Below are 55,276 nucleotides of genomic sequence, written 5' to 3'. Positions count from 1 at the left end.
GAATGACCTTGCCGCCGCACAGGGGGAAATCCGTGCAGGCCAGGGTGGCGTAGTTGGTGCTCACCCAGCCGCCCAGCGCGATCTGCAGCGTCAGCAGCGCGAGCGAAAAAATCGCCAGCGCGCGCACGGGACGCAGCACGGACTCTTCCGCATCGGCACGCAGCAAGGGTTGTACGGCATGGTCCTGGCGCCCGCCCAGCCACGTCAGCATGGCCAGCAGCCCCATGCCCAACAGCAAGTGGATGGTGACGATCACCGGTTGCAGCTTCAAGGTGACGGTCCAGGCACCGAACGCGCCCTGCAGGCAGACGAACAGGAACAGCGCCGTCGGCAGCGCGGGCGCGAATTCCGCGCGCTTGCTCTTTCTCCACTGGCGCCACGCCTGCACCATCATCGCCACAATCAGCACGCCGATGGCCATGGCCAGGTAGCGGTGCGTCATCTCGATCCACGCCTTGACCACCGTGACGGGACCCGTCGGCATCAGGGTTTCCGCCGCCACGATATGCTCGTGCGCCAGGAAAGGATTGGCCGAGCCATAGCAGCCGGGCCAGTCAGGGCAGCCCAGGCCGGAATCGGACAGGCGTGTAAAACCGCCGAACATGATCAGGTCGACCGTCAGGAAGACGGCGATCCACACGAGCTTGCGGTATTTATTGGCGTCCGCGGACACCCAGACCATGGTCAGCGGCAGCAGCGCCACCAGCAGACCCGTCAAGCCCAGCTGGGCCAGCGCGGAGAGATGCATCGTCGGCATGCGTTCCCCTTAACCGATCGCCGAAGCTTTAAGCAGCTTGGCGATGTCTTTCTTGATCTTGTTCGGGTCCGCGTCTTTCGGGAAGCGCATCATCAGATTGCCCAGCGGGTCGATCAAATATAAATGGTCGCTGGTCTTGCCGCCCGGCTCCACCGGCAGCCACGCCTTCAGGGCGTCGTTATTGACGCGCAGCATGCTGGTGCCGTCGAATTCGCGCATCACGAGCGTGTCGAGCGGCTGGCCATCCGTCACCAGCCAGACCCGCTCCAGGCGTTCGCGCTCCTTGCCTTGCATCAAACGCAGTTGTTGCATGTCAAACAATTGCTTCTTGCATGCTTCCTGACAATCGGACGGCCCTGTCTGCAACAGCACCCACTTGCCCTTGAACTGGGCCAGCGGTGCGGCCTTGCCGTCCAGTTCCGTCACCTGCAACTGGGCTTCCGGTATCGGGTACAAACGCGGGTCGATCAGGGCGCCATAGTTGTTGCGGCCCGTGGGCTTGATGATGTAATACGTGAAATACGAGGCGATGATGGGAAACGCGCACACGGCCACGACGGCCAATAGTTTCCACCGTCCCGTATTCTGTGCCTGCTTGTTGCTGTTGTCTTGCGTTGTGTCAGGGCTGTTTGTTTGCACGTCGAAATCCTGTAAAGACAAAAAATAGAAAGGCCATCAGTGCCAGTGCATACCACTGGAATGCATAGCCGCGGTGCTTCTCGGCCCCCAGATCGGGCGCCGGCCAGTCGCGCACGGGAAGCTGGCTGGACGCTGGCGGATCAACTGCATCGACTGTTTGTTCGAGGATAAAAGGCTGCAGGGACAGGCCGCTGGCCTGCGCCAGTTGGCCGATATCGGCATTTTGCACGATGGCGTGCGGCGCCAGGGCCGGCGCCGTGCCCAGCTCCATCACATGGCCCGCGTTCAGGCGCGCGATGCCGGAGATCGTCACCGTACCGGGCGGCGTGGCGTAATCGGGGATGCGCGTGCGCTCGGCATTGTTACGCGGCAACCAGCCCTGCGCCACCAGCACGTGCATGGGGGAACCGTCGATTTGAAATGGCGTGAGCACGTGGAAACCGGCCTGTCCCTTGTACGGGCGGTTGTCCAGGTAGACCGTCCAGGCGGGCACGAAACGGCCCGTCACGGTGACGCGGCGGTATTCGATCGCTTGCGCATCGGCCGGCAGCAGCGGTGCGGCCGTCAAGGCCAGCGGCGCAGCCCGGTTGCCAGCTTCCAGCCGGGCGGCGCGCGCGAGTTTTTCATCGCCACGGCGCTGCTGCCATTGCGCCAGCGACACGCCCAGCGCCACCAGTAGCAGCATTACAACAAATGGAATCCATCTAAAATGGAAGCGGATACGCATTACAATGAAACCTCCTCAAGCCTGGCGCTACCATCCATGAAAATCCTCGTTGCCATCGCCTTCATCCTGATCCTGGGCAGCCTGGGCTCGGCCCTGTTCTTCCTCATGCGCGACAAGGGCAAGAGCAACCGCACCGTGCAGGCGCTGGCCCTGCGCGTGGGCTTGTCGATCACCCTGTTTTTGCTGATCCTGCTGGCGCATCATCTGGGCTACATCCAGCCGACGGGAATTCATTAAGGCCCGGCATTGCCTGATTGGCAAATTCTTCACGCTAAGAAAAAAGCCGTACCCAGGATGTCCCGGTACGGCTTTTTTTTATGCTGCAGGCCGCCTAACAACCACGCGCGCCCTGCCCCGCCATTATAACCAATACACGACCACGTACAGGCCCAGCCAGACGACGTCGACGAAGTGCCAGTACCAGGCGGCGCCTTCGAAGCCGAAGTGGTGCTCGGGCGTAAAGTGGCCTTTCAGCACGCGGTACAGGATGACGGACAGCATGATGGCGCCCAGGGTCACGTGGAAGCCATGGAAGCCCGTCAGCATGAAGAAGGTGGCGCCGTAGATGCCCGACGTCAATTTCAAGTTCAGCTCGCTGTAGGCGTGCACGTACTCATACACCTGGAAGCCCATGAAGATGGCGCCCAGCAAGATCGTGGCGAACAGGAACAGGGCCGTCATGCCGCGGTGGCCGGCGCGCAGCGCGTGGTGGGAAATCGTCAACGTGACACCCGACAGCAGCAGCAGGGCCGTATTGATGGTCGGAATCCAGAACGGCGTCATCGTGGTGAATTCCTGCACCGTGCCGGCCGGGCCCGTATTGCCCCAGTGGGCGGCGAAATCGGGCCAGATCACCTTGTGGTCGAGGTCGGCCAGCCAAGGCATGGAGATGCTGCGCGCATAGAACAGGGCGCCGAAGAAGGCGGCGAAGAACATGACTTCCGAAAAGATGAACCAGCTCATGCTCCAGCGGAAGGAGTGGTCGATGCGCTCGCTGTACAGGCCCTGCTCCGATTCGCTGATGGCGTCGCCGAACCAGAAATACAGCACCAGCAGGATGCCGGCCAGGCCCAGATAGTTGACGTAGGGCCCCCAGGAGACGTCGTTGACCCAGGCCGAGGCGCCAATCATGGTCAGCAGCAGGCTGGCGCCGCCCAGCATCGGCCAGCGCGACGGGCCGGGCACGAAATAATAGGGTACGGCGGCGTGGTTGGAACTCATCATCATCTCCTCAAAAACTTGTAGGGTGGTTTTTTTGTAATTTATAAAACGACGAATTTAACAATTGAAATCAGGATGCCGATCAGGCAAGCCACCACCAGGAAGCCGGCGATGACGATGTGCACGGGATTGAGCTTGGCCGAATCCGTGTCGAAATCGCTCTTGCGGCGCAGACCCGTGAATGACCACACGACGGCCCGCAGCGAATACAGGAACGACGCTTTTTCCGGTTTGGCGGATTCGCCCATGGCACTCTCCTATTGGACGGCCGGCGTCTGAGCCTGGCTCAGACCGGCAATCTCGAAAAACGTGTACGACAGGGTGATGGTCTTCACCTCTTTCGGCAGGGCCGGATCGAGGAAGAACACCACCGGCATCTGTCGCGCTTCCTTCGGTTTCAAGGTCTGCTGCTTGAAGCAGAAGCACTCGACCTTCTTGAAGTGCGGCGTGGCGCTCTGCGGCGCGTAGCTGGGGATGGCTTGCGCGTTGACGACGCGGTTTTGCGTATTGACCACTTCATACATGACGGTCACCAATTCGCCCGGATGCACCTGCATGCTCGACACGGTGGGGCGGAAACGCCAAGGCCCTTGCGCATTGCCGTCGAACTCGACGGTGATGCTGCGCGTCGTGTCGACCTGCGTATTGTTGTCGTAGGCCACCGTGCCATCCTTCTGCGTCAGCACGTTAATGCCCATCACTTCGCAAATCTGCTTGTAGACGGGAATCAGGGCATAGCCAAAGCCGAACATCAGCACGGCAATGACCAGCAGCTTGCCCAGCATCTTGCGGTTCAGGCCGCGTGTTTCCTGTTGGTGGGGCGTCGTCACGTCAGCCACAGCCGCTTGGCGAATACGGACAGGAAGAAGAAGGCCGCCAGGGCGGCCAAGATCAGCCCGGTACGCAGGTTGTTCGGTTTTTTACGTTCGGTCATGACAGGCACTTTATTCAAGACGGGCCGCGCAACACGCCGGCCCGGGATACCTTATTTCACGGTCGGCGGCGTTTCAAACGTGTGGAACGGCGCCGGGCTCGGCACGGTCCATTCCAGGCCTTCCGCGCCTTCCCATGGTTTCGCCGGCGCAGCCTTGCCGCCGCGAATGGTCGGCAAGACCACGAAGAACAGGAAGTACACCTGCATCAGGCCGAAACCGAAGCCGCCGATCGAGGCGATCATATTGAAGTCCGTGAACTGCGCCGGATAGTCGGCGTAGCGGCGCGGCATGCCGGCCAGGCCCAGGAAGTGCATCGGGAAGAAGGTCACGTTGAACGTGATCAGGGACAGCCAGAAGTGGATCTTGCCGCGCGTCTCGTTGTACATATGGCCCGTCCATTTCGGCGACCAGTAGTAGAAACCGGCGAACAGGGCGAACAGCGAACCGGCCACCAGCACGTAGTGGAAGTGCGCCACCACATAATAGGTATCCTGCAGCTGGATGTCGATCGGCGTGACGGCCAGGATCAGGCCCGTGAAGCCGCCCATGGTAAACACGAAGATGAAGCCCACCGAGAACAACATCGGCGTTTCGAACGTCATCGAGCCCTTCCACATCGTGGCGATCCAGTTGAACACTTTCACGCCCGTCGGCACGGCGATCAGCATGGTCGCGTACATGAAGAACAGCTGGCTGGTCACCGGCATGCCGGTAGTAAACATGTGGTGCGCCCAGACGATGAAGGACAGAATCGCGATCGACGCCGTGGCGTAGACCATCGAAGCGTAGCCGAACAAAGGTTTACGGGCAAACGCGGGCAGGATCTGCGAGACGATGCCGAAAGCCGGCAAGATCATGATGTAGACCTCGGGATGGCCGAAGAACCAGAAGATGTGCTGGTACATGACGGGATCGCCGCCGCCTGCCGCGTTAAAGAAGGACGTGCCGAAATGGCGGTCCGTCAGGGTCATGGTAATCGCGCCAGCCAGCACCGGCATGACGGCGATCAAGAGATACGCGGTAATCAGCCAGGTCCAGCAGAACATCGGCATTTTCATCAGGGTCATGCCAGGGGCGCGCATGTTCAGGATGGTGACGATGATGTTGATCGAACCCATGATGGAGGAGGCGCCCATCAGGTGCATGGCGAAAATCGCCATGTCCATGCCGGGGCCCATTTGCGTCGACAGCGGCGCGTACAGGGTCCAGCCGGCAGCCGTGGCGCCACCGGGCACGAGGAAGGACGTGGCCAGCAGCAGCGCGGCCGGCGGCAGCAGCCAGAACGAGAAGTTGTTCATGCGGGCAAACGCCATGTCGGACGCGCCCACTTGCAGCGGGATCATCCAGTTGGCATAGCCGACGAAGGCCGGCATGATGGCGCCAAATACCATCACCAGGCCGTGCATGGTGGTCAGTTGATTAAAAAATTCAGGGTGGAAAAATTGCAAGCCTGGATGAAACAGTTCCGTACGGATCATCAGGGCCAGCACGCCGCCCGACAGCAGCATGATGAACGAGAACCACAGGTACAAGGTACCGATATCCTTGTGGTTGGTGGCAAACAGCCAGCGGCGGTAGCCGGTCGGGTGGTCGTGGGCATGGTCGTGATCGTGACCGGCGTGGTCCAAGGTGCTCGTGCTAGTACTCATATGCGGCTCCTAATTACTTGCGTGCAGCCACGACTTCGGCTGGTTGAACGATGTTCTCTGCGGCCTTGTTCGACCAGGAATTGCGCGTGTAAGTGATCACTGCGGCAATTTCCGTGTCGGACAGCTGTTTCCATGCCGGCATTTCAGCGGGATACTTGCCGCTCTTTTGCCCGTTCAGCAAGACGTGGATCTGATCGGCTTTCGGGCCGTTCACCACGGCCGAGCCGTCCAGCGGCGCAAACGCCCCCGGTACGCCCTTGCCCGTCGCCTGGTGGCAGACCACGCAGTTGGCCGCATACACTTTCTCGCCCTTGACCTTCAATTCGTCGATGGTCCACACCTTGCTTGGATCATCAGCCAATGCCGCCATTTCCTTTTGTTTTACATCAACCCAGGCCTTGTAGTCGTCGGCGGAGACGACCTTGACGACGATGGGCATGAACGCGTGTTCCTTGCCGCACAGCTCGGCGCAATTGCCGCGGAAGGTGCCGATATGGTCGGCCTTGAACCAGGTGTCGCGCACGAAGCCGGGAATCGCATCTTGCTTGACGCCAAAGGCGGGCACGGACCAGGCGTGGATGACGTCGTTGGCCGTCAGCACCACGCGGATCTTCTTGTTGACCGGCACGACGACTTCATTGTCGACTTCGATCAGGTAGTTTTCGCCCCGTTTTTCCGTCGGCGGCGCGCCCGGCGCACCCACTTGCGAGCGCGGCGTGGCCAGGTTGGAGAGGAAGGAAATGCCTTCGCCCTCGCCTTTCAGGTAGTCATAGCCCCATTTCCACTGCATGCCGGTGGCCTTGATGGTGATGTCGGCGTTCGAGGTGTCCTTCATGCCGACCACGGTGCGCGTGGCAGGCAGGGCCATGCCGATGACGATCAGGAAAGGCACGACGGTCCAGGCGATCTCGACGGTGGTGCTTTCGTGGAAGGTGGCCGGCTTGTGGCCCAGGGACTTGCGGTGCTTGAAGATGGAATAGAACATGACGCCGAACACGGCCACGAAGATCACCAGGCAGATGATCATCATCAGGGTGTGCAAATCGTAGATTTCATGGGCGATCTGTGTCGCCGGCGGTTGCAGATTCATTTCGAACGGCACGGGACCGCCGGTGCCGGGATAGGTGCCGGCAGCCGGTGCCGCCGTGGCCCATCGCCCGATGCCAAACGCTGTCAAAGACAGCCCGAGCAGCAACGATTGAAGTCGCTTTGCATGTGTCATGTTTTCCCCAACCACCCAAAAATAATGATATTTTAAACGGCTGCGGATTTCTCCGTACTGGACCGCTGCCGCTCCTCCATGAAAGCAACACGGCCAAAACATGGCCATGTGCGTCAAGCACCAGCGAATTCCATGCTGGCTGCCGCAGCAAAAACGGCGGCGCGCAACCATGCTGGAACCCTGTTTTTCTTCCCCACCTGGAAATGGCCTCGTGTGGAAGATGGTTACTATACTAATGCAGTAACTTCGAATAAGTCTCGCTTTGTTTTTTTTATTTTGTATGCAGCCCTTGTTTTTTGTACTTAACAAGCTGACAAACAATCAACGATTATAATCAAGTAAACTTGAATCCATCAAGCAATAATCGGCTTTGTGCACGCCCTTCTCCCGGCCGCCGCGCGCTTTGCAACGCCAAGCTGCCACATCGCGCGCGAATGCGACCAAGTGTCGGTTTCTTTGCCCTTTTATTGAGGCTTGCGCGGCAGATCGAAGCGGATGATCGCTTCGCCATTGCGCGTCACGCGCGGCGCAGGACGGAAGGCGTGGCCATAGATGACCTCGAAACTCAGGCCCAGCTTGCCGTCGGGGCGGCGCATCTTTTCCAGCGCGGCCAGCATGCGCTGCCAGGCCGCCTTGCCCATCAGGCCGCGCCGGCGCGTGGTCAGCGGGTTGCCGCCGAAGGCGCGCACGTCCGCCAGCAGTTTTTCCGCCGTATCGTAGGTGACGGTGATGATTTCCATGTCCAGCACGGGCGTGGAAAAGCCCGTCTCGACCAGCATGTCGCCAAAGTCGTGCATGTCGACAAAAGGCAAGGCGTGCGGGTATAAATCCGCCTCGGCAAACGCGTCGCGCACTTCGCGGAAGGTGTCGGGGCCGAAGCAGGAAAACATCAGCAAGCCATCGAGGCGCAGCGCGCGCCGCCATTCGGCGAATACGCGGTCAGGCTGGGCATGCCAGTGCAGCGCCAGATTCGACCACACGAGGTCGATGCTGCCCTGCGCCAGCGGCAGGTCGCCCAGGTCGCCGCACAACAAATCCACGCCCGCCTTGGCCGGCAACAACTTGCTGAGGAACTGGTTCAGGCTGGCCAGTTTCGACGCGGGCGCGCGCGCCGCCTGCATCATCGCTTGCGCTGCATCGAGACCGATAATCTGCGCGGCGGGATAATCCTTTTGCAACTGCGCCAGGTCCGCGCCCGGACCGCAGCCGGCGTCAAGCACGCGATGCGGCGTGATTTTCACCAGCTCCAGGCGCTCGTGCATGCGTGCCGACACTTCGCGGCGCAGGAAATCCGACGGCGCGACGCGCGCGGGACGGGAAAAGAAATCGCGTACTTGCACCGCATCGATGGGCGCACTCATTTTGGGTGGATTGGCGGGAACTGGCATGTTGAAACCGGTGAGGTGAGATAATGTCGGCAGTGTACATGGAACGACGCCATCGCGATGCGGACCGGCACCCCGCCCCGCCTTGAGGCCGCCTGGCTGGCGCTGCGACTGTGGCTGGGCGCCACGCTGCTGCCGGCCCAGTGCGCGCTGTGCGGCATCGGCGGCCCGCAAGTGCTGTGTTCGCCCTGCCGCGCGCAATATCTGGGGCAAGGACGCGGGCAACTGCGCCACCGCTGCCGCCAGTGCGCCAATCCGCTCGCGGACATCGACGTGGCCACGCTGTGCGGGCGCTGTTTGCGCCAGCGGCCCGCGTATGACGCCACCGTCACGGCGTTCGACTATGCGGCGCCCGTCGACCAGTTGCTGCTGCAGCTGAAATTCGGCGCGCGCCTGGCGCTGGCGCCCCCGTTGGCCGAACTGCTGCATGTTGCCATTCAGCAACAATCAGCATGGGAGGCGCCGCAACTGCTGTGCCCGATACCCTTGGGCCCGGTCCGGCTGGCCGAGCGGGGTTTTAATCAGGCGCTGGAAATCGCGCGCCCGCTGGCGCGCCTGCTGGACGTGCCTTTGCAGCCCCGGCTGGCGCTGCGGGTGCGCGAAACGCGGGCGCAAAGCGGCGTGGCGCCGCAGGAACGGCAAGCCAACCTGGCGCACGCGTTCGCCATCGCGCCGGACCATGCGCCGTTATTGCCAGGATGCCATGTGGGCATCGTCGACGACGTAATGAGCAGCGGCCATACCGTCAACGCCCTGGCCGCCGCCTGCAAGCGCGCGGGGGCGGCCAGGGTCAGCATCCTGGTGGTGGCGCGCACGCCGCCGCATTAAATTCGCTGCATATATTAGAGATAGACCAAGGAGAGCATTTTGTTTCACGTTGTTTTGGTAGAACCTGAAATCCCGCCCAATACGGGCAACGTCATCCGCCTGTGCGCGAACACGGGCGCGCAGCTGCACCTGGTCGAACCGCTGGGCTTTCCCCTCGACGATGCCAAGATGAAGCGCGCCGGCCTCGATTACCACGATTACGCCAAGATGAAGGTGCACAAGAATTGGGCGGCGTTCCTGGCCGATACCCAGCCCGATCCGACCCGCATGTTCGCCATGACCACGCGCGGCTCGCGCCCGTTCGGCGACGTGGCCTTCCTGCCGGGCGACGTGTTCGTGTTCGGCTCGGAAACGAAAGGCCTCGATCCGGCCCTGCGCGACGGCTTTCCTGCCGAACAACGCATCCGTCTGCCGATGCGCCCCGACAACCGCAGTTTGAATTTATCGAATACGGTGGCCGTCGTCGTCTACGAGGCGTGGCGCCAGCATGGATACCAGGGCGGCGCGTAGGTCGGATTAGGCCCAAGAGGCCGTAATCCGACAACATTGTTGGCGTTAGTGGTGTTGTCGGCTTACGCGGGGCCTTACCCCGCTAATCCGACCTACGCGTTTGCATACGGCAATCAGCGCAGCGCCAGCTGCGCGTCAACGCCCGTATCCGCATCCAGCATCACCAACTGCGTGCGCAGGTCGCGCGTGGCGGCCAGCTTGCCGTTCACGTACAGATTCGTCTTGACGCCGTACACGCCTTGCGACACGCCGGCCGGCAAAGTCAGCTCGAACGAGTTCTCGAAGCGCCCGCCCGATTTGTTGTTGCTGGCCAAGGCTTTCGAGCCGGACTTGAAGGGCTGGCCTTGCGGGTCGAGCACTACCAGCTCTTCGCGCACGTCGTTGACGCTTTGCGCGCTGCCATTGACCAGCTCCACCACGGAGTTGACCTTGAACGGCTGGCCGCGCTTGACGGTCGACGCGCTCAGCTGCGGCGTGTACGACACCACTTGCGGCTCGCGCGGCAAGGCGCCGCGCGTGCGGATGTAGTCGCGGTCCGCCTGCGCCGCCGTCTTGGTCTGGCGCGAATTGACATTGATGGCCAGGCAACCGGCCGCCGCCAGGCCGCCGCCGATGGCCGCGCCCTTCAGCGCGCCATTCTTGCCGCCCGCCAGCGCTCCCAGCAGTGCGCCCACGGCCGCGCCGGCAGCGGCCGACGTGCCCACGCTGCACGGGTCCTCATCCGTGGCCGCCTGGGCGCCGCCTTGCGGATAGGAACTGTCCTGGCGCACGCCGTTCGGGTTCATAGTCGCCGTGGTGCAGCCGGCCAGCATGGCCGCGACGGTCAGCGCGGCGGCCGCGCGCAAGGTGGTGTGATTCAGCATGGTGACTCCCCAGATGGCTAATTGATCGTTGTTTCCGTCTGCAGCACTTGCCGTTCGCGCTCGCGGATGCGGCGCGACAGGTTGTCGATGCGCGCATTGCCCGGATCGACGCGGCGCGCGCTTTCCAGATAGGTCTTGGCCGCATCGAACTTGCCTTCCAGCAAAGAACGCTCGGCATCGCGCAGGAACGATTGCGCCATCTCGTTGCGCATGGCCGCGCCGCTATCGACGGGCGACGTTTCCAGAGGACGGCGTTCGGCCGCCGCTGGACGTTCGACCACGCGCGCGGGCGCCGGTTCCTGCTGTGCCGGCATTGCTGCCGGCGCCGGGGCCGGTGACGGGGCAGAAACGGGCGCCGGCATCGACAGCGCCTGCACGTCGGACTTCAGCTGCGGCAATTCCACCGCTTCGCGGTCGATCGCTTCCAGCCTGGCGATGCCATTGCGCGCTGCCGTCGCATCCTTGCCATCGAGCGCCTGGCGCACGCCGACCAGCACGGACGCGGCTGCCGCCTGCTGGCGCGCCAGCTGCTTGCGCAAGGAATCCACGCTGGCAGCGCCCGCGCAATCGATGTCGAGCCCGGCAATGCCCCTGGCGGCGCTTTGCAATTGATGGCCGTCAATATTGCGCTCGATGGCGCGCACGCCGCGCTGGCAACTGCCCGATGCGGCGCCGGCCTTGCCGATCGCCGCCTGCAGATCATCGGCCTTGGCGCTGGACTTGCCCGTGCACACATTTTTCGCCGTCGCCAGCTTCTGGCGGGCGCCGTCCAGGCTGCCATTCGCCACCAGTTTCAAGCCGCTGTCGATGGCGTCGTTGCACGCCGATTCGCTCTTGCCGCCCGGCTTGCCATTCATGTAGACGATGACGGCCGCCAGCGCGACGGCGCCGCCCAGCCAGCGCAGCCACTTGCGCGGCGGCGGCGGGACTGTCGGTGCAGGCGCCGGTGGAGGCACAGGCACGGGCTTCGGCGCAGCTGGCGGCGGCACCGGGACCGGAGCCGGTGCCGGCTTGGGCGGCGCTTTCGGCGCAGGCGCGGGTGTCACCGGCTGGGGCGGCGGCTTGGGCGCCACAGGCGGCGATACTGGCACAGGCGGCGGCACAGGCGCTGGTACAGGCGCTGGCACGGGCAGCGGCGGCGGCACGGCTGCGGCTGCGGCTGGCTTGGCTGCGCCAGCCTGCGCCTGACCGCAGTACGGGCAATGGCTGACAACGGTCCACAGGCCCGTCTTGCATTTGTTACAGATATCCAAAACTAATCCTTCATTCCAACGTCATTCCAGCACTCCAGCACTCAACCCAAGGGCGGCGGCATCAACGGTGGCGGCGCGCTGAGGAACAAGGGTGCCAGCTCGGGGAACTGGGCCAGTTCGGCCCAGGCCGGCAAGCCGGCGCGCCACACCTTGGTGGTGCCGGGTACGACCTGCCCTGCCTGCACGTACTGCACGATCTGCTGGGCCGTGAACGGTCCCTGCTGCTGGCCGTTTATGCCCAGGAAATACTGGTATTCCACCAGGGGCGGCGGCATGCCGCCCAGCGGTGGCGGCGCCATGCCGAAGGCCGGCGCCACGCCAGCGGCCGGCGCGCTGGCCGGGCGCAGCAATTGCTCGAGCCGCCCCGCTTCCAGCATTTCGCCCTTGATCGCGTATTTCAGGCGCGGCTGGCCGTCCGCTTCCGGCTCGCGCACTTCCCAGTCGTAGGCGTCGCCGTCGGAGTCGCCGATGACGTTCGCCCACTCCTTCAGGCGTCCCAGCAGGGCTTGCACCGTGCGGTCGAGCTCATCGCTGGCCATGCCCTTGCGGCGCGCCGACTCGCGCAGGCGCGCGCCCACTTCGGCGGAAATGGCGCTGCCAAAGCCGACGTACGGCAGTTGCGAGCCATCGGCCTGCGCCACCAGCTTGGGCGCATACACGGTGCGTTCATAGTATTTTGCCAGCGCCGCCAGGGCCGCCGTCTGCACGGCGTCAAGCGCCGTCAATTTTTCCTCGATGCGCAGCGCGATATTTTTCTCGTACGAGGCAGGCATGCCGTTCTGGCGGATGGCCCGTTCGTTGCCGATGCGGCGCAGGTCGCCCGGTTCCACGGCGAACTGGTACTGGCCCGGCGGCACGACGCGGCCCGTGTGGCGCGTCAGCACGCCCAGCATGATGGCTTGCAGGAACTCGCCGAAATCCTCGGCCAGGCGTTTCATTTCATCCGTGTTCGGCGCGATCGGGTGCGTGAATTGCGTCGGATCGATATGCGTGTGGGTCGGCGCCTTGTCGTTGTCGCCTTCCTTGCGGTAGCTGGTGCGCCAGCCTTCCAGGCCCCGCAGCACCGTCATCGGCACGCCGGCCAGCTCGCAATAGCAGACGGCGCGCCCGCGGATGCCCGTCTCGACGATTTCCAGCTGGCTCACCGTGATGCCCACCTGGGTCGGCACGCACGATTCGAGCTCGGCCCCGAACTTCGCCTTGAAGGCGGCCGCGTTGGCCACGCCGATCACGCACTTGAACTGGTCCGACACGACCGTGAAATCGCCCGCCATATTGGCGTCGATCCACGGCATGGAGCAGGCCAGCAGCTTGCGGAAGCGGTCCAGGCGTTCGGACACGTCCATCTGTTCCAATGCTTCGAACAGGGGGTCGGGCGTGCTCGTCGCCCCTTCCGCCAGGCCCGCCGTGGCGATCATGTTCTCCGCCATGCGCGTGACCTTGGCCAGGATCAAACCGCGTTGCGCCGGTTCGCCCAGCATGGGGAACAGGGCTTTCGAGCCGCCCATGTCCTTGAACGCTTCATCGGCCCACTGGCGCAAGGTGGCCGCCGTGGGCAGCGCAATGTCTTTTTCCGTGACGGGAATGACGATCAGGGTCGCGTGTTCCTTGTCCAGGTCCTTTTGCAGGATGGTATTGGCCGTTTTGAGTTCCGCCAGCATGGCCAGCACGCCTTCGCGGCCCGTTTGCAACTCGCCCACCAGGCCATTCCACTGCGCGCGGCCCTGCGCATCGACGCCGATCCGGTTGCCCAGCCAGCGCGACAGTTCGCCCAGCAGGATGACGGACTCGTCCGCCGCCTTGGCCCGCAGATGGAATTTCAGCGCGTTCGCCATTTCCGTGCGCAGATGGTCCATCACCACGCCCGCCTGCTTTTCACCATTGCTGAGGAAGCCGAAGGTGCTGCGCGTCTGCTCCAGGTTGTTCAGCAGGCGCTCATATTCACGCGAGCGCACGGCTTCCTTGATTTCGCGGTAGCGCTCGGCATTCGCGCCGATCTGCGCCGTCAGGCCGCTGCCCGGCGCCTCGATGCGGTCCTTGATCTGTTCCACCAGCGACAACACGTATTCCAGGCCGCCGAATTCCTTATTATCCAGATAGCCGTACAGCTGGTCGCGCACGACTTTCTTGACGTCGTCGAGCACTTCGCGGCGGCGCTTGCTGATGCGGTCTTCCGTCGTGTCGGCCGTGGAATCCTGGTCGCGCACGGCATCGCGTTCCAGGTGTTTCATGGCGTCGCGCACCTGCGCCGGCCATTCGCTGCGGTCAAAGCCCGTGCGGATATCGTTGATGCGCGTGTTGACCCGGTTTTCCACGCCGGCCAGCAAGTGGCCGTGGCGGTCTTCCAGCAATTCGTCGACGACGCGGAAATCGATGAAGTCGCCACTGGAGCGCTTCAGTTCGATGCTCTTGTCGGAAAACTCGGGGAAATCGCTGAACGGCGTTCCCTTCAGGAACATATTTGCAGCCAGGAAATTATCACGCTGCGTATCCGTGGCGCGGTTGGCGCCCGCATCCGTGCCGCCCACGCCGAAGAACGCTTGCAGCATGGCGCCGGCCCAGCGGTGGGCCCGCTCGTCGCGCGCCGCTTCCTGGCGTGTATCGAGCACGGCCATGCCGAACGAGGAAAAGCGCTTCGAGAAATACAAACGCATGTCGCCGAAACGGTCTTGCGGCACGGGCGCGTTGTACAGCGAATTCTTGTGCTGCGCCTGGTTGACGGCGATCGAGCGCTTGGCGCGGGCGAAGTCGGCCGAGGCGAAATCCTCGAACAGCGAATCGGCCACCATGTGGTAGACGTCGCTGACATCCTTGGTGTGCTGCTGGGCAAGGTTGCCCGAATCGATCAGGTACACCTCGCTGTACGGCTCGCGCGTCAGTTCCGGACGGTCGTAGGCATCCCAGCGGCCCACATAGCCCTTGTTGCCCATCATGGCCGATTCCAGCTCCATCAGCGCCGCATAGCCGTTGGCCTCGACCCGGTCCTTGTTGGCCTTGGTGTAGCCGGTCGGCAAGAACAGCATCAGTTCCACGTCGGCCGCGCCCACCTCGCTGCGCGCCAGCCAGCGCGCCAGCAAGCCCATGTCGAGGAAGGAACCGGACCCCGTGCCGCCGGCCACGGAACCGACGATGACGATGCGGAAACGGTTCGTTTCCATGCGCAAACCCAGTTCGGCCAGCTGGCGCTCGTGCGACAGGCCCGCCTTCAAGGCTTTCAGTTTCAAGCGGATCTTGTCGCGGATCTTCGCGTATTTGTCGAAGAAATACAGGCGCGACACGGCGCGGATCTGCCCGGCGCCGCTGCTCATGTCGAAACGCAATTCGCGGATGCGCTGCGGCGTCAGCGGCAGCCACTCCTTGATGTGCGGATATTTTTCCAGGGAATCTTCATCGCGGCTGTACTTGTCCATGTCGAACGATTCGACCACCTTGTCATCGTCCGTGAACTTCACCTGGTCGAACTGCAAGTCCTTCGCCTGCGACTCGCCGCTCTCGATCACGGCGCCATTGTCGAGGTCGAAATGGATGAATTGCGCGATGGGAAAGTCGGCCAAGCCCTCGATGCGCGTGCGGTTGCCAGCGCCGCCCCACAGGGTGTTGAGGATGCGCCGGCGCACGCGCATCAGCACCTGCATGCCGGTGCCGCCGATGCCGATGAACAGGGTCGGGCGCAGTTCGATGATCTTATCCTGCTTGCGCTCGCTGGCGCCGCCGGTGATGGTTTGGTTCAGGTTCTCTGCCATGGTGATTCCTTGGACGAAACGTGTTGCCGCTTAGCGGCGGCTGGAGGTGAACGTCAACAGCAACGCTACCAGGCCCACCAGCACCAGCGGTCCCATGAACAGTGGCGCGAGGAATTTATGCGCGTTCACGGCCGCCAGCACGACGCCCGTCGCCAGGCTGGCCAGGAAGATGAACAGCCACCAGCCCGAGGCATTGGCCTTGTTCGGCGGCACGCGCTTGGCCACCAGGCCATTCGCATAGGCATTCTTGGCAAAGAAAAAGGCGACGAACAGCAGCAACAGCACGACGCCGCCGATCAGGGTGTCGCGCGACGAGGTGTCGGTGGTGGCGGCGGCGTCAAACGCGGGCGCAGCTTCGGTCGTTGCGGTGGTGGACGCTGGTGCGCCCGGCGCATCGGCGGCCGGCGGCGCGGAGGCCGGGGCCGGCAAAGTGAAACCTGTGTTGTCTTTGGGAGTGTCTTGCGCCATGGTATGCCTCTGATGGGTTTGAATAGTTTAAAAAGAAATACTTGTCAGGCCAGGCTCAGGGTATGGCCTTCGGCCACGCGCACGACGGCCGGCTTGCCCAGGCCACGCTTGAGTTCGCCAATGTCGCGGCCCTCATCGTCGCGGATCTGCACGCTTTTGAATGGTTTTAACAACACTTGCCGCTGCACGCCGTCGGCCATCACCTTGTAGCGCGTGGCGCGCGTGCCAAGCAAACCCAGCGCCAGCAAGCCCAGCACGAACGCCAGCACGCCGCCGAGGATCACCAGCACGGGCAGCAGCGGATACTGGATGCGCACCAGCAGCGGGATCGTCGCCTGCGACGCGCGCACGCTGTCGGGCGGCGTGAACATGCCAGAGATCGGATCGCCGGGAAACAGTTCCTGCAAATCCTTGCCGAAACTGGACGCCAGCGCCAGCCGCTGTTCCGACAGGCCCACCTGCGCCTGCATCGGCAGCATCACCTGCTTGCCCATGGCGGCGATCGCCTGCGCCGACCACGGCGACGGGATCTGCGCCATCGGCAACGCGAACTGTACCTGCACGGACTGGCTGGCGCCCGGCTGCAGCTGGCGGATTTGATCTGGCGCAACGTGCAGCGGCGCGTTCTGGCCCGCCAGGCTGGCGTGCACCTTGGCGCTGTCGATCACGTACGGGAAAAACATGTTTTGCAGGGACGCCTGCAGCACCACTTGCGGCACCAGGTTCGCCGCATCGACGTCGAGCACGATGGTGCGCCCGTCGCGGCCCAGGCTGGCGTGCACGTTGGCGCTGTTCTTGACGGATTGGGGCACGATGCGCACGGCATCCTGGTCCACCGGTTTCAATCGCGCGGGCGGACGCGTCAGCACTTGCGACAGCCGCCCTTCGGCCAGGATACGGTTCAAGGCCTCGGATGCGGGCTGGCCATACGCGAGCGCATACACCATCAAGCCCTTGGCGCTGTACAGCTTGCCCTGTACGGGCATGCGCAGCGGAAACACCACCGTCTTGGTGATCGACGGTTCCAGGTGCAGCAGGCGGTAAAAGTCGCGGTTGCGCTCGGCCGTCTGGCTGTCGTTGTTCGGGCTGTTCTTGTTATTCGTAAAAATCCACACGATGCCGGACGCGGACTGGAACGGGCCCGTGATGGTTTTTGTCACGGCTTCCTGGAAATCCGTGTCGGCCAGCGCACCGCCGGCGCCCTTGCGCGCCAGGCCGAGACTGGCCAGCTGGCCCGCCACGCCGGCGCCGCCCTGCCCTTGCCCCAGCAGCGACGGCGACACGTGCGCGCCGCTGCTCTGGCTGAAGGCCAGGGTGTACACTTTATCGGACGGGTTTGTAGCGGCCTGCGCCACCGCGCCCACCAGGGCTTTCAGCTGGGAATGCTCATCCGTGTAAAACGGCTCCATCCAGCCCGAATTTTGCACGAGGAACGCTTGCTGGATGCCGGCCGCGTGCGCAGCGGCAGCGCTGAAAAACGCGGCGCAAGCCACGGTCAGTAAGCGCGCCTTCATGCCTGCAAGGCCCAGCCATCGATACGCGACAGCCGCGGGTGGTAAGCCCACAGCGTACCTTCATGCACAAACAGGCGCACGCGCCACGGTTCGCTGACGGCAAAGGTATGAAACACGTTTTCGCGCAATTCGTCGTCCTGCACCAGCTGTGCCGCCAGGCGATCGCTCGAGCGCAGCACGCTCGACAGGCCGGCGCTGGTGGCAAACTTCACGCCGAAGACGCTGTTGCCGGCATTCGATTCCAGCAGCGGCATGACGGCCTGGTTCTTGCCGCCATCGTCGCCGTGTTCCGGCTCCTCCCACGGCGCCGTTTTCAACTTGGCGGCGAAGCGGTAATTGAAGCTGCCCGAGCACAGGCGCGGCGCCAGCGCGTCGGCCCGTTCGGACTGCGCGCCCAGTTTCACGTAGACATAGGTGCCGCGGCTGCGCTCGAAGCACAACTGCCACAGGCCGCCGTCGCGCGACACGTACGGGCTGCCGAACTCGAAATGCGGCACCAGCCCTTCTGGCCAGGGGGTGAACGAAGCGGCCACGTTGCCGTCCGGCTGCAATTGCAGCCGGAGCTGGCCGTTGGCGCAGGGCCACACGGCCATGCGGTTGTAGGCGACGGGCGCGCTGACGGCGCCCAGGTCAAACAGGCCGTCGAGCAGCACGTCGCTGCCCGGCTTTTGTTGCGCATCAAGGTTGACGAAGCGGATGCGGCCATCGTCGTCGCGCAGCGGCGCCCACAAACGGCTCTGGAACCAGACGGGCGCGGCCGCGCACGGCGCGCCGCCCACGTGCTCGACCACATAGGTCAGCGACGGCACGTCGGGACGGATGCAGGCCAGGCCATGGCTGGTCGGCAATACCAGCACGCTATTGAACTCCGGCACCAGCTCGGCGCGCCAGGCGCCGTGGGCCAGGTCCGATTCGGCCAGCAAGCTGCCATAGTCGGGGTCCAGCGCCAGCCAGCGCTTCGAGGCGGGCAGCCAGGCGTGCAAGACGGCCTTGCGCGGGTCGAGCGCCAGCAGCGCGGGCGCGCTGGTGCCGAACTGGGCGGAAAAGAATTCGTATTCGCCAGGCGGCGGCATGGGCAGCGAGACGTCGGCCTGCGCATGCTCTTCGCGCGCGCGCTGGTCCGCCAGTTTCAGGGGCGCGCTGGCCTGGCGCAAGCCGGCCGGGCCGGTTGGCGGCACGTCGCTGACGGGAGATGCGCCGTAGGGCGGCACCCAGGGCGGCGTGGCGGACGTAGCGGGCGGCACTTGCAAGGCCGCGCCCGAGGCGGGGTCGAACGCAAATTCGGGCGGAAACTGCCGCACGGGCGCACCGGCCGCTGCGGGCAGGCGCCGCGCATGCATCAGCTTGCCGATATCGGCCTGGCTCACCAAGGGCGAGACATTCTGGCCGTCCGCGCTGCGCTGCATGCTCCACGCGCCCTCGTCATCCACGTGCCAGACGCCGGAGGGCAGTGGCCAATCCCCAGAAGTTTTATGATCCATTTATTTTCTATGACTAGCAATGCATATCAGACTGTGTAACGTGCTGGGGCTGACGCAACGAGGTCGCAACCCTGGCAGTTCTCATAGTAACGTCTTTTTATCTGTATGGAAACATTGACGGCGCTCTTCAGCCCTGCTGCGTGCGCACTTTCGTCAACAGCTTGGTGGTCGAGCGGTCGTGCGCGAAATCGATGGCCACGGCCTGGCCGCCATACGCCAGCACGGCGCGCCCTTCGGGGATGGCCGCCATGTCGTAGTCGCCGCCCTTGGCATAGATGTCCGGTTCGACCTCCTGCACCACTTCCAGGGCGCTGTCTTCCGAGAACGGCACGACCAGGCTCACCGCCTCCAGCGCGGCCAGCACGGCCATGCGGTCTTCGCAGCTGTTCAGGGGACGGTCGTCGCCCTTGCCCAGACGTTTCACTGATGCATCAGTATTCACGGCAACGATCAGCGAGGCGCCCAGCGCGCGCGCCTGCGCCAAATACGTCACGTGGCCGCGGTGCAAAATGTCGAACACGCCGTTCGTCACCACCACCGGTTTCGGCAGGGCCGCGGCGCGGGCGCGCAATTCGTCACGGCCGCACAGTTTGTTTTCAAATTCAGGCATGGATATCTCTTGTTGGGTTAAATACGGTCACGCTCAGGCGTGGCTATCGCCTTGGATGCCGCCGGCATCGCGGCGCCAGGCATCGATCAAGGCCACAATAGCCGGTTCCAGGCCCTCTTCGGCGATGCGATCTTGCCGGTAATAAATCATCAGCGCATACACGCCGGCCAGGCGGCTGACGGGTGGCGACAGCGCATATTCATTGCCGCGCGCCGGTTGCCTGGCACGCCAATAATTGATCGCCGCTTCCAGCGACTGTATGTGCACATCCATCGCCCTCTCCCTCCGCCGCCCGCTCCCGCATTATAGGGGGCGATCCGCTACAATACGCCATCGGCGCCACAGTTTCACGTTTGCGCCACCTTTCATTCATTGCAAGTAAGTACTTCCTGTGTTTCAATCAACCTATGACACTGACTGAACTGAAATATATCGTCGCAGTCGCGCGAGCGAAGCACTTCGGCCACGCCGCCGAAGCCTGTTTCGTTGCCCAGCCCACCCTGTCAGTGGCCATCAAGAAACTCGAAGACGAATTGGGCGTGGTCCTGTTCGAACGGGGCGGCGCGGAAATCTCCGTCACGCCCCTGGGCGCGCAGATCATCGCGCAAGCCGAGCGCGTGCTGGAACAGACGGCCGCCATCAAGGAACTCGCCAAGCAGAACAAGGACCCGCTGGCCGGCCCCCTGCGTCTGGGCGTGATCTATACGATCGGCCCCTACCTGCTGCCGCCGCTGGTCAAGGCCATGATAGACCAGGTACCGCAGATGCCCTTGATTTTGCAGGAAAACTTCACGGTTCGCCTGCTCGAATTGCTGCGCCAGGGCGAACTGGACGTGGCCATCATGGCGCTGCCCCTGCCCGATCACGGCATGGCCATGCAGGAGCTGTATGACGAACCGTTCGTCGTGGCCATGCCGCGCCAGCATCCGTGGACGGCGCGTGAAAAAATCGCCGCGCAGGATTTGAAATCGGAAACCATGCTGCTGCTGGGCAATGGCCACTGCTTCCGCGACCAGGTGCTGGAAGTATGCCCCGAAATGGCGCGCTTTTCCTCGCCCGGCAACGGCATGCAGCGCACGTTTGAAGGTTCCTCACTGGAAACCATCCGCCACATGGTGGCCAGCGGCATCGGCCTGACGGTCTTGCCGCGCGCCTCCGTCGCGAATATGCACGCCACCGACGGCATGCTCGAATACCGGCCCTTCGCCGCCCCCGTGCCGTCGCGCCGGGTGGTGATGCTGTGGCGCAAGAGTTTTACGCGCAAGGCGGCCATCGACGCCCTGTGCGCGGCCATCGCCAGCTGCAACTTGCCTGGCATCACCCCCTTGTGCGAAGACGACGAATAGTACATTTACATACTATTTGCGATAATCGACCTTTCTCTTCAACAAGATCGAGTCTTCCATGAACAAGCTGGCGCTGTATTTCCGCCTGATACGGCTGGACAAGCCTATCGGTACCGTATTGCTGCTGTGGCCTACCCTGTGCGCGCTGTGGCTGGCGCAGCAAGGGGTGCCGGACTGGCGGCTGCTGCTCATCTTCACTCTCGGCACCTTCCTGATGCGCTCGGCGGGCTGCGCCATCAACGACTACGCCGACCAGGATATCGACAAATTCGTCAAACGCACGGCGGACCGTCCCATCACCAGCGGACGCATCAGCGGCAAGGAAGCGCTGGCCGTGGCCGGCGTACTGACCGTGCTGGCCTTTTGCCTGATCCTGCCCCTGAATGCGCTGACCAAACAACTGTCCGTGGCCGCCGTCATCATCGCCGGCACCTATCCCTACTTCAAGCGCTTCTTTGCGATTCCGCAAGCGTATCTGGGCATCGCCTTCGGCTTCGGCATTCCCATGGGCTTTGCCGCCATCACGGATTCCGTGCCCGTCGTCGCCTGGCTGCTGCTGCTGGGGAATGTCTTCTGGGCCGTGGCCTACGATACGGAATACGCGATGGTCGACCGCGACGACGATCTGAAGATCGGCATCAAGACCTCGGCCATCACCTTTGGCCGCTACGACGTGGCCATCGTCATGTTCTGCTATGCCGTCTTCCTGCTGCTGTGGCTGGCATGCGGCTGGTACCTGGGCTTGCGTTACTGGTTCGTCGCGGGCTTGCTGGCGGCGGCCGGCTGCGCCGCTTATCACTACACCCTGATCCGCGCACGCGAGCGTATGCCGTGTTTTGCGGCATTCCGGCATAATAACTGGCTAGGAGCAGCGGTGTTTGCGGGCGTGGTGCTGGACTTTGCTTTCCGTTAAGCAATGATCCTTGCGCTGCGGCAGCCCTTGAGGCGGCGCAAGACAGGCCTGGCCGCAGCTGCCTACACTGGTATTTCACTGTGCAGTTTCACTTCCATGAGGTAATACATGAGCTCGATACATACCGGAAAATCCAGCAGCGACAACATCCTCGCCGACGCCGACAAGGCCCGCGACAAACTGGTCGGCGACCTGAAAACCGTCATCAATGAAGCGGAAGGCTGGCTCGATGGCGCCAAGGATCAGACGGGCGAGAATGTCAAAGCCGTCAAGGACAAGTTCATCGCCACCCTGGAAACGGCCAAGAAAGACTTGATCAAGCTGGAAGAAGACTTGCTCGAACGTACCAAGAAGGCAGCCAAGGCCACCGACGAATACGTGCAGGACAATCCATGGAAAGCCGTGGGCGCGGGCGCCGTCGTCGGCGTGCTGTTCGGCCTGCTTCTCTCCTCGTCACGCCGCTAAGTAATCCTCGGGAAATTAGTGTGAATTTATGACAAACAGAACCGGATGCTATGCAAGGCGCTCGCTGCGACGCAGTGCGAGCACTGCTAGCAGTGAGCAACGCCGCAGAGCGCCGGTTATGGAAGTCAGAAATCACAATAATTTATTGGGGGTTACTTAGTAGTAGCAGTACCGGCGGCGCTGGCCGCCTCCCCTGACGCGAAAGGCAGCATATGGCTATCATGCAGCATGTCGCCCAAGTCGCAGCGACCCTCGCCGCCATCGTCCAGACCCGTCTGGCCCTGGCGGCCGTGGAAATGGAAGAAGAGTCGCTGCGCTTCCTGTCCTATCTGGCGCTGGCCATGCTGGCGCTGCTGTGCCTGTTCGTTGGCCTGGTCTTGATCGTGTTCCTCGTCATCGTGCTGTTCTGGGATACGCACCGCATCGCCGCCATCGCCATCACGGCCGCCGTCTTCATCGTCGCCGCCGTCGCCACCCTGCTGGGCGTGCGCGCCAGTTTCCGCAGCAAGCCGAAACTGCTGTCCTTCACGCTTACCGAACTGAACAAAGACCTGGACGAGCTGCAACTGCTGGCCCGCCGGGGATCGGAGCGGCCATGACCACGCATCCCACCAAACTGTCGCATGTGCACAATGCCGCCAGCCTGGCGCAGCGGCGCGACGCGCTGCTGGCCGAATGCGCGCTGCAGCGCCTGGCCCTGGGCGTGCAGACGCGCCAGCTGCTGGAGCCTTTGACGGGCGGCAATCTGCGCCACACCCTGGCCACGCGTTTTAAAATTCCCCTGATGGTGGGCGGCGCCGTGCTGGGCTTGGTGCTGGTGCGCCCGCGCCGCTTCCTGCCGCTGCTGCGGGCCGGTGGCGCCCTGCTCAAGCACGCCACCACCGCCATGCCCGTCGTGCTGGCGCTGGCGCAGCGTTTCAGCAAGAAAACACCACCGCCGTAAAATATTTTTGCATAGCTGCATCCAAATGGCAGGCCCGGGCGTAGTAATGGTATCAACCAGCCGGTTGAGCCAACTACCAGGAGTTCGCCATGCATGCCACCATCGCCCCACGCCATACCGCCCCCTCGCTCACCGTCCTGTGCGCCGCCCTGCTCGTGGCTGCCTGCGCACCGATGAGCGCACGCTACTCGCAGGAACAATTGCCGAGCGCCGTCAAGGTGCCCGATGGCCATCAGGTGGCCATGCAGACGGTGGGCGTGGGCAAGATCGCCTACGAATGCAAGGCGAAGAAAGACATGACGGGGCATGAATGGGTCTTCGTGGGACCGGATGCGGCGCTGAACGACCGCGGCGGCATGCAAGTGGGCACGTATGTGGGCCCGCCTGCCACCTGGGCCAGCCTGGACGGCTCGAAAGTGACGGCGACGCAAGTGGCCGTGGCGCCGGCCGGCGCGGGCAATATCCCGTACCAGCTGGTGAAAGCCAATCCCGCCACGGGCAGCGGCGCCATGCAGGGCGTCAGCTACATCCAGCGCGTGGCCACCAGCGGCGGCGTGGCGCCAAGCAGCCCCTGCGGCATGGAGTCCGTCGGCGCCAAACAATGGGTGCCCTACCAGGCCGACTACATTTTTTGGAAATCGGCATAAATCCTTTCAAGCGACGGTTGGCAAGCGGGTTTCTGACCTATACTCGGCCTTGAAAACTTGCTAACCGTTCACTCAACGATTGCGCCGACCTTGCCAGCCCAAGCCGCCCCTTACGATTACGATGCCGCCCTGCGCGCCTGCGCCAGGGGCGAGCAGCAGGCATTGCACGGCCTGTACCAGCAGGAAGCACGCTACCTGCTGGGCGTGGCCCTGCGCATCGTGCGCCAGCGGGCGCTGGCCGAAGACGTGCTGCACGACGCCTTCCTGAACATCTGGCGCCGCGCCGGCAGCTTCGACGCCACGCGCGGCAGCGGCAAGGGCTGGATCTATGTGGTGGTGCGGCACCAGGCGCTGAACGTGGCGCGCGCCCGCGCCCATGAAGTATCGGCCGACGAGGATACCGTGGAAACCCTGCTGCATGAACGCGAAGGCAACGATGCCGACGCCACCTCGGACGCCTACGCCCTGCAGGCGAACATGGGCAAGCTGCACGATTGCCTGGGACACCTGGACGAACCCAAGCGCAACAGCATCCTGTACGCCTACGTCGATGGCTGTTCCCATGGCGAGATCGCGCAGCGCCTGCAAGCGCCGCTGGGAACCGTCAAGGCCTGGGTCAAGCGGGGCCTGGCTGCCTTGCGGGAGTGCATGGGATGATCACCAGCGACGAGGAATTGCAAAGGCTGGCCGGCGAATACGTGCTGGGTACTTTGGCGCTGGCCGAGCGCGTCGAGGTGGAACAGCGTTTGCCGCTTGACGCCGCCTTGCGCGACGCCGTGGCTGCCTGGGAACGGCGTCTGCTGCCCTTGACGACTTTGGCGCCGTCCGAAACGCCCTCGGCGCAACTGTGGCCGCGCATCAGCGCCAGCCTGTTCACGCCGAAAACCGTGCGGCAGGCGGGCGGCTGGCAAGCGTGGTGGAACAGCCTGGCCTTCTGGAGAATACTGGCCGGCGGCGGCTTGGCGGCCACCGCCGTGCTGGCCGTGCTGGTGACCGTGCAGCTGCAGGCGCCAGCCGGGCCCGGCTACCTGGTGGTGCTGGTGGCGCCGCAGGATAAATCGCCGGGCTGGATCGTGCAGGCTGGCGGACGCGGCGGCAAGAACCGCGACCTGAGCCTGATCCCGCTGGGTCCAACTAGCGTGCCGCAGCAGAAAGCCCTGCAATTCTGGACCAAGGGCAAGGACTGGGGCGCGCCCGTCTCGCTGGGCCTGGTCAAGCCGGGGCAAAGCGTCAAATTGACCCTGGACAAGCTGCCGCCGCTGCAGCCGGAGCAATTGTTTGAAATCACCTTGGAGCCGGAAACGGGCTCGCCCACGGGCCGGCCGACGGGGCCGGTGCTCTACATCGGCCGCGCCGTCAAGGTCATGTAATTACCTGCCCACTTATTTACCCAGCTCGTCACCCATCTCGCGCCCCCGCTGCGCGGCCGCCTTGATGCCCTTGACGATGGCCGCCTTCACGCCGCTCTCTTCCATGCTGGTCAAGGCCGCGTAGGTCGTGCCGCCCTTCGACGTGACGCGCTCGCGCAACAGCGACACGGGCTCGCTGGAATTCGCCGCCAGCTGCGCCGCGCCCGTAAACGTGGCAATGGCCAGCTGCGTGCCCTGCTCCGGGGTCAAGCCCAGCTCGGCGGCCGCCTGCTGCATCGCCTCGATAAAGTAAAACACATAGGCGGGGCCGCTGCCGGAGACGGCCGTGACGGGGTCGATCTTCGCTTCGTCATCGAGCCAGACTGTCTGGCCGACGGCGCGCAGGATGGCGTCCGCCGTTTTCTTTTGCTCCGCGCTGACGCCGCTGCTGGCCACCATGCCCGTGATGCCCATGCCGATCAGGGCCGGCGTGTTCGGCATGCAGCGCACGATGGCGGAATAACCGCCGAGCCAGCGCGACAGGTCGGCCGCGCGGATGCCGGCCGCGATCGACAGGATCAATGGCGCCCGCTCGCCGTCGAGGAAAGGCAGCAGCTGCGCCGCCACTTCGCGCATGCTTTGCGGCTTGACGGCCAGCACGATCACGTCCACGCCGCGCAGCGCGTCACTGGCGGACGCCGCCGTCGTGACGCCGAATTGCGCCTGCAGTTTTTCCAGCGCGGGCGCGTGCGGGTCGATCACGTGGATGTTGCCGCCCAGGGTCAGCTTGCCCGCCAGGCCGGCGATCAGGGCCGCGGCCATGTTGCCGCCGCCTACAAAGGCGATATTCAATTCTGTCGTCATGGCTATGCTTTCTATCAATCAGTTAAGAGTAATTGCGGGAACCGAAGATGGCGCTGCCCACGCGCACGATGGTGGCGCCCTCGAGCACGGCGGCGCGCAAGTCGGCCGACATGCCCATCGACAGGGTGTCGAGCGCCAGCCCGTCCGCCTGCAATTGTTGGTACAGCGTACGCAATTGCGCGAACGCACGACGCTGGAGGGTGACATCCGTTTCCGGCTCGGGAATCGCCATCAAGCCGCGCAAGCGCAGGCGCGGCAGCTGCGCCACGGCATGCGCCAGCGCCGGCAAGTCAGCCGGCGTCACGCCGCTCTTGCTCGCCTCGCCGCTGATATTGACTTGCAGACAGATATTCAGGTCCGGCAAGCCGGCCGGGCGCTGCTCGGACAGGCGGGCGGCGATCTTTTCCCGCTCCACCGTATGCACCCAGTCGAAATGTTCGGCGATGGGGCGCGTCTTGTTGCTCTGGATGGGGCCGATGAAATGCCAGGCGGGTGCGCCTTGCGGCAGCGCAAGCCCGACGGCAGCGATCTTGTCGAGCGCTTCCTGCAGATAGTTTTCGCCAAACGCCGCCTGGCCCGCGCGCATGGCTGCCAGCACGGCGTCCGCGCCGAAGGTTTTTGACACGGCCAGCAAGGTCACGTCGGCGGGCGCACGCTGCGCCTCCACGGCGGCCTGCGCAATACTGTCGCGCACGGCTTGCAAGTTCTGTTCGATTGTGGACATAATCATTTTCTAGTGTATAGGGGCGGCGGCACGGTGCGCCAGCCCATCAATGCAGGCACAGGGATTATAAATGGACATCTCCGAACTTCTCGCTTTCTCCGTCAGCAACAAGGCTTCCGACCTGCACCTGTCTTCCGGCCTGCCGCCGATGATACGGGTCAATGGCGACGTGCGCCGCCTCAACGTGGCCCCGCTCGAGCACAAGGAAGTGCACAGCATGATCTACGACATCATGAACGACAGCCAGCGCAAGGCGTATGAAGAGGCGCTCGAGTGCGATTTCTCGTTCGAGATTCCCGGCCTGGCCCGCTTCCGCGTCAACGCCTACAACCAGGAACGCGGCGCCTCGGCCGTGCTGCGCACGATTCCGTCGAAAGTGCTGACCCTGGAAGACCTGAACGCGCCGCGCATCTTCGGCGAACTGGCCATGCGCCCGCGGGGCCTCGTGCTGGTGACGGGCCCGACGGGTTCGGGCAAGTCGACCACCCTGGCAGCGATGGTGAACCACGTCAATGAACGGCTGAATCACCATATTCTGACCATCGAAGACCCGATCGAATTCGTGCATGAGCCGAAGAAATGCCTGATCAACCAGCGCGAGGTGGGCTCGCACACGCATTCGTTCAGCAATGCGCTGCGCTCGGCCCTGCGCGAAGACCCGGACGTCATTCTGGTGGGCGAATTGCGCGACCTGGAAACCATCCGCCTGGCGCTGACGGCGGCCGAAACGGGCCACCTGGTGTTCGGCACCCTGCACACCTCGTCGGCGGCGAAATCGATCGACCGCATCATCGACGTCTTCCCCGCCGAGGAAAAGGAAATGGTGCGCGCCATGCTGTCCGAGTCCTTGCAAGCCGTCATTTCGCAGAACTTGCTCAAAACCAAGGACGGCGCTGGGCGCGTGGCCGCGCATGAAATCATGCTGGCCACGCCCGCCGTGCGCAACCTGATCCGCGAAGCGAAAGTGGCGCAAATGTATTCGGCCATCCAGACGGGCAGCAACGTGGGCATGCAAACGCTGGACCAGTGCCTGTCCGACCTCGTACGGCGCGGCACGATCTCGGCGGAAACGGCCCGCTCGGCCGCCAAGTCGCCCGAAAACTTCCCCGGATAAGCCATGCAGACGACGCACGAACACTATGGCGCCATGCACGCGCTGCTGGCGCAGATGCGCGCACGGGGCGGCTCCGACCTGTTCATCACGGCCGGCTTTCCGCCCGCCATCAAGCTCGACGGCAAGCTGACGCCGCTGGCGGGCGGCCCGCTCGATGCGCTGCAGGCGGCCGGCTACGTGCGCGCCGTCATGAACGAACGCCAGGCGGCCGAGTTCGCATCGAGCCGCGAAGCCAATTTCGCCATCAGCCCGGAGGGACTCGGGCGTTTCCGCGTGTCCGCCTTCGTGCAGATGGGCCAGGCAGGCATGGTCTTGCGCTTGATCAATACCGCCATCCCCACGCTCGATGGGCTCGGTTTGCCCGCCATCCTGCAAGACATCGTGATGAGCAAGCGGGGCCTCGTCATCATGGTGGGCGCCACGGGCTGCGGCAAGTCGACCACCCTGGCGGCGATGGTGGGCCACCGCAACGCGCACAGCCATGGCCACATCATCACCATCGAAGACCCCGTGGAATTCATCCATCCGCACGGCAACTGCATCGTCACCCAGCGCGAAGTGGGCGTCGACACGGACGACTGGGCCACGGCCCTGAAGAACACCCTGCGCCAGGCGCCCGACGTGATCCAGATCGGAGAGATACGCGACCGCGACACCATGGACCACGCCATCGCGTTTGCCGAGACGGGCCATCTGTGCCTGGCGACCTTGCACGCGAACAACGCCAACCAGGCGCTGGACCGCATCATCAATTTCTTCCCCGAAGAGCGGCGCCAGCAGCTGCTGATGGATTTATCGCTGAATTTGAAGGGCATGATTTCGCAGCGCCTGATCCCCAACAAGGAGGGCGGCGGGCGCAAGGCGGCGCTGGAAATCCTGCTCAATTCGCCGCTGATGAGCGACCTGATCTTCAAGGGTCAGGTGCACGAGATCAAGGACCTGATGAAGAAATCGCGCGAACATGGCATGCAGACGTTCGACCAGGCCCTGTTCGACCTGCACCAAGCGGGCGCCATCAGCCATGAAGACGCGCTGCGCAATGCGGACTCCGTCAACGACCTGCGCCTGGCGATCAAGCTCAAGGGCGCAACGGCGCCGGAAACGGCGCCGCCCTCAACCGCCACCAAACTGGGACTCCTCTGACATGACCAGCATCCACGATTTCCAGGCCGAGGCACTGGACGGCACGCCGATCGACCTGGCCCGCTACAAGGGCAAGGTACTACTGATCGTCAACACGGCCAGCGCCTGCGGTTTCACGCCCCAATACGAGGGGCTTGAAGCGCTGTACCGCGCATTCCACGAGCAGGGCCTGGTCGTGCTGGGCTTTCCCTGCAATCAATTCCGCCAGCAGGAACCGGGCTCGAATGCGGAAATCAAAGCCTTTTGCGAAAAGAACTTCGGCGTCACCTTTCCCCTGTTTGCCAAGGTCGACGTGAATGGCCCGCATACGCACCCTGTCTTTGCGCAATTAAAACAGGCGGCGCCCGGCATATTGGGCACGCAGTCGATCAAATGGAATTTCACCAAATTTTTGGTGCGCAAGGATGGCAGCGTATTTCGCCGCTACGCGACTGCCAGCAAACCGGCCAGCCTGGCGGCCGACATTCGGCAATTACTACAGGAATAGCCATTCGACGATTTGATTAAAAACAATAACTACTGAAATCAATCAATCCACATTTATTTCATGCTTGATATCAATATTGTGTTTCCAATAGCAAATTTCGGTGATAATGTTTGCATAATTATTCGCAGATATCGATCAAAAAACGATGCCAGTCTTTGGGAAAATAATATCTTCATGGATGCGGATGGGCATTTATTCCCGCCTCTTCATTCCTATTTTCTTCCTGATACTCGCCGTTTCCGCCGTCCGCTATCACGCCCTGCTCGGTACGGAAACGGCGCTGGCCAATGCGCGCTACCAGAGCGATGCCCGGCAACTCGACCTGTTCCTCGCCAATAGCGTGCTGCCGCTGGCCGTGCACGCGGACGGCCACGCGATGCACGACAGCGTGCGGCAAGTGCTGCGCAGCGCCCTGCCGCTGAACCGCAGCCTCGTTTCCGCCCGCTGGGACACGGCTGGCGAGCATGTCGAGGTGCTGGCCGACAGCAAGCTGGCCGATACGCTGGCCACGGTGCCGGCGTGGTTCGCGCGCCTGGCCGGCATCACGGCCATCCGCAGCCGCCTGACGGTGGCGCTGCCGGACGGCGGCGACGGCACCCTCGACCTGCACTACACCCCCGGCCTGCCCCTGGCGCAGGTGTGGCAGCGGGTGCGCGAGCAGGCCGTCCTCAGCACCATCAATATCGTCCTCGTCTTCCTGCTGCTGGGCTTGATCCTGGCCGCGCACCGCAAGCTGCTGGCGCGCTTCGTGCAGGCGACCGACCGCTTCCGCGATGGCAACTTCGGCGTGCGCCTGGCGGCCGGCGCCACGCCCGAGGCGCAAGCCGTGTCGCAGTCGTTCAACGGCATGGCCGGCGATATCGAAGAACTGTTGACCTCGCTCAAGACCAGCCAGCGCCAGCTGGGCGAACAGCTGAACGAAACCGTGCACATGCAGCAGGCGCTGCAAAAGCTGTCGTGGCAAAACTACAATGATGTGCTGACGGGCCTGCCCAACCGTGCCGCGCTGGCCGCCCGCTTCGAACAGGAACTGTTCCTCGCGCGCGAACGCCAGCGCCTGCTGGCCGTCTGCCTGTTCGACCTCGACCACTTCCAGGCCATCAACGACCGCTACGGCGCCGAGGCGGGCGATGAAATCCTCAAGCAGGTAGCGGGCCGCCTGCACGGCTTTACGGGCCAGGTCCATTACGTGGCGCGCCTGGGCGGCGACGAATTCGTCCTGCTGCTGTGCGGCCAGGCCAGCATCGCCAGCATCGAACAGAACGTCACGCAGCTGATGGCCGAGCTGGGCCGCCCCTACCAGTGCGACCAGCAGGCGCTGCACATGACGGCCAGCGCCGGCATCGCCGTCTACGCGGGCAAGGACCTGAATACGGAAAGCCTGCTGCGCCACGCCGACCACGCCGTCTACCAGGCGAAGCTGACGGGGCGCAACCAGTACCATTTCTTCGACACCAACCTCGACGAGGAAGTGCGCACCCACCACAACCAGCGCACGGAAGTGCGCCAGGCCCTGATCAACGGCGAACTGCGGCTGTACTACCAGCCCAAGGTGAATATGCGCGCCGGCACGGTGGTGGGCATGGAAGCGCTGCTGCGCTGGCAGCATCCGCGCCGCGGCGTGCTGGCGCCCGCGCAATTCCTGCCGCTGGTGGAGCAGACGGATTTGATCATCGATATCGGCGAATGGGTGCTGCGCCAGGCCCTGTGGCAGATGCAGCGCTGGGTGGCCTGCGGCAAGCACTGGGTGGTCAGCGTGAACATCGCCGCGCGCCACTTCCAGCAACCGGACTTCGTCTCGCGCCTGGAAACCATCCTCGGCGAATTTCCCGGCGTGCGCGCCAGCATGCTGGAACTGGAAATCCTCGAATCGTCGGCCCTGCACGACATCGAGGACGTGCGCCGCATCATCCGCGCCTGCCAGGTGCTGGGCATCACCTTTGCGCTCGACGATTTCGGCACCGGCTACTCGTCGATGTCCTACCTGAAACGCCTGCCGGCGAATATCGTCAAGATCGACCAGAGCTTCGTGCGCAATATGCTCAACGACCGCGACGACCTGCACCTGGTGCGCGCCGTCATCGGCCTGGCCCGTTCCTTCAGCCTGACGGTGATCGCCGAAGGCGTGGAAAGCGTCGAGCATGGCGCGCGCCTGATCCAGCTGGGCTGCGACTTGGCGCAAGGCTACGGCATCGCCCGCCCCATGCCGGCCGACGCCGTGCTGGAGTGGGCGAACAATTTCATCCCGGCCCCGCAGTGGCGTATCGCGCAATACAGCGAAAGCTCCGTGTAAACACCTGACCAAACCTACTGCGCGTCGGTATAGGCGGCCTGCGATGCTCACCGTACTCCAGTACGGTTGCGCTTCTCGACCACCTCTCCCTTCCGCTCGCTACGGTTTGGTCAGGTGTTGATTCGTCCCAGAACGAATCAAAGCTGAATCGATCAGCTCGATCCAGTGCCGCACGGGCGTCTCGGTGCCCGACTGCAGATGGCTCAGGCAGCCGATATTCGCCGACACGATCATCTCCGGCTCGCACGCTTCCAGGTGCGCCAGCTTGTTGTCGCGCAGCTGCTGCGACAGGGCCGGCTGCAGGATCGAATACGTGCCGGCCGAACCGCAGCACAGATGGCTGTCCGCGCACAGGCGCACGTCGACGCCGACGGCGCGCAGCACCTGCTCCACCTTGCCGCGCACCTGCTGGCCGTGCTGCAAGGTGCAGGGCGGGTGATACGCCACTCGCTTGCCGATGCGCCCTTGCAGCAGCGCCGCCAGCTGCGCCTCAAACGCCGGCATGATCTCGGACAGATCGCGCGTCAGTTCCGCGATGCGCCGCGCCTTGTCCGCATACCGCGCATCGTGCGCCAGCAGATGGCCGTATTCCTTCACCGTGGCGCCGCAGCCGGACGCCGTCATGACGATGGCTTCCGCGCTGTCGACGTACGGCCACCAGGCGTCGATATTGCGGCGCATGTCGTCCAGCGCCGCTTCCTGGTCGTTCAGGTGATGGCGCAGCGCGCCGCAGCAGCCCGCCTTCGGCGCGACGATCAACTGCACGCCGAGCGCATCGAGCACGCGCGCCGTGGCCGCGTTGATGTTGGGCGACATGGCCGGCTGCACGCAGCCGTCGAGCAGCAGCATGCTGCGCGCATGCCGGCGCGCCGGCCATGCACCGGCTGCGGCGCCCGGGCGCAATTTATCCTGCAAGCTTTTCGACAGCAGCGGGCGCAGCGCCTGCCCCGCCTTGTACACGGGCGTAAACAGCCAGCGGCGCGGCAAGGCTTCCTTCAGGGCGAAGCGCAGCGCGCGTTCGCGCAAGGGGCGCTGCACGCGCTGCTCGACGACGTTGCGGCCGATGTCGACCAGGCGCCCGTACTGCACGCCCGAGGGACAGGTCGATTCGCAGTTGCGGCAGGTCAGGCAGCGGTCCAGGTGCGTCTGCGTCCTGGCCGTGACGGGCGCGCCCTCCAAGACCTGCTTGATCAGGTAGATGCGTCCGCGCGGGCCGTCGAGTTCATCGCCCAGCAGCTGGTAGGTGGGACAGGTGGCCGTGCAAAAACCGCAATGCACGCAGGCGCGCAGGATGGCTTCGGCTTCGTCGCCTGCCGGCGTATTCTTGATGAAATCGGCGAGATTGGTTTGCATGCGCTCAAGTCATTCTGTGCGGGTTGAAGATGCCGGCCGGGTCGAACGCCTGCCGCAGGCGCTGGTGGATTTTTTCAACGGCCGGCGCCAGCGGATGGAATACGCCCACGGTCTTGTCGCCGCCGCGGAACAGGGTGGCGTGGCCGCCAAGCGCGGCCACGGCCTGGCGGATGTCCTGCGCCCCGGCCGCATCGGCGTCGCCATCGAGCTTGAGCCAGCGCTGCGCGCCGCCCCATTCGATCAGCTGGCGCCCCTTGACGATCACGGCGCTGGCGTGCGGTGGCAGCGACAAGCGCCACAGGCTGCCCGCGCCCGCAAAGAAGGCGTGCGTCTGCTCGCGCAAGGACAGCCAGAAGGCGGCCGCGTCATCGGGCGCCAGCACCTCGCCGCCCAGCGACTGCAGGGCCGCCGACACGGCCGCGTCGGCGCCGGACAGGCGCACCGTCAGGACGCCGTCGTGCCAGCAGCTGGCCGATATCGGCAGCGGTTGACCGGCCCATTCATTGAGCATGCGCAAGGCGGCGATTTCCGCGCACGCCAGGCGCAAGGTCGCTTCGCGCAGCGGCAGGGGCAGCACCTTCAGCGACACTTCCAGGATCAGGCCCAGGGTGCCCAGCGAGCCGGCCAGCAGGCGCGAGACATCGTAGCCGGCCACGTTCTTCATCACCTGCCCACCAAAGGCCAGGCGTTCGCCGTGGCCATCCATCAGCACGGCGCCCAGCACGAAGTCACGCAAGGCGCCCGCGCTGGCCCGGCGCGGGCCGGACAGGGCGCTGGCGACGACGCCGCCCAGCGTGGCGCCGGGGCCGAAATGCGGCGGCTCAAAGGCCAGCATCTGGTTGCGCGCGGCCAGCGCCGCCTCGATCTCCGCCAGCTGCGTGCCGCAGCGGGCCGTGATCACCAGCTCCGTCGGTTCATAGTCGATGATGCCGGCATACGCGCGCGTATCGAGTACCTCGCCATCGAACTGCTGGCCATACCAGTCCTTGCTGCCGCCGCCGCGCAGGCGCAAGGGCTTGCCCGCCGCGCTGGCCGCCAGGATCTGCTGCCTGAATTGTTCCACGATTGCTTGCAAAGGAGTCTCCGGCGGTTAAAAACGGGGCAGGTTGGCGAACGGCAGCCGTCCCGCCGTCACATGCATCTTGCCGAATTCGGCGCAGCGGTTCAAGGTGGGAATCGCCTTGTCCGGGTTCAGCAGGGCATGGGGATCGAAGGCGCGCTTGACGGCAAAGAAGGCATCGAGTTCGGCGCGCGTAAACTGCACGCACATGGAATTGATCTTTTCCATGCCCACGCCATGTTCGCCCGTAATCGTGCCGCCCACGGCCACGCACAGGGCCAGGATATCGGCGCCAAACGCTTCGGCGCGTTCGAATTCGCCGGGCTGGTTGGCGTCGAACAGGATCAGCGGGTGCAGATTGCCGTCGCCCGCGTGGAACACGTTGGCGCAGCGCAAGCCATGCGTCGTTTCCATGCCTGCGATGCCCGTCAGGACTTCGGCAAGGCGCTTGCGCGGAATGGTGCCGTCCATGCAGTAGTAGTCGGGCGAGATGCGCCCGGCGGCGGGAAAGGCGTTCTTGCGGCCGGACCAGAACTTCATGCGCTCCGCTTCCGACTGCGAGACGGCAATCGCGCTGGCGCCCGCCCCTTCCAGCACGGCCGTCATGCGGGCGATTTCCTCTTCCACTTCCTCGTGCGTGCCGTCCGCCTCGCACAGCAGGATGGCCGCCGCGTCCGTGTCGTAGCCGGCCTTGACGAACGGTTCGACCATGCGCGAGGACGTCTGGTCCATCATTTCCAGCCCTGCCGGGATGATGCCGGCGGCAATCACGTTGGCCACCGCATTGCCGCCTGTGACGACGTCGTCAAAAGACGCCATGATGACACGCGCCGTGGCCGGTTTCGGCACCAGTTTGACCGTCACTTCCGTGACGATGCCCAGCATGCCTTCGGAGCCGATGAAGACGGCCAGCAGATCGAGGCCGGGCGAGTCCAGGCATTCGCCGCCCAGTTCCAGCACGTCGCCATCGATGGTCACGACGCGCACGCGCAGCACATTGTGCACGGTCAAGCCGTATTTGAGGCAATGCACGCCGCCCGAGTTTTCCGCCACGTTGCCGCCGATGCTGCAGGCGATCTGCGACGACGGGTCGGGCGCGTAATACAGCGCGTGGGGCGCGGCCGCTTCGGAAATGGCCAGGTTGCGCACGCCCGGCTGCACCACGGCCGTGCGCGCATACGCATCGAGGCGCACGATGCGGTTCAGGCGCGCCGTCGACAGCACCACGCCGTCGGCGATGGGCAAGGCGCCGCCCGACAGGCCCGTGCCGGCGCCGCGCGGCACGATCGGCACCTTCAACTCGCGGCAGACGCCGAGGATGGCGATCACCTGTTCTTCCGTGTCCGGCAAGGTCACCACCATCGGCAGCTGGCGGTAGGCGGCCAGGCCGTCGCATTCATACGGGCGCGTGTCTTCCGCGTCGGACAGCACGCAGCGGGCCGGCAGCACGGCCAGCAGGGCCGCGACGACGGCTTGCTGGCGCGCGGCGGTCAATCCGGGTTCAGGGGCGGCATTGTGCATAAGATGGGAGGCAAATGGGCATGGGCGTGCAACGATTGTAAGCACAAAAGTGGCGCGCACCGCATTTTTTGTCCATTTCGAAGCCAAATCCGCGGCCAGTCGGCGCACAGTGTCGTATGCTGCCCCCATTCTTCTTTGACAGGATCAGCATCATGGGCAACCGACTTTCGAAAATCGCCACGCGCACGGGCGACAATGGCAGCACCGGCCTGGGCGACGGCAGCCGCACCAGCAAGGACAGCGCCCGCATCCACGCCATGGGCGACGTGGACGAACTCAATTCCAACATCGGCCTGCTGCTGTGCGAAGCCATGCCCGACGCCTTGCGCGAGGAGCTGGTGGCCATCCAGCACGACCTGTTCGACCTGGGCGGAGAAATCTGCATCCCCGGCTACCAGCTGATCAAGGAAGAGCACGTGCTGCGCCTCGACGCGCTATTGGCGAAATACAATGCGGACTTGCCCGCCCTCTCCGAATTCATCCTGCCGGCCGGCTCGCGCGCCGCCTCGCTGGCGCACGTGTGCCGCACCGTGTGCCGGCGCGCCGAGCGCAGCATCGTCGCGCTGGCGAATGCGGAACCCCTGCACGAACATCCGCGCCAGTACGTGAACCGATTGTCGGACCTGCTGTTCGTGCTGTCGCGCGTGCTGAACCGCTTTGCCGGCGGCAGCGACGTGCTGTGGCGGCACGACCGCACGCGCGGGTAAGTAAGAACGGCGATGCTGATTGACAGGCATCGCCGTGTTGTATCCAGCTGACAGGCGCTTGCTAGCCGCAGGCCTGCAGACAGGCCTTATTGACACGCACGCAGTCAGGCACCTTGAACTCCATGACGCAGGCATCGAGCGCCATATAGCACTCGGACTGGCATTCCGAAATGTCGGCGGTACTGCTGGCCATGGCATACGAGGCGCTGACACCCATGGCAAACAAAAAGAAACCCAGCTTTTTAAACATAAGCACTCCTGTTGAATTGACAGACGATGACGGACATCCATGGCGCGCCGTCTCTTACACGCCATCCTGCAATCAGATTTTCTTCAGCGCCGCTTCCAGCGCGCCCGCATTGAAACCCTGGATCTTGCGGTTGCCGATCAACACCACGGGCACGCCGCCGCCGCCGAGTTCCGCATGGGCTTTTTTCGCCTCCGGTGATTTCTCGATATCGAGATCGACGAATTCGATCTTGTTCTCCTTGAAATATGCGCGCGTCTTGGCGCAATAACCGCACCAGTCCGTGCCGTACAGCACCACTTTTGCCTGGGCATTCGGGAAATACGCGGCGTAATTACCCTCCGTGTAATTCGACTTGAGCAAGCCGGGCAACAAGGACAGGCCATAACCGCTGCCCAGGCCGGCGGCCAGGATCAAGCCATACATGGCGATGGTTTTAATTTTCTTTTGCATCATGAAGCCACCTCGACGTCGTTACTTCCAAACCGGGGCGTTTGTCTCCCCCGGTCCACCCGGTTTTCTTCATTCACGCTGCATTCGGCCTTGCATGTATTGCTGGAATGGCCAGAAGATTGACGTAAAAAAGGAAATGCCACCTGCAGTACGATGCTTATTACTTTATCGAATTTACATCCTGCAAAATCGAATATAGACCGCACTTATTTTAGAGTCAACGTTTCCTTTCGATAAATTTCCAGTTTGAAAAATATATCGGCAAAGCCCATGCAATGTGGAATTTGGAGAGATTGGCAGGCGCGAAACGTCTATACAATAACAGCGCCGCAAGCAGGAGAGGCCGGTTGCGGGCGCAGCCGGCCGAGCGGCTACAGTCAGGCCGGTACAGGCAAGCTCGCGGGCCGCGCCTGCACATGTTCGCGCAATAATCCCCGCAATAGCTGCACCTGCGCCACCGCGTCGGCTTGCAGGGCAGTCAAGCCCTCTGCAGCGCAAGGGCCAGGCGCGCCGGCATCGGCTTCGCCGCGCAGCAGCGCATCGATTTCCCTGCTGACTTCAGCGATCCAGCGTTGCAATTCGGGCGCCGCCGGCTCGGCCTGCGGACTCAGACTGATGCGCGCCGTGCTGCCCGCCACGCGGCGCAGCAGCGGCAAGGTGCGCAGCGCCGCCAGGCCCACGCCGCTGCTGCGGTCCAGGCGGCGCTCGATGCGCAGGCGCTGCAGCACCTGTTCCGCGTTATTGCTGGCCAGCCCCGCCTCGCGGCGCAGGCGCGCGATGGCGCTATCCCATTTACCGCCCGCCGCCAGCACGGCCAGCAGGTATTTCAGGTTGGCCGACACGGCTTTCGCCAGGCGCTGGTCCAGGTCGTCCGCCTCGCGGTCCGGCCACAGGAAGAACGTGGCCAGCAGGGCCAGCAGGCAGCCGAGCACATTGTTGCCCAGGCGGCTAGCCGCATACACCATCTCGCTGGCCGGCGCCGCATAGTCGGCCACCAGCACGAAGGCGGGCGTCATGAACAGCACATGCAGGCTGTAGCTGACGCGGCGCAAGGCCATCGTGGCGACGATCAGGGGAAACACCACCAGCGAGATCGCCAGCGGGGTATGCACGGCCAGGCCGATCAGCACGGCCAGCAAGGCGCCCAGCACGCTGCCCGCCACGCGCTCGATGCCGCGCGGCCAGGTGGTCGACACGGACGGCTGCAATATCAACAAGGTGGCCATGGTGGCCCAGTAGCCGAACGGAATGTGCAAGGCTTCGACCAGCAAAAAGCCGGCCGTCGTCGCCAGCGACACGCGCGCCGCATGGCGCCAGCTCAGCGACTGCGGCGTGGCGTTGACTTTCGCCGTCTGCCACGCCTGCCCCAGCGCCAGGAAAGCCGCCTCGCGCCACGGCAGCTGCGCCGCGCGCGGCAAGCCCAGCTCCATGAAGTCGACATTCAGGCGCAGCGGCAGCAAGGCGCCCAGCGCCGCTTCCAGGCGCCGTCCGCAGCCCGCCAGGCGGCGCTGCAATTCCAGGGGCGGCGTTTCCGGCTGGCGCTGTACGGCTTGCCCCAGGCGGCGCAGCAGCACGGCCATCACTTCCAGGCTGCGCCGCGCGCGCGGGTCCTGGCGCAGCCGCTGCTGCTCGCGCTCGCACGTATGCGTGACGGCGATCAGGTAGGCGAAGATGCGCTCGGCGTCGCTGAGCGCCAGCAGCAAGTTATCGTACAGGGCGCTGCGGCCCGCGCGCGCGGGCGGCACGGCGGCCAGCGCCACGCGCGCCGCTTCCAGCGCGGCGCGCGCCTGCGAACGGTAGCTGGCGCCATGCGCGGCCGCGTCCGGCAACGCCGGGCCCTGTTCCAGGAAGCGCGCATTGTCGCGCGCGATGCCGGCCAGGCGCGAATACGCGGCGCGGATGGCGCGCCTGCTTGGACCGAACGGGTGGATGCGCCAGACCGTAAAACTGAGCACGGTGGCAAACAGGCAGCCGAACATGTACAGCCCCAGGAAAGGCGCCGTCTGCGTCATCGATGCCAATGGGTGCGTGACCATCACCACGCAGGCCGTGGCCGCCAGGATGGCCACTTGCGCCGTGGCCGCGCCCCAGATGCGCGCCAGCGCGCCGGCCCAGGAAAACAGCAGCACGGCGACGGCCGCCGTCGCCATGCCATGGCCGGCCGCCAGCGCCGTCAGGCCGCCGGCCACGGTCGACAGCAAGCCGAAGCCCACCATCGAGACAAAACGCATGCGCCGCGTGCCGGCCGCGTCGGCCAGGCACGTCCAGAAGGCGCCGATGGCGGCCCAGGAAAAATCGGGGTGGTCGAACAGCAAGCCCAGCAGCAGCATGGCGCTCGAGGCGCAGGCGGCCCGCAAGCCCTCAGACAGGTTCGTTTCGTCGATGGCCAGGCTGACCATCCACAGGGGACGGCGCTGCGCCAGCTTGTCGGTGTAGGCATGCATGCCCGTCAGCCAGCGGCTTGCCAGCATGCGGGAACGGCGGTGGAGTTTCCTGAAATGCAAGATCGGCTTTGAAAGGGTATCAAAGCGTCATCGTAGCATTCCCGGACGAAAAATGTTGCAGTGCAGCGTAAAAACCCCGCAGGCGCAAAAAAAGCGGCACCGCAGTGCCGCTTTTCAGTCTGCAAGCCAACTTAGCTGACGACAGCCAGGCGCGGCTGGGAGCCGCCAAAACGCTGCTCGATCGACGCGGCGATGCCGCTGGCGTCCAGGCCCACGCTTTTCAGCAGCTGCACGGGGTCGCCATGGTCGATGAAGGTGTCGGGCAAGCCCAGCATCAAAATCGGCTTGACGATCCCTTCCGCCGCCAGCGCTTCGGCCACGGCCGAACCGGCGCCGCCCATGATGCAGCCCTCTTCCACCGTCACCAGGTAGTCGTGGTCGAGAGCAAGCTGTTTCACCAGTGCCACGTCGAGCGGCTTGACGAAACGCATGTTGGCCACCGTCGCGTCGAGCTTCTCGCCCGCCGCCACGCTCGGCGCCACCATGGAACCGAAGGCCAGGATGGCGATGCGCTTGCCGTGGCGCTTGACCTCGCCCTTGCCGATCTCGATGCTGGTCAGTTCCGGCACGATGGCCGCGCCCGCACCGGCGCCGCGCGGATAGCGGATGGCGGCCGGGCCCGGATAATGGTAACCCGTCGTCAGCATTTGACGGCATTCGTTTTCGTCCGACGCGGCCATGACGACCATGTTCGGGATGCAGCGCAGGAACGCCATGTCGTAGTTGCCCGCGTGCGTGGCGCCGTCGGCGCCCACCAGTCCGGCGCGGTCCAGTGCGAACGTCACGTCCAGGTTTTGCAGCGCCACGTCGTGGATCAGCTGGTCGTAGGCGCGCTGCAGGAACGTGGAATAGATGGCCACGACGGGTTTCAAGCCTTCGCAGGCCAGGCCCGCGCCGAAGGTCACGGAATGCTGCTCGGCGATGCCGACGTCAAAGTAGCGGGTCGGGAATTGCTGTTCGAACTTGACCATGCCCGAGCCTTCGCGCATGGCCGGCGTGATGCCCACCAGGCGCTTGTCGTGCGCCGCCATGTCGCACAGCCAGTTGCCGAACACTTCCGTGTACGTCATCTTGGCCGGCGCCGTGGCCGGCTTGATGCCTTCCGCCGGATTGAACTTGCCCGTGCCGTGGTACAAAATCGGCTCCGCCTCGGCCAGCTTGTAGCCCTGCCCCTTCTTGGTCACCACATGCAGGAATTGCGGACCCTTCAATTGCTTGATATTTTGCAAGGTCGGGATCAGCGAATCGAGGTCGTGGCCGTCGATGGGGCCGATATAATTGAAACCGAATTCCTCGAACATGGTGGCAGGCACGACCATGCCCTTGGCGTGCTCTTCGAAGCGCTTCGCCAATTCCAGCACGGGGCCGGGCAAGACGGATTTGCCAACATTCTTGGCTGCCGCATAGAACTGGCCCGACATCAGGCGCGCCAGGTGGCGGTTCAGCGCGCCCACGGGCGGCGAGATCGACATGTCGTTGTCGTTCAGGATCACCAGCAGGTTGACGTCTTCCTGCACGCCCGCATTGTTCATCGCCTCGAAAGCCATGCCGGCCGTCATCGAGCCGTCGCCGATCACGGCGATCGCGTGCAGCGGGTCGCCCTTGATCTTGGCGGCCTGCGCCATGCCCAGCGCGGCCGAAATGGACGTCGACGAATGGGCCGTGCCAAACGTGTCGTATTCGCTCTCGTCGCGCTTGGGGAAGCCGGAAATGCCGTCCTTCTGGCGCAAGGTGTGCATGCGCTCGCGGCGGCCCGTCAGAATCTTGTGCGAATAGGTCTGGTGGCCCACGTCCCAGACGATGCGGTCGTGCGGCGTGTTGAACACGTAGTGCAGCGCGACGGTCAGCTCGACCGTGCCCAGGTTGGACGACAGATGGCCGCCCGTCTTGGAAACGGAGTCGAGCAGGAAGCTGCGCAATTCCTGCGCCAGCGGCACCAGTTGCGAGCGGGCCAGCTTGCGCACTTGCGCTGGTTCATTGATGGTTTCTAACAGTTTCATTTATGCCCTCCGCTGCACGACCAGGTCCGCCAGCTCGCGCAGACGGCGTGCCTTGTCCCCGAATGGCGCCAGCGCCGCATGGGCGTCGCACCGCAATTGTTCTGCCAGGGCCCGCGATGGTTCCAGCCCCAGTATCGATACGTAAGTGGGCTTGTTGGCGGCCGCATCCTTGCCCGCCGTCTTGCCCAGGGTGGCCGAATCGGCCGTCGCGTCGAGCACGTCGTCGACCACCTGGAACGCCAGGCCGACGGCGCGCGCATAGGCGTTCAGCGCCGTCATGTCGTCGGCCGTCAAGTCCTTGCCCGCCAGCGCGCCCAGGATCACGGCCGCGCGCAGCAAGGCGCCCGTTTTGAGTTGATGCATCTGTTCCAGCTGCGGCAAGGTCAAGGCCAGACCGACGCTGTCGAGGTCGATCGCCTGGCCGCCGCACATGCCGCTTGACCCGGAAGCGTGCGCCAGCAGCTTGATCATCGCCATCTGCCGCGCCGGCGGAATGGCCGCGCCATCGGCCAGCAGCATGAACGCCTGCGATTGCAGCGCGTCGCCGACCAGCAGGGCCGTCGCCTCATCGTAGGCGATGTGCACGGTTGGCTTGCCACGGCGCAAGGCATCGTCATCCATGCACGGCATGTCGTCATGCACGAGCGAATACACGTGAATCATTTCCAGCGCGCAAGCGGCGCGCGCGAGCGTGTCTTGATCGGCGTCAAACAATTCGCCGGCCGCCATCACCAGCAGCGGGCGCACGCGCTTGCCGCCGCCCAGCAGCGCGTAGCGCATGGCCGCGTGCAGCTTGTGCGGCACGACGTCCGCCGCCGGCAGGAACTGGTCGAGCCGGCCTTCCACGCCGGACTGGGTACTTTGCATCCAGTCGCCGAAGGTGACGCCGTCTTGTTGCACATTGGCCATCATTGAGCGGCCTCACCGGCATCCACGAACGGTTTCAACATGTCGCCTTCCAATACTTTCACCTGCGCTTCGACACTGTCGAGCTGGGTAGCGCAATACTTGACCAGTTCCGAGCCGCGCTGGTAGGCCGCGACCGATGCTTCCAGCGGCAACTGGCCCGCTTCCATTTGCGTTACCAGCTGCGCCAGTTCCGCCATCGCCTCTTCAAACGAGGCCGGCGCTGCGGCAGCGGCAGTTAATTTCTTCGACATAGACTCAGATCTCTTCGTGGCACGAGGGGCTTGTAGGGAGACGCCGGGGACTCCCGGCCAGCATAGAAGCGTTATTTTAGAACAAACCACACTATTAAGTGAAAACTAAAGCGCAATCGGCGCGCTCAAAGTCAATAGCGTTGCCAGCTTGGCAGCGGATTTTAGCCGAATCGCCCCTCGCTACCGGAAATTGCGCGCCAAATGACAATGTTTCTCATTAATAGCGTATTTACCGGGCAGGTTTGATAATGCCGAGGCCGATACGCGCTATAATCGCCGGTTCTGTCCGAAATACCGTTTCAACAAATTTGAATTCAGGTCTTTGCGGATTCTTTCTCTCTGTAGCGGTTGCCCAGGGAATGGCCTGGGGCACTGCTGACCGTTGTACATTTATGGGGGGTTGGGATGTCCGATCTGGCTACTCACGCCAAGCTGGCGCGCTCAAACGCGCAACTTCCGGTCCACGTCTATTTTGACGAAACGCTGTTGCAGCGTGAAATGCAGCAATTGTTCCAAGCCGGCCCGCGCTATGTCGGGCATGCGCTGATGGTGCCGGAAACCGGCGATTTTGCGACCCTGGCGTCTGAGAACGAAGGGCGCATGCTCGTGCGCAACGCCAATGGCATCGAAGTGCTGTCCAACGTGTGCCGCCACCGGCAGGCGCTGATGTTCAATGGCCGCGGCAACGCGAACCACATCGTCTGCCCGCTGCACCGCTGGACCTATGACCTCAAGGGTGAATTGATCGGCGCGCCGCACTTCCCCGAGACGCCGTGCCTGAACCTGTCGAAAACGCCGCTGCAAAGCTGGAATGGCTTGCTGTTCGAGCAAAACGGCTACAACGTGATGGAAAAATTGAAAGATTTGTCCGTCTCGAAAGACCTCGATTTTTCCGGCTATATGTTCGACCACGTGGAAATCCACGAGTGCGACTACAACTGGAAGACCTTCATCGAAGTCTACCTCGAGGATTATCACGTGGAACCGTTCCACCCGGGACTGGGCAGCTTCGTCAGCTGCGACGACCTGCGCTGGGAATTCGGCAAGGATTACAGCGTGCAGACAGTGGGCGTGCACCGCGGCCTGCAGCAGGCCGGCTCGCCTGCCTACAAGAAATGGCAGGAGCAGGTGCTGCAATTCCGCGGCGGCGAAGCGCCGCCGTATGGCGCCATCTGGCTGACCCTGTATCCGAACATCATGGTCGAATGGTATCCGCACGTGCTGGTCGTCTCGACCCTGTGGCCCGACGGCCCGCAAAAGACGCGCAACGTGGTAGAGTTCTATTACCCGGAAGAAATCGTGCTGTTCGAGCGCGACTTCGTCGAAGCGGAACGGGCTGCCTACATGGAAACCTGTGTCGAGGACGATGAAATCGCCCAGCGCATGGATGCGGGCCGCAAGGTCCTGATGCAGCGCGGCGTGAACGAAGTGGGCCCTTACCAATCGCCCATGGAAGACGGCATGCAGCACTTCCACGAGTGGTACCGCAGCAATATCGAACTGTAATTTCCTCAAGGGGCCGCATTGCGCGGCCCTTTTCATTTTCATCGTCAGGATTACTCATGCAGTCACTTTGGATGCTGTTTGCCAGCTTTATGTTCGCCATCATGGGCGTGTGCGTGAAACTGGCGTCGGATCTGTATTCGACGTCCGAAATCGTCATGTACCGCGGCATCATCGGCATGATCGTCATGAGCTGCACGATTCTGTACCAGGGCGGCAGCTTTAAAACCACGATGCCGGGCCAGCATCTGTGGCGCGGCGTGGTGGGCGTGATCGCCCTGTGGCTGTGGTTTTATGCCATCGCCATCCTGCCGCTGGCCACGGCCATGACCCTCAATTACATGGCGCCCATCTGGATCGCCGTGATTTTACTCGCCAGCGGCTGGTGGAAAGGCATGCAACAGGTCGAGTGGCCGCTGGTGGCGGCCATTGCCATGAGCTTTGTCGGCGTGACCCTGCTGCTGCAACCCGTGTTCGAGACGGATCAGCTGGCCGGCGCCATCACGGCCTTGATTTCCGGCATGCTGTCGGCCCTCGCCTACTTGCAGGTGCGCAAGCTGGGCTTGCTGGGCGAACCCGAATACCGGGTCGTGTTTTATTTCTCGGTCGTCAATTTCCTGGCCGGCGTGATCGGCCACGTGGCCAGCGCCGGCGGCGGCCCCGTCGTCTGGCACATGCACACGAGCGCCTACGGCATCGGCTTGCTGGCCGCCATCGGCTTGTGCGCCACGATGGCGCAGATGGCCATGACGCGCTCCTATCGCCTGGGCAAGACCCTCGTGGTTGCCAATTTGCAATACACAGGCATCGTCTTTTCCAGCTTCTGGGGCGTGGTGATCTTTGGCGACCTGTTCGACTGGCACGGCTGGACCGGCATCGCCATCATTCTCGCTTCCGGCATCGCGGCAACCTATTACAATACCCGCAACACGGCCCGTGGCGCGGCCATCGCGCGCACGGATCCCATCGCCAGCGAAGTGTAAAGGAGCATTCCTGATGTACACCACCTTGTTACAGGCCAGCGAACTGGCCAGCCACCTGAATGACAGCGACTGGGTCATCCTCGATTGCCGCCACGACTTGCTCAACCCGACGGCCGGCAGCGACGCGTTTGCCGCCGGCCACATCCAGAACGCGCAATTCGCCGATATCGACACGGCCCTGTCCGGCCCCAAGACGGCGCGCGGCCCGGACTTTACGGGACGGCATCCCTTGCCGGATCGCAATGCCCTGCTGGCCACCCTGCGCGGCTGGGGCATCGATGACGACACGCAAGTGGTGGCCTACGATGGCCAGGGCGGCATGTTCGCCGCCCGTTTGTGGTGGCTGCTGCGCTGGCTCGGCCATCCGAATGTGGCCGTGCTCGACGGCGGCCTGGCCGCCTGGCAGGCACAGGGCTTGCCGCTGGTCACGCCCGTGGCGCCACGCCCTGTCGGCCAGCTGACGGAAAAAGCCAGCCTGACGCGCACGGTCAGCGTGCAGGACGTCGTCGCCAACCTGGAAACCCAGGCCTTGACCGTCATCGACGCGCGCGCGCCCGACCGCTACCGGGGCGAAAACGAAACCATCGACCCCGTGGGCGGCCATATCCCGGGCGCAAAAAACCGTTTCTTCAAGGATAACCTGCAGGCGGACGGCCGCTTCAAATCCGCTAAAGAACTGGAGCAGGAATTCGCGGGCCTAATCAGCACGGCTGAATCTACTATCCTGCAATGCGGCTCCGGCGTGACGGCGTGCCACAACCTGCTGGCCCTGGAAGTGGCGGGCTTACCTGGCGCGGCCCTGTATCCGGGTTCGTGGAGCGAATGGTGCGCGGATCCGGCGCGGCCGGTGGCGACGGGTAACTAAAAAAAAGCGGACCTCGGTCCGCTTTTTCATGCCCGGTGGATAACTACGACGTTATCCCCAGCGATTGATTCAGCTGCGCCAATTCCGCCTGCCACGCCTGCTGGCTGGCCGGTTTCTGGTGGCGCGGTTTTCTCGCCATGTCTTCCGCCAGCAATTGCTCCAGTTCGCACAAGCGTTCCAGCTGCAGGTCGATGTCCGTCAGTACCGCAGACGCATTCTCCACGCGTACCACTGGCGCCGACGCCTGTCCATCCTCGGCACTCAACCGTGCATACGCGCTGGCAGCATCCGGCCACTCTTCCAGCCGGCCATCGGCCACTACCCAAAAACGGTTGCACGCCGTTTCGATCAGGTCGCGGTCGTGCGACACCAGCAGACAGCCGCCTGCAAAGCCGCGCAGGGCTTGCCCCAGTTCCGCCTTGCCCTGCATGTCCAGGTGGTTGCTGGGTTCATCGAGCAACAATAAATGGTAGCTGGCCAAGGACAGCCCCAGGAACAGCAGCCGCGCCCGCTCGCCGCCGCTCAGGGTCGCCACCGTCTGGCCATGGCGCGCATACGGGAAACCGGCCGCAATCAAGGCTTGCCTGCGCGCCACCTGGCTGCGCGCAGCCTCGTTCTGCACGGCAAACGGGTACAGGGCGTCGGACAAATCGGCCGTATCGGCCAGTTGCCTGAGCGACTGGTCGTAATAGCCGATGTTGGCCGCGTGGTGGTAGCGCAAGTCGCTGCGTTCCTGCTGCGCCTGGATCGCCTGCCAGCACAGGCGCAGCAAGGACGACTTGCCGCTGCCGTTGGCGCCCAGCAAGGCGACCCTGTCGCCCGGTTTCAGCCACAGCTGGCCGACCTGGAACAGCACGGGAGAAGCGGGCACGGCGCGCACGTCCAGTCCGTCGAGCGTCAGCAGCTGGTCGGCCGCCAGCGCCTTGCCGCGCAAACTCAAACGCCACGGTGCGCCATCGCTGACGAACGATTGCGCATCCTTCAATTTATCGATGCGCCGCTGCATGGTCTTGGCCTTGCGCGCCAGGTCTTCATTGTCATAGGTGCGCCCCCACAACGCCAGGCGGGCGCTGCTAGCGGACAGGCGGTCGATTTCCTTCTGTTCGGCCGCATGCCGGGCGGCGGCGGCCACGTCCGCCTCGGCCAGCGCCGCCAGCGCGGGGCCGCACGGCAAGTCGAAGTCGTACAGGCGGCTATCGCGCAAGATCCAGCTGCGCGTGGCCACGTTGTCCAGCAGGCGCTGGTCGTGCGAGACGAGGATGAAGGCGCCGCGCCAGCGCAGCAGGAATTGCTCCAGCCACAGCAAGGATGGCAAATCCAGGTGATTGCTCGGTTCATCGAGCAGCAGCACGTTCGGCTCCTGCAGCAGGGCGCGCCCCAGCAGCAGCCGCGTGTGCTGGCCGCCGGACAAGGAATGCACGGGCACTTGCGCCGTATCAAGGTCGAAACCCAGTTCGGCAAGCAGGCTGTCGATCCTCCAATGCAGCTCGGGCTGCTCCAGCACGGGCGCCAGCAAGGCGTCGTACAGACTCAGGCTGGCAAGTTCCGGCGGCAAGTGCTGCTCCACGTGCTGCAAGCGGCAGGCACGGGCATAGTGGATGGTGCCGGCAGTGGCTTCCCGCGTGCCGCTGAGCAAGCCCAGCAAGGTGGATTTGCCGCAGCCATTGTGGCCGATCAGGCCGATGCGGTCGCCCTGGCGCAAGGTAAAGGCGAGTTCGTTGAAGAGGAAACCGTCGTGGGTATCCAGTTGTAAAGCTTGTGTCGAGATCAGGGTAGTCATGGCTCTTGTCTTTGTTCGGGATGCAAGCATCCGCGTTAACAGGAGCGCTAACGACAACGGAGTACCAGGAAAGGACTCGTGTAGGAGGGTGACTTTGCTCTGGCCAGGTTATCGCAGCGCGATAGAACGTGGGCAAGAGCTGGCAAATGCGCTTAAAGAGCGTGCGCGCCACAAGGCGAGCAACAAGTTTTCTTCCATTATATTTTCCTCCTTTCTGTGCAAGTTAGTCAAAAAGGCAATATAACATAGCTGGCACTGCGCCGACAGTGCCGGGCATCAACCGCCGTGTTTGTGCCGCGTCAAAAACAGCACGATGCACACGCCCAGCGCGATCAGGAGCACTTGCGGGATGGTTTCGCGCAGGGTGGCGCGGCGCTGCATCTGCGGCATCAGGTCCGACAGGGCAATATAAATGAAGCCGGACGAGGCGAACACGAGCACGTACGGGATCAGATTGCTGGCGCGGTCCAGGGTGAAATAGCCGAGCAAGCCGCCGGCCACCGCCATCAGGCTGCACAGCAGATTGAAGATGTAGGCGCGCAGGCGCGAGAAGCCGGCGTTGAGCAGCACGATGAAATCGCCGATTTCCTGCGGGATTTCATGCGCGATGATGGCCAGGCCCGTGACCAGGCCCAGCTTCGGGTCGGCCAGGAAGGCGGCGGCGATCAAAATGCCGTCCGTAAAGTTGTGCATGCCGTCGCCGACCAGGATCATCCAGCCGGCCTTGCCCGCCTCGTGCTTGTCGTGGCCGTGCGCGTGATGGTGGCCATCGCCTTCGTGGTGGTGCGAATGGCGCAGGATGGCAAATTTTTCCAGCATGAAAAAGGCCAGCAAGCCCGCCAGCAGGGTGGCGAACAGGCTGCGCGGGTCCGCCTGCGACTCGAACGCTTCAGGCAAGGCGTGCAGCAAGGACGTCGACAGCATGATGCCGACGGACAAGCTGACCATGCGCTCGACCACCTTGGACAGGAATGCAAACGAAAAGATCGCCGCCGCGGTAATGCTCAACACGCCCGCGATCGTGGTCGCGAGCAAAATGGATATAAGGACGGGATCGATGATTTTCTTACCTCAAAATGGCGCCGGGTCATGGGCGCCCGCGATGCTGGCGTCTGGCCTGATGACTATTGCTTATTATTTACATTTGCGCGTCTGGCGGCAGCGTAGCGCGATGAAGATGCAATTGTACTGCATTTACACGAACCGGGCATTTTACAGCCCGGTCTGCTTCTCGCGGCAACTTCTGGAAAATGCAGGTATTTTCTGTTGCGGTATTACGCCACGCCGTGGCTTTTGAACCAGGCCAGGCAGCGCGCATAGCCGTCTTTCGCATCGGCCGCCACATAGCTGGGGCGGTAATCGGCGTTGAAGGCGTGACCGGCATCGGCATACACGATGAATTCCGACTGGTTGCCGCCCTTGGCCAGCGCGTCTTTCATCTTGCCGATCGATTCCTGGCTGATGCCCGTATCCTTGCCGCCATACAAGCCCAGCACGGGCACTTTCAAGGTGGCGGCGATGTCGATGGGGTTGCTCGGTTGCAAGGCAGTCGCTTCGCCCACGAGGCGGCCATACCAGGCCACGCCCGCCTTGACGGCCGGATTGTGCGCCGCGTACAGCCACGTGATGCGGCCGCCCCAGCAAAAGCCCGTGATGCCCAGGCGGCTCGTGTCGCCGCCATTCTGTTTCGCCCACGCAACAACCGCATCGAGGTCCGTCATCACTTGCGCATCCGGCGTCTTGGCGATGATGCCTTTCATCAATTCCGGGATGCTGGCCACCTTGGTCGGATCGCCCTGGCGCACGAACAGGTCGGGCGCCAGCGCCAGGTAGCCCTGCTTGGCGAAGCGGCGCGCCATGTCGGCAATGTGCTCGTGCACGCCAAAGATTTCCGAAATGACCAATACCACGGGCAAGCCCGTCTTGCCTTCCGGCTGGGCCGCATACACGGGCACGGCCTGGCCATCGACCATCACCGACATGGTGCCCGTGACGAGCCCGGCGGAATCCGTCTTGATGACGTTTTGCGCCGCCACGGGCAGCACGGCCACGGCAAAGCCCGCGCCCAGCGCCACCTTCAGGAAACCACGCCGGCCATCCGGCCCGGACACGCTGCTCTGGCCCAGCAAACTTTCACAATCGGTGATCATGTCGCTCATGCGCTTCTCCTGAAGGATGTGTTGACAAACAATGTCGGCTTACGCTGCGCTAAGCCGACCTACGGTCATTGCTGAATTAAACATGTAGGTCGGCTTAGCGGGGCATGCCCCGCGTAAGCCGACACAGCATCAATGCGCTTCGTCCCAGTTCTTGCCGACGCCCACCTCGGCCGTCAAAGGCACTTTCAGCGCGGCCACGCCCGCCATCAGTTCCGGCAGCTTGCGCTTGACCAGTTCCAGTTCCGCGTCCGGCACTTCCAGCACCAGTTCATCGTGCACCTGCATGATCATCTTCGTCTGCAAACCATCCTGCTCCAGCCAGCCTTGCACGGCGATCATGGCCAGCTTGATCAGGTCGGCGGCCGTGCCCTGCATCGGCGCGTTGATCGCCGCCCGTTCCGCGCCCTGGCGGCGCGGGCCGTTCGGCGAATTAATCTCCGGCAACCACAAGCGGCGGCCGAAGACGGTTTCCACGTAGCCGCGCGCCTTGGCTTGCTGGCGCGTGTCTTCCATGTACTGTTTCACGCCGGAAAAACGGGCAAAGTAGCGGTCGATATAGCTTTGCGCGGCCGTGCGGTCCACGCCCAGGTTACCGGCCAGGCCGAACGCGCTCATGCCGTAGATCAAACCGAAGTTGATGACCTTGGCGTAGCGGCGCTGTTCGCTCTGCACTTCCGCGGCCGGCACGCCGAAGATTTCAGCGGCCGTGGCGCGGTGAATGTCGATGCCGTCGGCAAACGCGCGCAGCATGGCTTCATCGCCCGAAATGTGCGCCATGATGCGCAATTCGATCTGCGAATAGTCGGCCGACACGATGTGGCTGCCCGGCGGCGCAATGAACGCTTCGCGGATGCGCCGGCCTTCCGTGCTGCGGATGGGAATATTCTGCAAGTTCGGGTCGTTCGACGCCAGACGCCCCGTCACGGCCACGGCTTGCGCATAGTTCGTGTGCACCCTGCCCGTCGTGACGTTGATCATCTTCGGCAATTTATCGGTATACGTCGACTTCAGCTTGGCCATGCCCCGGTATTCGAGCAGCACCTTGGGCAGCGGATAATCCTCGGCCAGCTTTTGCAGCACTTCTTCATCCGTCGACGGCGCGCCCGTCGGGGTTTTCTTGACCACTGGCAGCTTCAATTTTTCAAAGAAGATTTCGCCGATCTGCTTGGGCGAACCCAGGTTGAACGGCTGCTCGGCCAGTTCATACGCCTTCTTTTCCAGCTCGAGGATCTTCACGGCCAGCTCGGCCGACTGGATGTTGAGCAATTCGTCGTCGATCAGCACGCCGTTGCGCTCGATCTTTTGCAAGACCACGGCCGTCGGCATTTCGATCTTTTCATAGATGAACGTGAGTTTTTCATCGTTCGCCACATTGCCCCACATGGCATTGTGCAAACGCAAGGTCACGTCGGCATCCTCGGCCGCGTATTTCGCCGCCTGTTCCACCTCGACTTGATTGAACGTGATCTGCTTGGCGCCCTTGCCGCACACGTCCTCGAACGGGATGGTCGTGTAGTTCAGGTGGCGCAGGGCCAGGCTGTCCATGTCGTGCTTCTTGTGCGACTCGAACACATACGATTCGAGCAGGGTGTCGTGGGCGATACCGCGCAACGTCACGCCATGGTTGGCGAAGATGTGGCTGTCATACTTCAGGTTCTGGCCCAGCTTGGGCTTGGTCTCATCTTCAAGCCACGGGCGCAGTTTCGCCAGCACGTGTTCGCGCGTCAACTGTTCCGGCGCGCCCGCGTAATCGTGGGCCAGCGGGATGTAGCAGGCGGCGTGCTCGGCCACGGACAGGGAAATGCCGACCATTTGCGCCGTCATCGGTTCCAGCGAGGTGGTTTCCGTGTCCACGGCCGTCAGGGCAGCCGCGTCGATCAGGGCGATCCATTTGTCGAGCTGGGCATCCGTCAGCACGGTTTCATATTCGGCTTCCACCGCTGGGGTCGCGTCGGCGAACATGTCGCCCGTCGTGTTCGCAGTCGATGCGCCAGCCGTTGCAGGCGCGCCAACGGGCGACATCGGCGGCGGCGCCGCACCCAGTTCGCGCAGCAGGGCCTTGAAGCCGTAGCGGTTGAAGAAAGCCAGCAGCGCTTCCTTGTCTTCGTGTTTCGCCACCAGCGAATCGGCGATGGTCGTCATGTGGCCGGACAGATCGCAATCGGTCTTGACGGTGATCAAGGCGCGCGCCTGCGGCAGCCATGGCAGGGCCGTGCGCAGGTTTTCACCGACGGCGCCGCCCACACTGGCCGCGTTTTCCATCACGCCTTCCAGGCTGTCGTACAGGGTCAGCCATTTGACGGCCGTTTTCGGCCCGCATTTCGACACGCCCGGCACGTTGTCGACCGTATCGCCGATCAGCGACAGATAATCGATGATGCGCTTGGGCGGCACGCCGAACTTGGCCAGCACGGCCGCTTCGTCGAGCTTTTCATTGCTCATGGTATTGATCAGCATCACCTGGCTGTTGACCAGTTGCGCCAGGTCCTTGTCGCCCGTGGACACCACCACATTCATGCCGGCGGCGGCCGCCTGCACGGCCAGGGTCCCGATCACATCGTCCGCTTCGACGCCGTCGACCATCAAAATGGGCCAGCCCATGGCGCGCACGGCTTCGTGGATCGGTTCGATCTGCAAACGCAGGTCGTCCGGCATCGAGGCGCGCGTGGCCTTGTACTCGGGATACATGTCATCGCGGAAAGTTTTACCCTTGGCATCGAACACGCAGGCGATGTAGGCGGCCGGGTAATCGGCGCGCAGGCGACGCAGCATGTTGACCATGCCGTGCATGGCGCCCGTGGGGTAACCGTCCGGGCTGCGCAGGTCGGGCAGCGCATGGAAGGCGCGATAAAGGTAACTGGAACCGTCGACTAACAGCAGGGTGTTTTGCATAATGCCAATAAAATAAGGTGAGCGCGCCCGCCCAGTGAGCAGAGCGGCGGGCGGGTGGAAGTTCGCCCAATTATCGCAGAGTTTAGGGCCGCGTCACCGGCCGCAATGCGTGCCGTTCCTGGCGTTTTTGCCACCCTGGCGGCCCCGAACGGGCACGCGGGCCGCCGCTGCGGGCCATTTCGGCGCATTTAAACAGCATTGCCTACCAGTTTGTTACAATGCCTTATAGATAAATTGACGGCATTACACCACTGCACGCGCTGCAGTCCCACACATGGAAGCGAACCCATCATGATGCGTACATCGACACTCTGGACATTCCTCGCCCTGCCCCTGCTGGCATGTTCGGCCCTTGCCAGCGCCCAGACGCCGGCCAAACCGAGCGACGCGCCGCCCCAGCTCGAACGTATCGAGGAAATGGGCGAAGCCCCCATCACCGTGGCGCCGGCCGCCGCCAAGCAGCAGATTACCGAAAAACGCGAAGCGGGTGTCACCAGCGAAGTGAAAGTCACCAGCGGCGGCAGCACCTATTACATGAAGCCGGCCGCCGGCGCCGACCAGGCCAACGGCAACGCCCTGCGCGGCCCGCAATGGAAAGTGCTGGAATTTGATCTGGGCAAGAAAAAACAGAAACAACGCGATGAAGAGGCAGCGGACGCGCCAGCACCGCCCGCACCAGCGAAGTAAGCAGCCACTCTCTTCTGCCCTGCCCCGGCCATGCGCGGGGGCAGCCGGCTTTTTTTGACCTTTTAGACCATTCATTTCTTTCCCATGGCAGTTTTTACCGCGCTACACCTGGACGATATCGGCCAGTGGATCACGCAGTTTCCACTCGGCAAACCTCTGGCGCTCAAGGGCATCGCCTCCGGCATCGAAAACAGCAATTTCTTCCTGAGCACGGAGCGCGGCGAGTATGTGCTGACGATCTTTGAAAACCTCAGCTTCGAGCAATTGCCGTTCTACCTGCAACTGATGCGCCATTTGGCGGACCGGGGCGTGCTGGTGCCCGCGCCGATCGCCAATGCCGATGGCGAACTGGTGACGGCCCTGCAAGGCAAGCCGGCCGCCATCGTCAGCAAACTCGACGGCAGCTCGCAGATGGCACCGCAAGCCGTGCATTGCGCCGCTGTCGGCGCCATGCTGGCCAAGATGCATCTGGCGGCGCAGGACTTCCCCCTGCAGCAGCCGAATCTGCGCGGACTGGACTGGTGGAACGCCACCACGCCGCTGGTCTTGCACCACCTCGACGATGCCAGGGCGCACTTGCTGCGCGCGGAAATCCATTTCCAGGACGCCTTTGCCGCCTGCGATACGTATAAAGCCATCCCGCGCGGTCCCGTGCATGCCGACTTGTTCCGCAACAACGTCATGTTTGACGGCGAGCGCCTGACGGGCTTTTTCGACTTTTACTTTGCCGGCTGCGACACCTGGCTGTTCGACGTGGCCGTCACCGTCAACGACTGGTGCGTGGACCTGGCCACGGGCGTGCTCGACACGGTGCGCGTGCGCGCCCTGCTCGACGCCTACCAGGCCGTGCGCCCGTTTACGCATGAAGAACGAACGGCATGGCAGCCGATGCTGCGCGCCGCCGCGCTGCGTTTCTGGCTGTCGCGCCTGTACGATTATTACCAGCCGCGCGAAGCGGAAATGCTGACCCCGCACGATCCCACGCATTTCGAACGTATTCTGCGCGAACGTATCGCCACACCTGCTCCGGAACTGTTTTAAACATGGAAAAATTACCTGCAAGTACAGGTTGGCAATGGGTGAAACAAGGCTTCGGCCTGTTTCGCAAGCAACCTGGCGGCATGTCGATGCTGTTTCTCGGCTATATGTTCTGCATGCTGGCCGTCAGCATCGTGCCCGTGCTCGGCCAATTGCTGCCCGTCATCCTGGTGCCCGTATTCTCCGTCGCCTTCGTGCAAGGCTGCCTGCATATCGACCAGGGCAAGCGCGTCTTGCCCAGTTTGCTGCTCTCGGGCTTCCGCAAGCCGGC

The 55,276-nt window shown here is 63.6% G+C and carries 57 protein-coding genes (2 of these 57 only partly in view); 24 read left to right on the top strand and 33 right to left on the bottom strand.

The window, feature by feature from the left end; genetic code table 11:
* The 3 genes in view from AC0V2Y_RS13235 to AC0V2Y_RS13225 are tightly spaced (at most 18 nt apart) and all read right to left on the bottom strand, a layout consistent with a single transcriptional unit that may run on beyond the window.
* Positions 1-748: the 5' portion of a COX15/CtaA family protein gene (locus AC0V2Y_RS13235; protein ID WP_475414702.1), read on the bottom strand. Its footprint begins 428 nt before the window's first position; only the first 748 of its 1,176 coding nucleotides appear in the window; its start codon is at positions 746-748; its stop codon lies off the left edge, out of view.
* Between the two features lie 18 nt (positions 749-766).
* Positions 767-1,396 carry an SCO family protein gene (locus tag AC0V2Y_RS13230; protein WP_475414684.1) on the bottom strand — a complete coding sequence of 210 codons (630 nt, stop codon included), beginning with the start codon at positions 1,394-1,396 and terminating at the stop codon, positions 767-769.
* Positions 1,377-2,123: an SURF1 family protein gene (locus tag AC0V2Y_RS13225; RefSeq protein WP_475414683.1), complete on the bottom strand. Its 747-nt coding sequence runs from the start codon at positions 2,121-2,123 to the stop codon at positions 1,377-1,379. The genes AC0V2Y_RS13230 and AC0V2Y_RS13225 overlap by 20 nt, the downstream gene beginning before the upstream one ends.
* A 36-nt stretch (positions 2,124-2,159) precedes the next feature.
* Here AC0V2Y_RS13225 and AC0V2Y_RS13220 point away from each other — a divergent pair, with 36 nt between their 5' ends.
* Positions 2,160-2,360, top strand: coding sequence for a twin transmembrane helix small protein (locus AC0V2Y_RS13220; protein ID WP_046683386.1), 201 nt, complete (start codon positions 2,160-2,162; stop codon positions 2,358-2,360).
* 123 nt (positions 2,361-2,483) lie between these two features.
* Here the strand turns inward: AC0V2Y_RS13220 and AC0V2Y_RS13215 are convergent, their stop codons facing one another.
* The 6 genes from AC0V2Y_RS13215 to coxB are packed head-to-tail and all read right to left on the bottom strand — an operon-like array spanning position 2,484 to position 7,150.
* Positions 2,484-3,344, bottom strand: a complete 861-nt coding sequence (locus tag AC0V2Y_RS13215) for a cytochrome c oxidase subunit 3 (RefSeq protein ID WP_475414682.1) — start codon at positions 3,342-3,344, stop codon at positions 2,484-2,486.
* Between the two features lie 41 nt (positions 3,345-3,385).
* Positions 3,386-3,592 carry a DUF2970 domain-containing protein gene (locus AC0V2Y_RS13210; RefSeq protein WP_077399736.1) on the bottom strand — a complete coding sequence of 69 codons (207 nt, stop codon included), beginning with the start codon at positions 3,590-3,592 and terminating at the stop codon, positions 3,386-3,388.
* Between the two features lie 9 nt (positions 3,593-3,601).
* Complete coding sequence (locus tag AC0V2Y_RS13205) at positions 3,602-4,174, bottom strand: cytochrome c oxidase assembly protein (protein WP_099409817.1); 573 nt, start codon at positions 4,172-4,174, stop codon at positions 3,602-3,604.
* On the bottom strand, positions 4,171-4,278 hold the full coding sequence (locus AC0V2Y_RS13200) for a cytochrome oxidase small assembly protein (RefSeq protein WP_216354567.1): 108 nt from the start codon (positions 4,276-4,278) through the stop codon (positions 4,171-4,173). Before AC0V2Y_RS13200 ends, AC0V2Y_RS13205 begins: the two co-directional genes overlap by 4 nt.
* A 51-nt stretch (positions 4,279-4,329) precedes the next feature.
* The gene (gene ctaD / locus AC0V2Y_RS13195) at positions 4,330-5,928 is read right to left on the bottom strand and encodes a cytochrome c oxidase subunit I (RefSeq protein ID WP_034749009.1); all 1,599 of its coding nucleotides are present in this window, start codon (positions 5,926-5,928) and stop codon (positions 4,330-4,332) included.
* A 13-nt stretch (positions 5,929-5,941) separates the two neighbouring features.
* On the bottom strand, positions 5,942-7,150 hold the full coding sequence (coxB, locus tag AC0V2Y_RS13190) for a cytochrome c oxidase subunit II (RefSeq protein ID WP_475414681.1): 1,209 nt from the start codon (positions 7,148-7,150) through the stop codon (positions 5,942-5,944).
* A 78-nt stretch (positions 7,151-7,228) separates the two neighbouring features.
* On the opposite strand from coxB, the gene AC0V2Y_RS13185 reads away from it, so the two are divergent.
* Positions 7,229-7,456, top strand: a complete 228-nt coding sequence (locus AC0V2Y_RS13185) for a hypothetical protein (protein WP_475414680.1) — start codon at positions 7,229-7,231, stop codon at positions 7,454-7,456.
* A gap of 158 nt (positions 7,457-7,614) precedes the next feature.
* Here the strand turns inward: AC0V2Y_RS13185 and AC0V2Y_RS13180 are convergent, their stop codons facing one another.
* Positions 7,615-8,511 carry a methyltransferase domain-containing protein gene (locus tag AC0V2Y_RS13180; RefSeq protein WP_475414679.1) on the bottom strand — a complete coding sequence of 299 codons (897 nt, stop codon included), beginning with the start codon at positions 8,509-8,511 and terminating at the stop codon, positions 7,615-7,617.
* An 84-nt stretch (positions 8,512-8,595) separates the two neighbouring features.
* On the opposite strand from AC0V2Y_RS13180, the gene AC0V2Y_RS13175 reads away from it, so the two are divergent.
* On the top strand, positions 8,596-9,363 hold the full coding sequence (locus tag AC0V2Y_RS13175) for a phosphoribosyltransferase family protein (protein ID WP_475414678.1): 768 nt from the start codon (positions 8,596-8,598) through the stop codon (positions 9,361-9,363).
* Between the two features lie 39 nt (positions 9,364-9,402).
* Positions 9,403-9,873, top strand: coding sequence for a tRNA (uridine(34)/cytosine(34)/5-carboxymethylaminomethyluridine(34)-2'-O)-methyltransferase TrmL (trmL, locus tag AC0V2Y_RS13170; protein ID WP_475414677.1), 471 nt, complete (start codon positions 9,403-9,405; stop codon positions 9,871-9,873).
* A 113-nt stretch (positions 9,874-9,986) separates the two neighbouring features.
* Here the strand turns inward: trmL and AC0V2Y_RS13165 are convergent, their stop codons facing one another.
* The 8 genes from AC0V2Y_RS13165 to AC0V2Y_RS13130 all read right to left on the bottom strand — a co-directional run bounded on the left by AC0V2Y_RS13165 (position 9,987) and on the right by AC0V2Y_RS13130 (position 20,078).
* Positions 9,987-10,736, bottom strand: coding sequence for a hypothetical protein (locus AC0V2Y_RS13165; protein WP_475414676.1), 750 nt, complete (start codon positions 10,734-10,736; stop codon positions 9,987-9,989).
* A 17-nt stretch (positions 10,737-10,753) separates the two neighbouring features.
* Positions 10,754-11,698 (bottom strand): hypothetical protein, encoded by a 945-nt coding sequence (locus AC0V2Y_RS13160; RefSeq protein WP_475414675.1) that lies wholly within the window; start codon positions 11,696-11,698, stop codon positions 10,754-10,756.
* A 332-nt stretch (positions 11,699-12,030) separates the two neighbouring features.
* A complete protein-coding gene (locus tag AC0V2Y_RS13155) occupies positions 12,031-15,732 on the bottom strand; it encodes a tubulin-like doman-containing protein (RefSeq protein WP_475414674.1) in 3,702 nt (1,233 codons plus the stop codon).
* Between the two features lie 30 nt (positions 15,733-15,762).
* Positions 15,763-16,200, bottom strand: a complete 438-nt coding sequence (locus tag AC0V2Y_RS13150) for a hypothetical protein (RefSeq protein WP_475414673.1) — start codon at positions 16,198-16,200, stop codon at positions 15,763-15,765.
* A 44-nt stretch (positions 16,201-16,244) separates the two neighbouring features.
* A complete protein-coding gene (locus tag AC0V2Y_RS13145) occupies positions 16,245-17,714 on the bottom strand; it encodes a hypothetical protein (protein WP_475414672.1) in 1,470 nt (489 codons plus the stop codon).
* A complete protein-coding gene (locus tag AC0V2Y_RS13140; RefSeq protein WP_475414671.1) occupies positions 17,711-19,144 on the bottom strand; it encodes a hypothetical protein in 1,434 nt (477 codons plus the stop codon). Before AC0V2Y_RS13140 ends, AC0V2Y_RS13145 begins: the two co-directional genes overlap by 4 nt.
* Before the next feature lie 178 nt (positions 19,145-19,322).
* On the bottom strand, positions 19,323-19,805 hold the full coding sequence (rfaE2, locus tag AC0V2Y_RS13135; RefSeq protein WP_475414670.1) for a D-glycero-beta-D-manno-heptose 1-phosphate adenylyltransferase: 483 nt from the start codon (positions 19,803-19,805) through the stop codon (positions 19,323-19,325).
* A gap of 33 nt (positions 19,806-19,838) precedes the next feature.
* Positions 19,839-20,078: a DUF3717 domain-containing protein gene (locus AC0V2Y_RS13130; protein WP_326458229.1), complete on the bottom strand. Its 240-nt coding sequence runs from the start codon at positions 20,076-20,078 to the stop codon at positions 19,839-19,841.
* Between the two features lie 134 nt (positions 20,079-20,212).
* Between AC0V2Y_RS13130 and AC0V2Y_RS13125 the strand changes: the two genes are divergently transcribed.
* The 8 genes from AC0V2Y_RS13125 to AC0V2Y_RS13090 all read left to right on the top strand — a co-directional run bounded on the left by AC0V2Y_RS13125 (position 20,213) and on the right by AC0V2Y_RS13090 (position 25,489).
* Positions 20,213-21,151, top strand: a complete 939-nt coding sequence (locus AC0V2Y_RS13125; RefSeq protein WP_230541530.1) for a hydrogen peroxide-inducible genes activator — start codon at positions 20,213-20,215, stop codon at positions 21,149-21,151.
* 58 nt (positions 21,152-21,209) lie between these two features.
* Positions 21,210-22,064, top strand: a complete 855-nt coding sequence (gene ubiA / locus AC0V2Y_RS13120; protein ID WP_475414669.1) for a 4-hydroxybenzoate octaprenyltransferase — start codon at positions 21,210-21,212, stop codon at positions 22,062-22,064.
* Positions 22,065-22,172: 108 nt separating this feature from the next.
* Positions 22,173-22,529: an ElaB/YgaM/YqjD family protein gene (locus AC0V2Y_RS13115; protein WP_436543883.1), complete on the top strand. Its 357-nt coding sequence runs from the start codon at positions 22,173-22,175 to the stop codon at positions 22,527-22,529.
* A gap of 221 nt (positions 22,530-22,750) precedes the next feature.
* Positions 22,751-23,128 (top strand): phage holin family protein, encoded by a 378-nt coding sequence (locus tag AC0V2Y_RS13110; RefSeq protein ID WP_475414668.1) that lies wholly within the window; start codon positions 22,751-22,753, stop codon positions 23,126-23,128.
* The gene (locus AC0V2Y_RS13105) at positions 23,125-23,472 is read left to right on the top strand and encodes a hypothetical protein (protein ID WP_475414667.1); all 348 of its coding nucleotides are present in this window, start codon (positions 23,125-23,127) and stop codon (positions 23,470-23,472) included. The genes AC0V2Y_RS13110 and AC0V2Y_RS13105 overlap by 4 nt, the downstream gene beginning before the upstream one ends.
* 89 nt (positions 23,473-23,561) lie before the next feature.
* On the top strand, positions 23,562-24,119 hold the full coding sequence (locus AC0V2Y_RS13100; protein WP_475414666.1) for a DUF3455 domain-containing protein: 558 nt from the start codon (positions 23,562-23,564) through the stop codon (positions 24,117-24,119).
* Between the two features lie 90 nt (positions 24,120-24,209).
* A complete protein-coding gene (locus tag AC0V2Y_RS13095) occupies positions 24,210-24,776 on the top strand; it encodes a sigma-70 family RNA polymerase sigma factor (RefSeq protein WP_475414665.1) in 567 nt (188 codons plus the stop codon).
* Positions 24,773-25,489: an anti-sigma factor gene (locus tag AC0V2Y_RS13090; protein ID WP_475414664.1), complete on the top strand. Its 717-nt coding sequence runs from the start codon at positions 24,773-24,775 to the stop codon at positions 25,487-25,489. Before AC0V2Y_RS13095 ends, AC0V2Y_RS13090 begins: the two co-directional genes overlap by 4 nt.
* Positions 25,490-25,501: 12 nt before the next feature.
* Here the strand turns inward: AC0V2Y_RS13090 and proC are convergent, their stop codons facing one another.
* On the bottom strand, positions 25,502-26,332 hold the full coding sequence (gene proC, locus AC0V2Y_RS13085; RefSeq protein ID WP_475414663.1) for a pyrroline-5-carboxylate reductase: 831 nt from the start codon (positions 26,330-26,332) through the stop codon (positions 25,502-25,504).
* Between the two features lie 22 nt (positions 26,333-26,354).
* Positions 26,355-27,056, bottom strand: a complete 702-nt coding sequence (locus tag AC0V2Y_RS13080; protein ID WP_475414662.1) for a YggS family pyridoxal phosphate-dependent enzyme — start codon at positions 27,054-27,056, stop codon at positions 26,355-26,357.
* Positions 27,057-27,126: 70 nt separating this feature from the next.
* On the opposite strand from AC0V2Y_RS13080, the gene AC0V2Y_RS13075 reads away from it, so the two are divergent.
* From AC0V2Y_RS13075 to AC0V2Y_RS13060, 4 genes are all read left to right on the top strand, one after another.
* Positions 27,127-28,170 (top strand): type IV pilus twitching motility protein PilT, encoded by a 1,044-nt coding sequence (locus AC0V2Y_RS13075; protein WP_070312390.1) that lies wholly within the window; start codon positions 27,127-27,129, stop codon positions 28,168-28,170.
* 3 nt (positions 28,171-28,173) lie between these two features.
* Positions 28,174-29,313 (top strand): PilT/PilU family type 4a pilus ATPase, encoded by a 1,140-nt coding sequence (locus AC0V2Y_RS13070; protein ID WP_475414661.1) that lies wholly within the window; start codon positions 28,174-28,176, stop codon positions 29,311-29,313.
* 1 nt (position 29,314) lies between these two features.
* Entirely contained in the window at positions 29,315-29,800 is a 486-nt protein-coding gene (locus AC0V2Y_RS13065) for a glutathione peroxidase (RefSeq protein ID WP_475414660.1), read from the top strand.
* A gap of 184 nt (positions 29,801-29,984) precedes the next feature.
* On the top strand, positions 29,985-32,093 hold the full coding sequence (locus AC0V2Y_RS13060; protein WP_475414659.1) for a putative bifunctional diguanylate cyclase/phosphodiesterase: 2,109 nt from the start codon (positions 29,985-29,987) through the stop codon (positions 32,091-32,093).
* Between the two features lie 99 nt (positions 32,094-32,192).
* Here AC0V2Y_RS13060 and glcF read toward each other — a convergent pair whose 3' ends face one another.
* The 3 genes from glcF to AC0V2Y_RS13045 are packed head-to-tail and all read right to left on the bottom strand — an operon-like array spanning position 32,193 to position 36,027.
* Positions 32,193-33,446 (bottom strand): glycolate oxidase subunit GlcF, encoded by a 1,254-nt coding sequence (gene glcF / locus AC0V2Y_RS13055; RefSeq protein ID WP_475414658.1) that lies wholly within the window; start codon positions 33,444-33,446, stop codon positions 32,193-32,195.
* Positions 33,447-33,450: 4 nt separating this feature from the next.
* Positions 33,451-34,521 (bottom strand): glycolate oxidase subunit GlcE, encoded by a 1,071-nt coding sequence (gene glcE, locus AC0V2Y_RS13050; protein ID WP_475414657.1) that lies wholly within the window; start codon positions 34,519-34,521, stop codon positions 33,451-33,453.
* Positions 34,522-34,536: 15 nt separating this feature from the next.
* The gene (locus tag AC0V2Y_RS13045) at positions 34,537-36,027 is read right to left on the bottom strand and encodes an FAD-linked oxidase C-terminal domain-containing protein (RefSeq protein ID WP_475414656.1); all 1,491 of its coding nucleotides are present in this window, start codon (positions 36,025-36,027) and stop codon (positions 34,537-34,539) included.
* Positions 36,028-36,179: 152 nt separating this feature from the next.
* Here AC0V2Y_RS13045 and AC0V2Y_RS13040 point away from each other — a divergent pair, with 152 nt between their 5' ends.
* Positions 36,180-36,734 (top strand): cob(I)yrinic acid a,c-diamide adenosyltransferase, encoded by a 555-nt coding sequence (locus tag AC0V2Y_RS13040; protein ID WP_230541544.1) that lies wholly within the window; start codon positions 36,180-36,182, stop codon positions 36,732-36,734.
* Between the two features lie 61 nt (positions 36,735-36,795).
* Here the strand turns inward: AC0V2Y_RS13040 and AC0V2Y_RS13035 are convergent, their stop codons facing one another.
* The 6 genes from AC0V2Y_RS13035 to AC0V2Y_RS13010 all read right to left on the bottom strand — a co-directional run bounded on the left by AC0V2Y_RS13035 (position 36,796) and on the right by AC0V2Y_RS13010 (position 43,098).
* Positions 36,796-36,984, bottom strand: a complete 189-nt coding sequence (locus tag AC0V2Y_RS13035; protein WP_475414655.1) for a hypothetical protein — start codon at positions 36,982-36,984, stop codon at positions 36,796-36,798.
* A 72-nt stretch (positions 36,985-37,056) separates the two neighbouring features.
* A complete protein-coding gene (locus tag AC0V2Y_RS13030) occupies positions 37,057-37,437 on the bottom strand; it encodes a glutaredoxin family protein (RefSeq protein WP_475414654.1) in 381 nt (126 codons plus the stop codon).
* Positions 37,438-37,811: 374 nt separating this feature from the next.
* Complete coding sequence (locus AC0V2Y_RS13025; protein ID WP_475414653.1) at positions 37,812-39,905, bottom strand: FUSC family protein; 2,094 nt, start codon at positions 39,903-39,905, stop codon at positions 37,812-37,814.
* A gap of 164 nt (positions 39,906-40,069) precedes the next feature.
* Positions 40,070-41,938 (bottom strand): 1-deoxy-D-xylulose-5-phosphate synthase, encoded by a 1,869-nt coding sequence (dxs, locus tag AC0V2Y_RS13020; RefSeq protein ID WP_475414652.1) that lies wholly within the window; start codon positions 41,936-41,938, stop codon positions 40,070-40,072.
* Positions 41,939-42,850, bottom strand: coding sequence for a polyprenyl synthetase family protein (locus tag AC0V2Y_RS13015; RefSeq protein WP_475414651.1), 912 nt, complete (start codon positions 42,848-42,850; stop codon positions 41,939-41,941). It lies immediately after the preceding gene.
* Positions 42,847-43,098 (bottom strand): exodeoxyribonuclease VII small subunit, encoded by a 252-nt coding sequence (locus tag AC0V2Y_RS13010; RefSeq protein WP_046683420.1) that lies wholly within the window; start codon positions 43,096-43,098, stop codon positions 42,847-42,849. Before AC0V2Y_RS13010 ends, AC0V2Y_RS13015 begins: the two co-directional genes overlap by 4 nt.
* Before the next feature lie 405 nt (positions 43,099-43,503).
* On the opposite strand from AC0V2Y_RS13010, the gene AC0V2Y_RS13005 reads away from it, so the two are divergent.
* From AC0V2Y_RS13005 to AC0V2Y_RS12995, 3 genes are read left to right on the top strand one after another with little or no spacing between them, the layout of a single operon-like run.
* Entirely contained in the window at positions 43,504-44,604 is a 1,101-nt protein-coding gene (locus tag AC0V2Y_RS13005) for an aromatic ring-hydroxylating oxygenase subunit alpha (RefSeq protein ID WP_099409794.1), read from the top strand.
* A 56-nt stretch (positions 44,605-44,660) separates the two neighbouring features.
* Positions 44,661-45,584 (top strand): DMT family transporter, encoded by a 924-nt coding sequence (locus tag AC0V2Y_RS13000; protein WP_475414650.1) that lies wholly within the window; start codon positions 44,661-44,663, stop codon positions 45,582-45,584.
* A gap of 13 nt (positions 45,585-45,597) precedes the next feature.
* Positions 45,598-46,449: a sulfurtransferase gene (locus tag AC0V2Y_RS12995; protein ID WP_475414649.1), complete on the top strand. Its 852-nt coding sequence runs from the start codon at positions 45,598-45,600 to the stop codon at positions 46,447-46,449.
* A 43-nt stretch (positions 46,450-46,492) separates the two neighbouring features.
* Here AC0V2Y_RS12995 and AC0V2Y_RS12990 read toward each other — a convergent pair whose 3' ends face one another.
* Complete coding sequence (locus AC0V2Y_RS12990) at positions 46,493-48,229, bottom strand: ABC-F family ATP-binding cassette domain-containing protein (RefSeq protein WP_475414648.1); 1,737 nt, start codon at positions 48,227-48,229, stop codon at positions 46,493-46,495.
* Positions 48,230-48,505: 276 nt separating this feature from the next.
* Complete coding sequence (locus AC0V2Y_RS12985) at positions 48,506-49,264, bottom strand: ZIP family metal transporter (protein WP_131688328.1); 759 nt, start codon at positions 49,262-49,264, stop codon at positions 48,506-48,508.
* Here AC0V2Y_RS12985 and AC0V2Y_RS12980 point away from each other — a divergent pair.
* The gene (locus AC0V2Y_RS12980; RefSeq protein ID WP_475414703.1) at positions 49,152-49,526 is read left to right on the top strand and encodes a hypothetical protein; all 375 of its coding nucleotides are present in this window, start codon (positions 49,152-49,154) and stop codon (positions 49,524-49,526) included. The two genes, AC0V2Y_RS12985 and AC0V2Y_RS12980, sit on opposite strands and share 113 nt — an antisense overlap.
* Here AC0V2Y_RS12980 and AC0V2Y_RS12975 read toward each other — a convergent pair.
* Complete coding sequence (locus AC0V2Y_RS12975; protein WP_475414647.1) at positions 49,504-50,388, bottom strand: dienelactone hydrolase family protein; 885 nt, start codon at positions 50,386-50,388, stop codon at positions 49,504-49,506. The two genes, AC0V2Y_RS12980 and AC0V2Y_RS12975, sit on opposite strands and share 23 nt — an antisense overlap.
* Before the next feature lie 129 nt (positions 50,389-50,517).
* The gene (gene polA, locus AC0V2Y_RS12970) at positions 50,518-53,280 is read right to left on the bottom strand and encodes a DNA polymerase I (RefSeq protein ID WP_475414646.1); all 2,763 of its coding nucleotides are present in this window, start codon (positions 53,278-53,280) and stop codon (positions 50,518-50,520) included.
* A gap of 291 nt (positions 53,281-53,571) precedes the next feature.
* Here polA and AC0V2Y_RS12965 point away from each other — a divergent pair, with 291 nt between their 5' ends.
* From AC0V2Y_RS12965 to AC0V2Y_RS12955, 3 genes are all read left to right on the top strand, one after another.
* Positions 53,572-53,967 carry a hypothetical protein gene (locus AC0V2Y_RS12965; RefSeq protein ID WP_475414645.1) on the top strand — a complete coding sequence of 132 codons (396 nt, stop codon included), beginning with the start codon at positions 53,572-53,574 and terminating at the stop codon, positions 53,965-53,967.
* Positions 53,968-54,051: 84 nt separating this feature from the next.
* Entirely contained in the window at positions 54,052-55,008 is a 957-nt protein-coding gene (locus AC0V2Y_RS12960) for a homoserine kinase (RefSeq protein ID WP_475414644.1), read from the top strand.
* A gap of 38 nt (positions 55,009-55,046) precedes the next feature.
* Positions 55,047-55,276, top strand: the 5' portion of a protein-coding gene (locus AC0V2Y_RS12955; RefSeq protein ID WP_475418112.1) for a BPSS1780 family membrane protein. It continues 526 nt past the right edge of the window; 230 of the gene's 756 nt are visible here — the first part of the coding sequence; the start codon lies at positions 55,047-55,049; the stop codon falls past the right edge of the window.

It is taken from the genome of Janthinobacterium sp. BHSEK, from assembly GCF_056174685.1.
This window is presented reverse-complemented; position numbering and strand designations above follow the sequence as displayed.

Bases quoted from the DNA above. Each gene is read 5' to 3' on its own strand.
- AC0V2Y_RS13060 (WP_475414659.1), top strand. From the start codon at position 29,985: ATGGGCATTTATTCCCGCCTCTTCATTCCTATTTTCTTCCTGATACTC.
- polA (WP_475414646.1), bottom strand. From the start codon at position 53,280: ATGCAAAACACCCTGCTGTTAGTCGACGGTTCCAGTTACCTTTATCGC.
- rfaE2 (WP_475414670.1), bottom strand. From the start codon at position 19,805: ATGCCTGAATTTGAAAACAAACTGTGCGGCCGTGACGAATTGCGCGCC.
- AC0V2Y_RS13070 (WP_475414661.1), top strand. From the start codon at position 28,174: ATGCAGACGACGCACGAACACTATGGCGCCATGCACGCGCTGCTGGCG.
- AC0V2Y_RS13215 (WP_475414682.1), bottom strand. From the start codon at position 3,344: ATGAGTTCCAACCACGCCGCCGTACCCTATTATTTCGTGCCCGGCCCG.
- AC0V2Y_RS13040 (WP_230541544.1), top strand. From the start codon at position 36,180: ATGGGCAACCGACTTTCGAAAATCGCCACGCGCACGGGCGACAATGGC.
- AC0V2Y_RS13080 (WP_475414662.1), bottom strand. From the start codon at position 27,056: ATGTCCACAATCGAACAGAACTTGCAAGCCGTGCGCGACAGTATTGCG.
- dxs (WP_475414652.1), bottom strand. From the start codon at position 41,938: ATGAAACTGTTAGAAACCATCAATGAACCAGCGCAAGTGCGCAAGCTG.
- AC0V2Y_RS13125 (WP_230541530.1), top strand. From the start codon at position 20,213: ATGACACTGACTGAACTGAAATATATCGTCGCAGTCGCGCGAGCGAAG.
- AC0V2Y_RS12990 (WP_475414648.1), bottom strand. From the start codon at position 48,229: ATGACTACCCTGATCTCGACACAAGCTTTACAACTGGATACCCACGAC.
- AC0V2Y_RS13105 (WP_475414667.1), top strand. From the start codon at position 23,125: ATGACCACGCATCCCACCAAACTGTCGCATGTGCACAATGCCGCCAGC.
- AC0V2Y_RS13010 (WP_046683420.1), bottom strand. From the start codon at position 43,098: ATGTCGAAGAAATTAACTGCCGCTGCCGCAGCGCCGGCCTCGTTTGAA.
- AC0V2Y_RS13075 (WP_070312390.1), top strand. From the start codon at position 27,127: ATGGACATCTCCGAACTTCTCGCTTTCTCCGTCAGCAACAAGGCTTCC.
- AC0V2Y_RS13145 (WP_475414672.1), bottom strand. From the start codon at position 17,714: ATGAAGGCGCGCTTACTGACCGTGGCTTGCGCCGCGTTTTTCAGCGCT.
- glcF (WP_475414658.1), bottom strand. From the start codon at position 33,446: ATGCAAACCAATCTCGCCGATTTCATCAAGAATACGCCGGCAGGCGAC.
- AC0V2Y_RS13110 (WP_475414668.1), top strand. From the start codon at position 22,751: ATGCAGCATGTCGCCCAAGTCGCAGCGACCCTCGCCGCCATCGTCCAG.
- proC (WP_475414663.1), bottom strand. From the start codon at position 26,332: ATGACGACAGAATTGAATATCGCCTTTGTAGGCGGCGGCAACATGGCC.
- AC0V2Y_RS13100 (WP_475414666.1), top strand. From the start codon at position 23,562: ATGCATGCCACCATCGCCCCACGCCATACCGCCCCCTCGCTCACCGTC.
- AC0V2Y_RS12960 (WP_475414644.1), top strand. From the start codon at position 54,052: ATGGCAGTTTTTACCGCGCTACACCTGGACGATATCGGCCAGTGGATC.
- AC0V2Y_RS13200 (WP_216354567.1), bottom strand. From the start codon at position 4,278: ATGACCGAACGTAAAAAACCGAACAACCTGCGTACCGGGCTGATCTTG.
- AC0V2Y_RS13000 (WP_475414650.1), top strand. From the start codon at position 44,661: ATGCAGTCACTTTGGATGCTGTTTGCCAGCTTTATGTTCGCCATCATG.
- AC0V2Y_RS13035 (WP_475414655.1), bottom strand. From the start codon at position 36,984: ATGTTTAAAAAGCTGGGTTTCTTTTTGTTTGCCATGGGTGTCAGCGCC.
- AC0V2Y_RS13225 (WP_475414683.1), bottom strand. From the start codon at position 2,123: ATGCGTATCCGCTTCCATTTTAGATGGATTCCATTTGTTGTAATGCTG.
- ubiA (WP_475414669.1), top strand. From the start codon at position 21,210: ATGAACAAGCTGGCGCTGTATTTCCGCCTGATACGGCTGGACAAGCCT.
- AC0V2Y_RS13065 (WP_475414660.1), top strand. From the start codon at position 29,315: ATGACCAGCATCCACGATTTCCAGGCCGAGGCACTGGACGGCACGCCG.
- AC0V2Y_RS12995 (WP_475414649.1), top strand. From the start codon at position 45,598: ATGTACACCACCTTGTTACAGGCCAGCGAACTGGCCAGCCACCTGAAT.
- AC0V2Y_RS12965 (WP_475414645.1), top strand. From the start codon at position 53,572: ATGATGCGTACATCGACACTCTGGACATTCCTCGCCCTGCCCCTGCTG.
- AC0V2Y_RS13175 (WP_475414678.1), top strand. From the start codon at position 8,596: ATGCGGACCGGCACCCCGCCCCGCCTTGAGGCCGCCTGGCTGGCGCTG.
- AC0V2Y_RS12975 (WP_475414647.1), bottom strand. From the start codon at position 50,388: ATGAGCGACATGATCACCGATTGTGAAAGTTTGCTGGGCCAGAGCAGC.
- AC0V2Y_RS13185 (WP_475414680.1), top strand. From the start codon at position 7,229: ATGAAAGCAACACGGCCAAAACATGGCCATGTGCGTCAAGCACCAGCG.
- AC0V2Y_RS13090 (WP_475414664.1), top strand. From the start codon at position 24,773: ATGATCACCAGCGACGAGGAATTGCAAAGGCTGGCCGGCGAATACGTG.
- AC0V2Y_RS13045 (WP_475414656.1), bottom strand. From the start codon at position 36,027: ATGCACAATGCCGCCCCTGAACCCGGATTGACCGCCGCGCGCCAGCAA.
- AC0V2Y_RS13165 (WP_475414676.1), bottom strand. From the start codon at position 10,736: ATGCTGAATCACACCACCTTGCGCGCGGCCGCCGCGCTGACCGTCGCG.
- AC0V2Y_RS13025 (WP_475414653.1), bottom strand. From the start codon at position 39,905: ATGCTGGCAAGCCGCTGGCTGACGGGCATGCATGCCTACACCGACAAG.
- AC0V2Y_RS13030 (WP_475414654.1), bottom strand. From the start codon at position 37,437: ATGATGCAAAAGAAAATTAAAACCATCGCCATGTATGGCTTGATCCTG.
- AC0V2Y_RS13220 (WP_046683386.1), top strand. From the start codon at position 2,160: ATGAAAATCCTCGTTGCCATCGCCTTCATCCTGATCCTGGGCAGCCTG.
- AC0V2Y_RS13180 (WP_475414679.1), bottom strand. From the start codon at position 8,511: ATGAGTGCGCCCATCGATGCGGTGCAAGTACGCGATTTCTTTTCCCGT.
- AC0V2Y_RS13155 (WP_475414674.1), bottom strand. From the start codon at position 15,732: ATGGCAGAGAACCTGAACCAAACCATCACCGGCGGCGCCAGCGAGCGC.
- AC0V2Y_RS13005 (WP_099409794.1), top strand. From the start codon at position 43,504: ATGTCCGATCTGGCTACTCACGCCAAGCTGGCGCGCTCAAACGCGCAA.
- AC0V2Y_RS13015 (WP_475414651.1), bottom strand. From the start codon at position 42,850: ATGATGGCCAATGTGCAACAAGACGGCGTCACCTTCGGCGACTGGATG.
- AC0V2Y_RS13210 (WP_077399736.1), bottom strand. From the start codon at position 3,592: ATGGGCGAATCCGCCAAACCGGAAAAAGCGTCGTTCCTGTATTCGCTG.
- AC0V2Y_RS13115 (WP_436543883.1), top strand. From the start codon at position 22,173: ATGAGCTCGATACATACCGGAAAATCCAGCAGCGACAACATCCTCGCC.
- AC0V2Y_RS13150 (WP_475414673.1), bottom strand. From the start codon at position 16,200: ATGGCGCAAGACACTCCCAAAGACAACACAGGTTTCACTTTGCCGGCC.
- AC0V2Y_RS12980 (WP_475414703.1), top strand. From the start codon at position 49,152: ATGATGCCGACGGACAAGCTGACCATGCGCTCGACCACCTTGGACAGG.
- coxB (WP_475414681.1), bottom strand. From the start codon at position 7,150: ATGACACATGCAAAGCGACTTCAATCGTTGCTGCTCGGGCTGTCTTTG.
- ctaD (WP_034749009.1), bottom strand. From the start codon at position 5,928: ATGAGTACTAGCACGAGCACCTTGGACCACGCCGGTCACGATCACGAC.
- AC0V2Y_RS13130 (WP_326458229.1), bottom strand. From the start codon at position 20,078: ATGGATGTGCACATACAGTCGCTGGAAGCGGCGATCAATTATTGGCGT.